55 protein-coding genes, 1 tRNA gene and 1 pseudogene (1 of these 57 running past the window's edge) are annotated in these 57062 nt (G+C 72.5%); 45 read left to right on the forward strand and 12 right to left on the reverse strand.

Going from position 1 to position 57062, the window contains the following annotated elements:
* From KV557_RS28095 to KV557_RS44955, 3 genes and pseudogenes are all read left to right on the forward strand, one after another.
* Positions 1-123, forward strand: a 123-nt coding sequence (locus tag KV557_RS28095; RefSeq protein WP_256178065.1) for an acyl-CoA dehydrogenase family protein, incomplete at its 5' end; no start/stop codon positions are given.
* Between the two features lie 103 nt (positions 124-226).
* Positions 227-907 (forward strand): TetR family transcriptional regulator, encoded by a 681-nt coding sequence (locus KV557_RS28100; protein ID WP_218204376.1) that lies wholly within the window; start codon positions 227-229, stop codon positions 905-907.
* A 132-nt stretch (positions 908-1039) separates the two neighbouring features.
* Positions 1040-1183 (forward strand): annotated as a pseudogene (locus KV557_RS44955) (DUF6879 family protein); the annotation flags it as partial.
* Between the two features lie 169 nt (positions 1184-1352).
* On the opposite strand, the gene KV557_RS28105 reads toward KV557_RS44955, so the two are convergent.
* Positions 1353-1440, reverse strand: a tRNA-Leu gene (locus tag KV557_RS28105).
* Between the two features lie 291 nt (positions 1441-1731).
* On the opposite strand from KV557_RS28105, the gene KV557_RS28110 reads away from it, so the two are divergent.
* The 3 genes from KV557_RS28110 to KV557_RS44185 all read left to right on the forward strand — a co-directional run bounded on the left by KV557_RS28110 (position 1732) and on the right by KV557_RS44185 (position 4799).
* A complete protein-coding gene (locus tag KV557_RS28110) occupies positions 1732-3063 on the forward strand; it encodes a M20/M25/M40 family metallo-hydrolase (protein WP_218204318.1) in 1332 nt (443 codons plus the stop codon).
* A 302-nt stretch (positions 3064-3365) separates the two neighbouring features.
* Positions 3366-3608, forward strand: coding sequence for a chaplin (locus tag KV557_RS28115; protein WP_374106681.1), 243 nt, complete (start codon positions 3366-3368; stop codon positions 3606-3608).
* Positions 3609-3947: 339 nt separating this feature from the next.
* Entirely contained in the window at positions 3948-4799 is an 852-nt protein-coding gene (locus tag KV557_RS44185; protein ID WP_308130108.1) for a chaplin, read from the forward strand.
* 114 nt (positions 4800-4913) lie between these two features.
* Here the strand turns inward: KV557_RS44185 and KV557_RS28125 are convergent, their stop codons facing one another.
* The gene (locus KV557_RS28125; RefSeq protein WP_218204389.1) at positions 4914-5123 is read right to left on the reverse strand and encodes a DUF5703 family protein; all 210 of its coding nucleotides are present in this window, start codon (positions 5121-5123) and stop codon (positions 4914-4916) included.
* Between the two features lie 352 nt (positions 5124-5475).
* Between KV557_RS28125 and KV557_RS28130 the strand changes: the two genes are divergently transcribed.
* Positions 5476-6081: a hypothetical protein gene (locus KV557_RS28130; RefSeq protein ID WP_218204321.1), complete on the forward strand. Its 606-nt coding sequence runs from the start codon at positions 5476-5478 to the stop codon at positions 6079-6081.
* 91 nt (positions 6082-6172) lie between these two features.
* Here the strand turns inward: KV557_RS28130 and KV557_RS28135 are convergent, their stop codons facing one another.
* Positions 6173-8233: a helix-hairpin-helix domain-containing protein gene (locus tag KV557_RS28135; protein WP_218204322.1), complete on the reverse strand. Its 2061-nt coding sequence runs from the start codon at positions 8231-8233 to the stop codon at positions 6173-6175.
* A gap of 58 nt (positions 8234-8291) precedes the next feature.
* Positions 8292-9272: an aldo/keto reductase gene (locus KV557_RS28140; protein ID WP_218204323.1), complete on the reverse strand. Its 981-nt coding sequence runs from the start codon at positions 9270-9272 to the stop codon at positions 8292-8294.
* Between the two features lie 252 nt (positions 9273-9524).
* Between KV557_RS28140 and KV557_RS28145 the strand changes: the two genes are divergently transcribed.
* The 5 genes from KV557_RS28145 (at position 9525) to mshC (ending at position 14601) form a co-directional block, all read left to right on the forward strand.
* On the forward strand, positions 9525-10571 hold the full coding sequence (locus KV557_RS28145) for an LLM class F420-dependent oxidoreductase (protein WP_218204324.1): 1047 nt from the start codon (positions 9525-9527) through the stop codon (positions 10569-10571).
* A gap of 82 nt (positions 10572-10653) precedes the next feature.
* A complete protein-coding gene (locus tag KV557_RS28150) occupies positions 10654-11346 on the forward strand; it encodes a histidine phosphatase family protein (protein ID WP_218204325.1) in 693 nt (230 codons plus the stop codon).
* 170 nt (positions 11347-11516) lie between these two features.
* Positions 11517-12086: a DUF3090 domain-containing protein gene (locus KV557_RS28155; protein WP_218204326.1), complete on the forward strand. Its 570-nt coding sequence runs from the start codon at positions 11517-11519 to the stop codon at positions 12084-12086.
* Entirely contained in the window at positions 12056-12928 is an 873-nt protein-coding gene (locus KV557_RS28160) for an SCO1664 family protein (RefSeq protein WP_218204327.1), read from the forward strand. The genes KV557_RS28155 and KV557_RS28160 overlap by 31 nt, the downstream gene beginning before the upstream one ends.
* A gap of 443 nt (positions 12929-13371) precedes the next feature.
* Complete coding sequence (mshC, locus tag KV557_RS28165; protein ID WP_218204328.1) at positions 13372-14601, forward strand: cysteine--1-D-myo-inosityl 2-amino-2-deoxy-alpha-D-glucopyranoside ligase; 1230 nt, start codon at positions 13372-13374, stop codon at positions 14599-14601.
* A 138-nt stretch (positions 14602-14739) separates the two neighbouring features.
* On the opposite strand, the gene KV557_RS28170 is transcribed toward mshC, so the two are convergent.
* Together KV557_RS28170 and KV557_RS28175 are read right to left on the reverse strand one after the other, a co-directional pair.
* Positions 14740-15696 carry a PAC2 family protein gene (locus tag KV557_RS28170; protein WP_308130110.1) on the reverse strand — a complete coding sequence of 319 codons (957 nt, stop codon included), beginning with the start codon at positions 15694-15696 and terminating at the stop codon, positions 14740-14742.
* A 169-nt stretch (positions 15697-15865) separates the two neighbouring features.
* Positions 15866-16663, reverse strand: a complete 798-nt coding sequence (locus KV557_RS28175; RefSeq protein WP_218204329.1) for an SGNH/GDSL hydrolase family protein — start codon at positions 16661-16663, stop codon at positions 15866-15868.
* Positions 16664-16821: 158 nt separating this feature from the next.
* Here KV557_RS28175 and KV557_RS28180 point away from each other — a divergent pair, with 158 nt between their 5' ends.
* Complete coding sequence (locus KV557_RS28180; RefSeq protein WP_218204330.1) at positions 16822-17334, forward strand: SRPBCC family protein; 513 nt, start codon at positions 16822-16824, stop codon at positions 17332-17334.
* Here KV557_RS28180 and KV557_RS28185 read toward each other — a convergent pair whose 3' ends face one another.
* The gene (locus KV557_RS28185; RefSeq protein WP_308130111.1) at positions 17335-18303 is read right to left on the reverse strand and encodes a glycosyl hydrolase family 18 protein; all 969 of its coding nucleotides are present in this window, start codon (positions 18301-18303) and stop codon (positions 17335-17337) included.
* Between the two features lie 273 nt (positions 18304-18576).
* On the opposite strand from KV557_RS28185, the gene metH reads away from it, so the two are divergent.
* The 3 genes from metH (at position 18577) to KV557_RS28200 (ending at position 24885) form a co-directional block, all read left to right on the forward strand.
* Positions 18577-22086 carry a methionine synthase gene (gene metH, locus KV557_RS28190; protein ID WP_218204331.1) on the forward strand — a complete coding sequence of 1170 codons (3510 nt, stop codon included), beginning with the start codon at positions 18577-18579 and terminating at the stop codon, positions 22084-22086.
* A 139-nt stretch (positions 22087-22225) separates the two neighbouring features.
* Positions 22226-22930, forward strand: coding sequence for an HAD family hydrolase (locus KV557_RS28195; RefSeq protein WP_218204332.1), 705 nt, complete (start codon positions 22226-22228; stop codon positions 22928-22930).
* Between the two features lie 350 nt (positions 22931-23280).
* Entirely contained in the window at positions 23281-24885 is a 1605-nt protein-coding gene (locus tag KV557_RS28200; protein WP_218204333.1) for an ABC transporter substrate-binding protein, read from the forward strand.
* Positions 24886-24989: 104 nt separating this feature from the next.
* Here KV557_RS28200 and KV557_RS28205 read toward each other — a convergent pair whose 3' ends face one another.
* Together KV557_RS28205 and KV557_RS28210 are read right to left on the reverse strand one after the other, a co-directional pair.
* On the reverse strand, positions 24990-25661 hold the full coding sequence (locus KV557_RS28205; RefSeq protein ID WP_218204334.1) for a response regulator: 672 nt from the start codon (positions 25659-25661) through the stop codon (positions 24990-24992).
* Positions 25658-26569 (reverse strand): RecB family exonuclease, encoded by a 912-nt coding sequence (locus tag KV557_RS28210; protein WP_256178060.1) that lies wholly within the window; start codon positions 26567-26569, stop codon positions 25658-25660. Before KV557_RS28210 ends, KV557_RS28205 begins: the two co-directional genes overlap by 4 nt.
* Before the next feature lie 171 nt (positions 26570-26740).
* On the opposite strand from KV557_RS28210, the gene KV557_RS28215 reads away from it, so the two are divergent.
* The 3 genes from KV557_RS28215 (at position 26741) to KV557_RS28225 (ending at position 29754) form a co-directional block, all read left to right on the forward strand.
* Positions 26741-27988, forward strand: coding sequence for a site-2 protease family protein (locus KV557_RS28215; protein WP_374106682.1), 1248 nt, complete (start codon positions 26741-26743; stop codon positions 27986-27988).
* Between the two features lie 60 nt (positions 27989-28048).
* Positions 28049-29008: a tRNA (adenine-N1)-methyltransferase gene (locus KV557_RS28220; RefSeq protein WP_218204336.1), complete on the forward strand. Its 960-nt coding sequence runs from the start codon at positions 28049-28051 to the stop codon at positions 29006-29008.
* Positions 29009-29151: 143 nt separating this feature from the next.
* Entirely contained in the window at positions 29152-29754 is a 603-nt protein-coding gene (locus tag KV557_RS28225) for a hypothetical protein (RefSeq protein ID WP_218204337.1), read from the forward strand.
* Positions 29755-29774: 20 nt separating this feature from the next.
* Here KV557_RS28225 and KV557_RS28230 read toward each other — a convergent pair whose 3' ends face one another.
* Positions 29775-30077: a ferredoxin gene (locus KV557_RS28230; protein WP_218204338.1), complete on the reverse strand. Its 303-nt coding sequence runs from the start codon at positions 30075-30077 to the stop codon at positions 29775-29777.
* A gap of 284 nt (positions 30078-30361) precedes the next feature.
* Here KV557_RS28230 and arc point away from each other — a divergent pair, with 284 nt between their 5' ends.
* From arc to KV557_RS28355, 25 genes are all read left to right on the forward strand, one after another.
* A complete protein-coding gene (gene arc, locus KV557_RS28235) occupies positions 30362-32128 on the forward strand; it encodes a proteasome ATPase (protein ID WP_218204339.1) in 1767 nt (588 codons plus the stop codon).
* Positions 32129-32374: 246 nt separating this feature from the next.
* A complete protein-coding gene (gene dop / locus KV557_RS28240) occupies positions 32375-33886 on the forward strand; it encodes a depupylase/deamidase Dop (RefSeq protein WP_218204340.1) in 1512 nt (503 codons plus the stop codon).
* 174 nt (positions 33887-34060) lie between these two features.
* Entirely contained in the window at positions 34061-34279 is a 219-nt protein-coding gene (locus KV557_RS28245) for a ubiquitin-like protein Pup (protein ID WP_030242821.1), read from the forward strand.
* 162 nt (positions 34280-34441) lie between these two features.
* Complete coding sequence (gene prcB / locus KV557_RS28250) at positions 34442-35284, forward strand: proteasome subunit beta (RefSeq protein ID WP_218204341.1); 843 nt, start codon at positions 34442-34444, stop codon at positions 35282-35284.
* A 31-nt stretch (positions 35285-35315) separates the two neighbouring features.
* Positions 35316-36077, forward strand: coding sequence for a proteasome subunit alpha (prcA, locus tag KV557_RS28255; RefSeq protein ID WP_218204342.1), 762 nt, complete (start codon positions 35316-35318; stop codon positions 36075-36077).
* Positions 36078-36207: 130 nt separating this feature from the next.
* Positions 36208-37569 carry a Pup--protein ligase gene (pafA, locus tag KV557_RS28260; RefSeq protein WP_218204343.1) on the forward strand — a complete coding sequence of 454 codons (1362 nt, stop codon included), beginning with the start codon at positions 36208-36210 and terminating at the stop codon, positions 37567-37569.
* Between the two features lie 156 nt (positions 37570-37725).
* A complete protein-coding gene (locus KV557_RS28265) occupies positions 37726-38712 on the forward strand; it encodes an FKBP-type peptidyl-prolyl cis-trans isomerase (RefSeq protein WP_218204344.1) in 987 nt (328 codons plus the stop codon).
* Between the two features lie 214 nt (positions 38713-38926).
* A complete protein-coding gene (locus KV557_RS28270) occupies positions 38927-40234 on the forward strand; it encodes an FKBP-type peptidyl-prolyl cis-trans isomerase (RefSeq protein ID WP_218204345.1) in 1308 nt (435 codons plus the stop codon).
* 161 nt (positions 40235-40395) lie between these two features.
* Positions 40396-40773: an FKBP-type peptidyl-prolyl cis-trans isomerase gene (locus tag KV557_RS28275; RefSeq protein WP_218204346.1), complete on the forward strand. Its 378-nt coding sequence runs from the start codon at positions 40396-40398 to the stop codon at positions 40771-40773.
* A gap of 188 nt (positions 40774-40961) precedes the next feature.
* Positions 40962-41948, forward strand: coding sequence for a helix-turn-helix transcriptional regulator (locus KV557_RS28280; RefSeq protein ID WP_218204347.1), 987 nt, complete (start codon positions 40962-40964; stop codon positions 41946-41948).
* A gap of 73 nt (positions 41949-42021) precedes the next feature.
* Positions 42022-42978 (forward strand): helix-turn-helix transcriptional regulator, encoded by a 957-nt coding sequence (locus KV557_RS28285; protein WP_218204348.1) that lies wholly within the window; start codon positions 42022-42024, stop codon positions 42976-42978.
* A 3-nt stretch (positions 42979-42981) separates the two neighbouring features.
* Positions 42982-43212 (forward strand): hypothetical protein, encoded by a 231-nt coding sequence (locus KV557_RS28290; protein ID WP_218204349.1) that lies wholly within the window; start codon positions 42982-42984, stop codon positions 43210-43212.
* An 88-nt stretch (positions 43213-43300) separates the two neighbouring features.
* Positions 43301-43477 (forward strand): hypothetical protein, encoded by a 177-nt coding sequence (locus tag KV557_RS28295; protein WP_218204350.1) that lies wholly within the window; start codon positions 43301-43303, stop codon positions 43475-43477.
* Positions 43478-43669: 192 nt separating this feature from the next.
* Positions 43670-43966: a Sec-independent protein translocase subunit TatA gene (gene tatA, locus KV557_RS28300; protein ID WP_218204351.1), complete on the forward strand. Its 297-nt coding sequence runs from the start codon at positions 43670-43672 to the stop codon at positions 43964-43966.
* Between the two features lie 127 nt (positions 43967-44093).
* Positions 44094-44984 (forward strand): twin-arginine translocase subunit TatC, encoded by an 891-nt coding sequence (tatC, locus tag KV557_RS28305; protein ID WP_218204379.1) that lies wholly within the window; start codon positions 44094-44096, stop codon positions 44982-44984.
* A gap of 168 nt (positions 44985-45152) precedes the next feature.
* Positions 45153-46307, forward strand: coding sequence for an NAD(P)/FAD-dependent oxidoreductase (locus tag KV557_RS28310; RefSeq protein ID WP_256178074.1), 1155 nt, complete (start codon positions 45153-45155; stop codon positions 46305-46307).
* A 38-nt stretch (positions 46308-46345) separates the two neighbouring features.
* Entirely contained in the window at positions 46346-46660 is a 315-nt protein-coding gene (locus KV557_RS28315) for a (2Fe-2S)-binding protein (protein WP_218204353.1), read from the forward strand.
* A complete protein-coding gene (locus KV557_RS28320) occupies positions 46641-48053 on the forward strand; it encodes an FAD/NAD(P)-dependent oxidoreductase (RefSeq protein WP_218204354.1) in 1413 nt (470 codons plus the stop codon). Before KV557_RS28315 ends, KV557_RS28320 begins: the two co-directional genes overlap by 20 nt.
* A gap of 169 nt (positions 48054-48222) precedes the next feature.
* The gene (locus tag KV557_RS28325; protein WP_218204380.1) at positions 48223-49086 is read left to right on the forward strand and encodes a dihydrodipicolinate synthase family protein; all 864 of its coding nucleotides are present in this window, start codon (positions 48223-48225) and stop codon (positions 49084-49086) included.
* A gap of 136 nt (positions 49087-49222) precedes the next feature.
* A complete protein-coding gene (locus tag KV557_RS28330; RefSeq protein ID WP_218204355.1) occupies positions 49223-50227 on the forward strand; it encodes a proline racemase family protein in 1005 nt (334 codons plus the stop codon).
* Positions 50228-50264: 37 nt separating this feature from the next.
* Positions 50265-51629 (forward strand): aldehyde dehydrogenase family protein, encoded by a 1365-nt coding sequence (locus KV557_RS28335; protein ID WP_308130114.1) that lies wholly within the window; start codon positions 50265-50267, stop codon positions 51627-51629.
* Positions 51629-52657, forward strand: coding sequence for a proline racemase family protein (locus tag KV557_RS28340; protein ID WP_218204356.1), 1029 nt, complete (start codon positions 51629-51631; stop codon positions 52655-52657). The genes KV557_RS28335 and KV557_RS28340 overlap by 1 nt, the downstream gene beginning before the upstream one ends.
* A 53-nt stretch (positions 52658-52710) precedes the next feature.
* On the forward strand, positions 52711-53634 hold the full coding sequence (locus tag KV557_RS28345; RefSeq protein ID WP_308130115.1) for an ornithine cyclodeaminase family protein: 924 nt from the start codon (positions 52711-52713) through the stop codon (positions 53632-53634).
* 162 nt (positions 53635-53796) lie between these two features.
* Entirely contained in the window at positions 53797-54507 is a 711-nt protein-coding gene (locus KV557_RS28350) for a GntR family transcriptional regulator (protein WP_218204357.1), read from the forward strand.
* 96 nt (positions 54508-54603) lie between these two features.
* On the forward strand, positions 54604-55131 hold the full coding sequence (locus tag KV557_RS28355; protein WP_218204358.1) for a Uma2 family endonuclease: 528 nt from the start codon (positions 54604-54606) through the stop codon (positions 55129-55131).
* A 1-nt stretch (position 55132) separates the two neighbouring features.
* Here the strand turns inward: KV557_RS28355 and KV557_RS28360 are convergent, their stop codons facing one another.
* Together KV557_RS28360 and KV557_RS28365 are read right to left on the reverse strand one after the other, a co-directional pair.
* On the reverse strand, positions 55133-55813 hold the full coding sequence (locus tag KV557_RS28360; RefSeq protein ID WP_218204359.1) for an ABC transporter ATP-binding protein: 681 nt from the start codon (positions 55811-55813) through the stop codon (positions 55133-55135).
* Complete coding sequence (locus KV557_RS28365; protein ID WP_218204360.1) at positions 55810-56886, reverse strand: ABC transporter permease; 1077 nt, start codon at positions 56884-56886, stop codon at positions 55810-55812. The genes KV557_RS28360 and KV557_RS28365 overlap by 4 nt, the downstream gene beginning before the upstream one ends.
* A 165-nt stretch (positions 56887-57051) precedes the next feature.
* On the opposite strand from KV557_RS28365, the gene KV557_RS28370 reads away from it, so the two are divergent.
* On the forward strand, positions 57052-57062 hold the 5' portion of the coding sequence (locus tag KV557_RS28370) for a sensor histidine kinase (RefSeq protein ID WP_218204361.1). The gene runs 1192 nt beyond the window's last position; the window shows 11 of its 1203 coding nt (coding positions 1-11); the start codon lies at positions 57052-57054; its stop codon lies off the right edge, out of view.

Below are 57062 nucleotides of genomic sequence, written 5' to 3' on the forward strand. Positions count from 1 at the left end.
GGTGGGTACGGGTACACGCGGGACTACCCGGTGGAGCGGATGATGCGGGACGCGAAGATCACGCAGATCTACGAGGGCACCAACCAGGTCCAGCGCATCGTCATGGCCCGCAACCTGCCGTAACGGCCGCAGGACCCAGGCCGTTCGAGGCCGATGCTATGTTCCGGGAATGAGCGAGAAGGAAGAGCAGGACCTGCCTATGAGCGACGGGCCCTCGAAGCCGGCGATGCGCGAGGCGCTGGTGGCCGCGGCCTTCGAGCTCTTCCTGGAGCGCGGCTTCGAACAGACCACCATCGATGACATCGTCGCCCTCGCCGGGGTCGGCCGGCGCTCCTTCTTCCGCTACTTCCCGGCCAAGGAGGACGTGGTCTTCCCCGATCACGAGCGCAGCCTCGCCGAGATGACGGAGTTCCTGGAGTCCGGCGCCGGCGACGAGGACCCGGTCAAGCACGCCTGCGACGCCGCCCGCCTGGTCCTGCGGATGTACGCCGAGCAGCCGTCCTTCTCCGTCCAGCGCTACCGGCTCACTCGCAAGGTGCCCGGCCTGCGCGCGTACGAGCTGTCGGTGGTCTGGCGGTACGAGCACACCCTCGCGCACTACCTGCGCGGCCGGTTCGCCGACCGCCCGGACGGTGCGCTGCGCGCCGACGTGATCGCCGCCGCCGTCGTCGCCGCGCACAACCACGCGCTGCGCACCTGGCTGCGTTCGGGCGGGGAGAGCGACTGGGTCGCCGAGGTGGACAGCGCGATGGCCTTCGTTGTCGGCACGTGGGGCGGCCACCCGGCCGAGGGCGCCGGTGAGGGCGAGTCCGACGAGGTGGTGGTGCTGGTGGCCAGCCGCCGGGCGCCGCTGTGGCGGATGGTCCAGGGCATCGAGAGCGCCCTGGGAGAGTCCCGCCAGGCGTAGGACGCCTACCACTACGTCCAGGCTTCCGTGGCGCGCTCCACCGCGTGCACCCGGCTATGAGCCGGACATGACGCGACTTTGCGGAATTTGGACCTCGAATGTGGATTCGTAACGGGGGCCACCGGCGAGCGCATGGAACTCGACGCCTACTGTGCGGAATTCGAAGTAATCTTCTGGAGAATCGCCGAGCACGGTTTCTCTGCGCGCCGGGTGCGCGTCGTGGAGGAGCCGATCAGTGCCTACCTCCAGTGGGAGCTCCACGCACTCCGCGTCCGCGATCAGAGCGGTGGGCTGGGCGAAGATTGTGCGGATGGCCGCAGTGATCATCTCGCAGCGGCTCTACGCAGCCCGGGTCTGTGTTGCCCGTACGATCACGCACAACGCAAAATGCGGGCCAGGATTGCTCCTGGCCCGCATTCCCTCGCCAACGCTGTTGGCGAATGGTTGGTGTCCGAGGGGGGACTTGAACCCCCACGCCCGATAAAGGGCACTAGCACCTCAAGCTAGCGCGTCTGCCATTCCGCCACCCGGACTGGGTGTTGCCTTTGCGGCTTCCGTTCTCTCGTCGGCCGCGCTGACAGATGTAACTGTAGCAAAGATCGGCTTGGGGTCCCAAAACGGCTCCGGGGCGGGCAGCGGGGGTGGTGGCGGGGGCAAGGGGCGGTGTGTGGCGGGGGCGTGACCAGGGGGTTTCGGGGGTGTGCGGGGGGTGGATCCGGGTGAGGGGCTGGGGGAGGATGGGCGGACGTGCTCGTACGGCCCGGGTGCAGGTCCTGGGGGTGGCGCGCTGGTGCGTCGGTGCGGGCCAGAGACGAGGAGTGACCGTGAGCGAGCGGAGCGAGTCGGCGGCGTCGAAGGTGACGGCTGAGTCGGAGGTCGCCGGGATCTGTCGTGATCTGATCCGGATCGACACCAGCAACTACGGGGACGGCTCCGGCCCGGGGGAGCGCAAGGCGGCCGAGTACGTGGCCGAGCAGCTCGCCGAGTTCGGGGTCGAACCGCAGATCTTCGAGTCGGCCAAGGGCCGCGCCTCGACCGTGGTCCGGATCGAGGGCGAGGACCGCTCCCGCCCCGGCCTGCTGATCCACGGCCACACCGACGTCGTGCCGGCCAACGCCGCGGACTGGACGCACGACCCGTTCGGGGGCGAGATCGCGGACGGCTGCGTATGGGGGCGCGGCGCAGTCGACATGAAGGACATGGACGCGATGGCCCTCGCCGTGGTCCGCGACCGGCTGCGCACCGGACGCAAGCCCCCGCGCGACCTGGTGCTGGCCTTCGTGGCGGACGAGGAGGCGGGCGGCACGTACGGGGCGCGGTTCCTGGTGGACAAGCACCCGGAGCTGTTCGAGGGCGTGACCGAGGGCATCGGCGAGGTCGGCGGCTTCTCCTTCACGGTCAACGACCAGGTGCGGCTCTACCTGGTGGAGACGGCGGAGAAGGGCATGCACTGGATGCGCCTGACCGTCGAGGGGCGCGCCGGGCACGGCTCGATGGAGAACGACGACAACGCGATCACCGAGCTGTGCGAGGCCGTCGCCCGGCTGGGCCGGCACCGGTTCCCGCTGCGGATCACCAAGACCGTCCGGGCCTTCCTGGACGAGCTGTCGGACGCGCTCGGGGTCGAGCTGGACCCGGAGAACATGGACGAGACGCTGCGGGTGCTCGGCGGCATCGCCAAGATGATCGGCACCACGCTGCGCAACACCGCCCAGCCGACCATGCTCGGCGCCGGCTACAAGGTGAACGTGATCCCCGGTCAGGCCACCGCGCACGTGGACGGGCGCTTCCTGCCCGGCTACGAGGAGGAGTTCCTGGCCGAGCTGGACAGCGTCCTCGGCCCGCGCGTGAAGCGCGAGAGCCTGCACTCGGACCGGGCGATCGAGACGAGCTTCGACGGTGCGCTGGTCGAGGCGATGCAGACGGCGCTGCGGGCGGAGGACCCGATCGCCCGCGCGGTGCCGTACTGCCTGTCGGGCGGGACGGACGCCAAGTCGTTCCAGGACCTCGGGATCCGGTGCTTCGGCTTCGCGCCGCTGCAGCTGCCGCCGGAGCTGGATTTCGCCGGGATGTTCCACGGGGTGGACGAGCGGGTGCCGGTGGACGGGCTGAAGTTCGGCGTGCGCGTGCTGGACCGGTTCCTCGACGCCAGCTGAGCACGCCTGCTGAGCACACCTGCCGAGCACGTTTGCTGAGCACGCCTGCCCGAGTACGTCGACGGTGCGGCCCGCTCCCGGGGTTCCGGGGACGGGCCGTTCGCATTGTCCGAGCTGATGATTTGGGACAGGGGAAAGGAGATCGACAGAAACGATTCTGCAAGGAAATGTGCGCCGAGCATCTGTGCGAGTCATCACCGTTGCGGGTGAATGGGAAATCTGTTCCGTACCCCGTTTGCCACACCCTCGTTCATCCCTGTGCAGCCCGCCGAACGGGTCGGGTTGTCCATACAGGAGGAATGATGAAGGTCAAGAAGATCGCCGCCGTTGCCGCTGCCACCGGTGGCCTGGTGCTCGCCGCCGCCGGTGTCGCGTCCGCTCACGGTGGCGCGGGTGCCGAGGGTGCGGCTGTCGGTTCCCCGGGTGTCGTCTCCGGCAACCAGGTCCAGATTCCGGTGCACATCCCCGTCAACGCCTGCGGCAACACCGTCAGCGTGATCGGCGTGCTGAACCCGGCGTTCGGCAACCACTGCGCCAACATCTGAGTCTGAGACCTCGGCCTGAGAACTCGGCCCCCGATGGCGGACAGCTCCGCCATCGGGGGCGCTTGTCTGTCCGGGCCGGTTGCGGACGGTTCCGGCCTCGCCGGGTGCGGGGGGTTCTGGCCGGGCCGGATACCGGCATCGGCCACCGTCACTCGATCGGGTGAAGCTGGTGCGTTCGGCTCAACTTCCCCCCGGCTCCCTCGTTGACCCGTGTGCACTCGAAGACCTTGCCGGATATCCGGATATACGGAAAGTCAGACTTTCTGAAGGTCGTTACGTCGTCTCGATATGTCAGGGGAATACATGAGGAATGTAGCCAAGAAGGGGATCCTCACGGCCGTGGCCACCGGCAGTGTCCTGGCCTCGACCGCCGGCTACGCCTACGCGGGCGCCGAAGCGCAGGGGGGCACCGCCGGTTCGCCGGGCGTGGCCTCGGGCAACTCGGTGCAGGTGCCGGTCGAGGTGCCGATCAACGCCTGCGGCAACACCGTCGACGTGATCGGCGTGCTCAACCCGTCCTACGGCAACCACTGCGCCAACGTCAGCGGCCACCGGGGCGCCGACAGCAGCGGTACGAGCAACAGTGGCAACGGCAGCAGCGACAACGGCAGCAGCAGCGACAACGGCGGCACCACCCGCGGCTCCTCCGCCTCCGGAACGTCCGCCAGCGGCGGCGCCGCCAACTCGCCCGGCGCGGTCTCCGGCAACAGCGTCCAGGCCCCGGTGCACGTCCCGGTCAACGCCTGCGGCAACTCCGTGGACGTCGTCGGCGTCGGCAACCCGGCGTTCGGCAACGCCTGCGGCAACGTCGCGCAGCCCGCCCCGAGCCCCAAGCCGACCGACGACTGCCCCGAGGGCCACGGCCCGACCACGCCGCCCCCCGCCCCGCCGCAGACCGGCGGCGAGACCACGCCGGGCGGCGGCCGCACCAGCGGCCCGTCCACCGGCACCACCCAGAACGGCGGCACGCCCGCCGCCTCCACCCCGGCCGCGGCGCCGGTCTCCAACGGTGGCGCTCCGAGCAACCAGGCCGTCCCGGCCGACGCCCGTACCAGTAGCCCGGCCACCGCGCCGGGCACCCAGCTGGCCTCCACGGGCGCGGGCGACGTCGAGATGCTCGGCGCCGCCGGTCTCGCGCTGCTGCTCGGTGGCGGCGTGCTCTACCGCCGCGCCCGCGCCGGCGCCCGCTGAGGCGTCGGGCCCGAAACCCGAGCGGAACCCAAGCGCCCGCGGCCTCCGGACGAACGGACGGCCGCGGGCGCCTGAAAGCTCAGCTCAGATCCACCACCGGCACGCGCCCGCCCGTCACCAGCTCCGGACCTGCCGGATGATCCGCCGCCGCAGCCGGACCGTCCGGCTTCCGTCCGGGAACAGTCGCAGCCGGTCGAGCTCCCAGTGCCCGTACTCGGCGTGCTCGGTGAGCAGTTGGCGTGCCGCGTTGCGCGAGGTGCCGCGCGGCATACGAAGGGACTGGTACTCGTACTCCGGCTGCCGGACCGGCTTCGGTGGGGTCAAAACGCTCCTCCTGAGGATCACCTGCACGCAAGCCTACGGCCTGCCTCGGACAGTGGGCCCGGGTATTTCCGGCCGTCCTCCCCGCCGCCGGAGCCGCCGGAGCACCCCCGCGGACGACCACATCACTGACAGTGCATCAGTTCTGTTGCTCCCGTGGACGGGATACCCCGAACCGGGCGCACGAAGCGGTTCCCGAACGGCCGAACCGTGCCCTCCGTACGCCTCGCACGCCGGGTTTGCGCGGGGACAGAACCACGCGGATCGGACATCAGGGGGGAAGTTGCGGTGAAATCGCGGGTGTAGGTGACAACCGCTGTGCGTACCGACACTGCGGGGAGATAGCGTCTGCACCATGTCTGATGCCGCGCAGCCCACCATTGCCGAGGTACGCGCCGCCGCCGAGGCGGTCAAGGCCGCCATCGACCGTCATCTGGAAGCGGTGTCAAGCCCCAGCGCAGCGGATGATCCCGCTGTGTCCGCCGCCTACGAGCAGCTCGCCACGGCGGCCATCGCCTACGACCAACTCCTGTACGAGGCCTACGACGAGGTCACCCCCTTCGAGGTCCCCGGGGACGAGGGCCCCGGGGGCTACCTGGGCCCCGACCAGCCCGAGGCGATCAGCGTGCTGATCCGCCGCGACTACCACATCGTCGACCCCAAGCGGCTGCGCGCCCAGGCCGAGCGGCTGGACGAGTCGCTGACCCCGGGCGGGGCCGGCGCGGGCGGGGTGAACGCCGCGATCGGGGTGCTGTTCGGCGAGTACGAGCCGGACGAGATCGCCGCCCGCAGCGAGGAGTTCGGCCTGGAGGAGGGCGACTCGACGCTCTGGGTCGCGGCGGCCGAGCCGACCGAGCCGGGGGAGTGGCTGCCGGAGCCCTTCGAGCACGCCGACCCGCAGCTGCTGATCTGCCGGTTCGACGTGAGCGAGGTCTACGACGACGAGGACCTCGACGACTGAGCCGTCCGTAGCCCCGGCACACGGCGGGCGGCCCCCACCCGGAGTGGGGGCCGCCCGCCGAGCCGTGTCCGGAGCCCTTGGACAGGAGCCCTCAGTACGCCGCGGCCGCGTTCTCCGCGAGGATCGCCCGCAGGCGGGTGGTGCGCGGCTGCGCCGGGCGCTCGGCGACGGCCTGGGCGAGCGCCGGGCCCGCCGCGTGCACCACGGACAGGTGCCGCTCGCCGCGGCCGAACGCGGTGTAGACCCACTGCCGGCTGAGCGCCGGGCCGGCGTCCTCCGGCAGCACGACCACCGCGCCGGGCCAGCGCCGGCCGAGTGCCTGGTGGACGGTCAGCGCCCAGCCGTGCCGCAGCCGGGCCGCCTCGGCGGGCGGGACGGTCCGGCGCGAGCCGTCCGCGTACTCCAGGTGCAGGCCGGTGGCGTCGCCGTCGAGCACCCGGGCCGGGCGGGAGATGCCGGGGGCGGGGGAGTCGACCACCCGGTCGCCCGGGTCGAAGCCGCCGAACCGGCCGGGGCCCGGGTTGAGCCGGGCCTTGGCAGCGGCGTTGAGCGAGCGGGTACCGGCCGGGCCGCCGTGGCCGGGGGTGAGCAGCACGACCTGCTCGGCGGGGATGCCGAGGGCGCGCGGGATGGAGTCGGTGAGCAACTGGATGGCGCGGTGGACGGCCTCGGCGCTGTCCTTGGCGGTCAGGATGACCACCTCCTTGTCCGGTGCCTCGACCGGCTGGAGCTCGCCGATGCCGACACCGGAGACCAGCTCGCCGATCGGGCCGAAGTCCGGGGTGCGGGAGGCGACCGCCGGGCAGACCTTCGTGGCCAGCAGGTCGGCGAAGAACCGGCCGGGGCCGGCCGACCAGAGCTGGCCCGGGTCGCCGCTGAGCACCAGCCGGGTGCCGTCGGCGAGCGACTCCAGGACGGTGGCGGCCAGTTCGACGTCCAGCAGCGGTGCGTCGAGGACGACCAGGAGGTCCAGCGCGAGCGTGCCGTCGGACGAGCGGCCGGGGCCGGCGGTGCCTGCAAGCAGCTCGGCGAGCGTGACCACGGGGGCCTCGGACCAGGTGAGGGCGGTGAGCGAGGCCCGGCCCTGGTCGGTCCAGGTGGCGGCCCAGACGCGCAGCCCGAGGGCAGAGGCGGCGGCGAGCAGGGCGGCCGGCTCGGCGCGGGCGGCCTCGCCGCCGGTGTGCAGGACCAGGGCGCTGTCGGCGACGGCCCGGATCAGCGCGGTGGCGGAGGACGACGGCGCGGCCTCGGCGGCGGACGCCCAGGCGGCCGGGCCGGGGGCGGCGGGGGTCTCCGGAGCAGCGTCCCCCGTACCCTCCTCAGCCGCCTCGGCCTCGGGCGCTTCGGCCTCGGAAGCCTCGTCCTCGGCGGCCTCGTCCGGCTCCGAATCCTCCCCGGGTTCCGCATCCTCCCCCGGCACGAAGGTGGACATCAGCCGGACCAGCCCGTCCGCGAGGCTCTCCTCCGCGAGCGCCAGCCGCTCCAGCGCGAGCAGCGTCCGGGTCGGCGGCTCGTCGTTCTCGTCGCCGCCCGCCGTGTGCGCCTCGGCGCCGGTCAGCTCCTCCTGGAAGGGCATCGCCCGCCCGTCCAGCACGGCCGCCTGGATCGCCGCGGCGGAGTCGGGCAGCCCGAGCCGGTCGAGGCCGGCCGCGACCTCGCCGATCTCGACGGCGGAGTGCCCGCGCAGCGCCGACTGCTCCAGCAGCCACGGCACCAGCGCCTGGGCGCGGCGCGGGTCGCCGGGGCCGGCGGCGGGGCCGAGCAGGCCGCGGGCGAAGCCGTCCGCGTGCTCGGGCCGGACGCCGGGCAGCGCCAGCACCGCCCACGGGTCGGCGCGCAGCTGCTCGGCTGCGCCGTCGCCGAACTCGGCCACGGCGGCGGCCGCGAGCTCGGCCGGGGCGCCGCCGGCGGTCAGTACCTCGGCTGTGTCGCGCAGGGCCTGCGCCCGCTGCTCGTCGGTCTCGGCGCGCGTCGGCGACGGGGCCGCGGCGGCAGCAGCCGGGCCGGAGTCCGCGGCGGGTGTCGAGGCCTGCGGCCCGACGCTGCGGATCTTCTGCGCCAGCTCGGCGATGGCCGCGGCCTTGTCCGCCGCGGTCTCGTCCGGAGCGCCGTTCGTGGTCTCCTCCGGAGCGCCGTTCTCCGTGTCACTCATCGTCCGCTCCAAAGCCAACTCCACTGCGCGTTCTGCTCGACTGACGGGACAAGCGGGCCTACAGCTCGCTCCACCCCTGGTCCGGGTAGCGGTGCACCGGGGACGAGATGTCGTCCAGCGCACTGCGGATCTCACCCGGAAGCGTAAGGGCCTCCACCGACAGCGCCGCCTGCAGCTGCGCCACCGTCCGCGCCCCGACCAGCGCGCTCGCCACCCCGGGCCGGTCCCGCACCCACGCGAGGGCGACCGCGAGCGGGCTGCTGGCGAGCCCGTCCGCGGCGGTGGCGACGGCGTCGACGATCCGCCGCGAGCGCTCCCCGAGGTACGGCTGGACGAAGCCGGACAGGTACGGCGAGGCGCCGCGGGAGTCCTGCGGGACGCCGTGCCGGTACTTGCCGGTGAGCACGCCGCGCCCGAGTGGGGAGGAGGCGAGCAGCCCGACCCCGGCGTCCAGGGCCGCGGGCAGCGCCTCGCGCTCGATGCCGCGCTGGAGCAGCGAGTACTCAAGCTGCGCCCCGGCGAGCGGCACCCGGCCGTGGTGGGCGTGCTGCCAGGTGGCGGCCTTGGCGAGCTGCCAGCCGCTGAAGTCGCAGACGCCGACGTACCGGGCGCGCCCGGAGGTGACGGCGATGTCGAGGGCGCTGAGCGTCTCCTCGACGGGTGTGGCCGGGTCGAAGGAGTGCACCTGCCACAGGTCGACGTAGTCGGTGCCGAGCCGGCGCAGCGAGGCGTCGAGGGCGGCGAGCAGGTGGCCGCGCGAGCCGTCGAAGCGGCGGGTGGACTCCGGGACGCTGCCGGCCTTGGTGGCGATGACCAGGTCGGAGCGCGGGATCAGGCTGTCGGTGAGGCGGGAGAGCAGGTACTCGGCGCCGCCGTCGGCGTACACGTCGGCGGTGTCGACCAGGTTGCCGCCGGCGTCGACGAACTCCTTGAGCTGCTCGGCGGCCTCGTGCTCGTCGGTGTCGCGGCCCCAGGTCATGGTGCCGAGGCCGAGCCGGGAGACCTGCAGGCCGGTGCGGCCGAGGTGACGCTGTTCCATCGGACGGACCCTCCACTGGCCGGTGGCCCCGGGTGCCCCGGCAGCCCTGTAAACGCGCAGGTGGGGAGAGGAATCCCCACGTCGGCTGAGCGTAGCGGCCGGTGCACGGGCAGGTGTGCAGACCCGCAGAACGATCACCGGGGCGGGAGCCGTGCCCGGTGTGACCCAGCCCACGACTACCGGTCAGTAGCATCACGGCCGGACGCCCGGCTACCCTCACCACCAGGCCCACCCGACTGGAAGGTTCGGCACATGCGACTCGGCATCAACCTCGGCTACTGGGGACTCGGCATGGATGCCGACAACATCGCCGTGGCCCAGGAGGCGGACCGGCTGGGCTACTCGGTCTGCTGGGCCGCCGAGGCCTACGGCTCGGACGCGGCGACCGTGCTCAGCTTCGTCGCCGCGAAGACCGAGCGGATCGACGTCGGCTCGGCCATCTTCCAGATCCCGGCCCGCACCCCGGCCATGACCGCGATGACCGCCGCGACCCTGGACACCCTCTCCGGCGGCCGGTTCCGGCTCGGCCTCGGCGTCTCAGGACCGCAGGTCTCCGAGGGCTGGTACGGCGTGAAGTTCGACAAGCCGCTCGCCCGCACCCGCGAGTACGTGGAGATCATCCGCAAGGCGATGTCTCGCGAGCGCCTGGTCCACGAGGGCGCGCACTGGACGCTGCCGCTGCCCGGCGGCCCCGGCAAGCCGATCAAGCTCACCGTGCACCCGGTGCGCGAGCACATCCCGCTGTACATCGCCGCGATCGGGCCGAAGAACCTGGAGCAGACCGGTGAGACTGCCGACGGCTGGCTCGGCATCTTCTTCTCGCCCGAGCACGCCGCGCTCTCCCTCGACCCGCTGAAGGCCGGACGCGCCAAGAACGGGCAGACGCTGGACGGCTTCGACCTCTGCCCGACCGTGCACATCGCGGTCGGCGAGGACATCAAGGCAGGCGTCGACTCGCTGCGCTCCTACGCCGCGCTGTACATCGGTGGCATGGGCAGCAAGGAGAAGAACTTCTACAACCAGCTCGCCCGGCGGATGGGCTACGAGCAGGCCGCCGACGAGATCCAGGAGAAGTACCTGGCCAAGGACTACGCGGGCGCCGCCGCGGCCGTCCCGCACGACCTGATCGACGCCACCGCGCTGATCGGCGACACCGCCCGGATCGCCGACCGGATGCAGGCCTACGCCGACGCGGGCGTCACCACGCTCACCCTGGCCTCGGGCGGCTTCACCCTGGACGAGCGGATCCAGGCGCTGCGCACCGGCGTCGAGGCGCTGGAGCGCGCCGGGCTGGCGTAGCGGAAGCCACCGGCACGACAGCCAGTCGTGCGCCCCACACTCGCGCCCCACGCCCCCGTCCGGAGGCCGTAGGCTAAGCCCCATGCCGACCCTGCTGCTCGTCCGCCACGGCCGCTCGACCGCGAACACCGCCGGAATCCTGGCCGGTTGGACGCCCGGGGTGGACCTCGACGACACCGGGCGCGCGCAGGCCGCCGCGCTGGCCGGCCGGCTCGCGGGCATCCCGCTGGCCCAGGCCGTCAGCAGCCCGCTGGAGCGCTGTCGGCAGACCCTGGAGCCGCTGCTCGCCGCCCGGCCCGAACTCGCCCCGCCCGCCGAGGACGAGCGGCTCGGCGAGTGCCACTACGGCGAGTGGACCGGTCGTCCGCTGGCCGAGCTGGCCAAGGAGCCGCTGTGGCGCACCGTCCAGGACCACGCCGCCGCCGCGGCGTTCCCCGGCGGCGAGTCGCTGCGCGAGCTGAGCCACCGCACGGTGAGCGCGGTGCGCGAGTGGAACGAGAAGATCGCCGCCGAGCACGGCGAGGACGCGGTCTGGCTCGCCTGCTCGCACGGGGACGTGATCAAGGCGGTCGTCGCCGACGCGCTCGGCCTGCACCTGGACCACTTCCAGCGGATCAGCGTCGAGCCGTGCTCGGTCACCGCGATCCGCTACACCCCGCAGCGGCCCTTCGTGCTGCGCATGGGCGACACCGGCGACCTCCGCTCGCTGGCGCCGAAATCCGGCGCCGCGCCGGCCGGCCCGGCCGGTGACGCGGTGGTCGGCGGCACCGCCTGAGTCGTCGGGTGGCAGCCCGCCCGGCCTCCGGCTCGGCTCCCCGGCCGGGGCCCGGAGGTCGTAGGGTGACTAACGAGCCCCGCCGCGGGCCAGCCCCAACGTCCCTTGTGACCCCCAGAGCGATCCCCGACAGCGGATCCTCAACGAGCGACACGATCCGGAGCGAGAGCGTGCCCCGTCAGGTCTTCTTCTACGACCAGCCCGAACGGTTCGTGGCCGGTACCGTCGGCCAGCCCGGCGCCCGGGCGTTCTACCTGCAGGCCAGCGCCCGGGGCCGGATCACCAGCGTGCTGCTGGAGAAGACCCAGGTCGCCGCACTCGCCGAGCGGATCGAGGAGGTCCTGGACGAGGCGCTGCGGCGCAGCGGAGGCGACCCCTCCATCCCGGCCACCGCCCCGCAGGATCTGCTCGACACCGCCCCGCTCGACCTGCCGCTGGAACAGGAGTTCCGGGTCGGCACCATGGCCCTTGCCTGGGACAGCGTGGACGCCTGCCTGGTGGTCGAGGCGCAGGCGCTGATCGAGGACGAGGACGAGGAGGAGGCCGCCGAGGCGGTCTTCGAGGACGACGACAACGGCCCGGACATGCTCCGGGTGCGGCTGTCCGGCGCGATGGCCCGGGTGTTCGCCAAGCGGGCGCTGGACCTGGTCGCGGCCGGCCGCAAGCCCTGCCCGTTCTGCAACCTGCCGCTCGACCCGGAGGGCCACCTGTGCCCGCGCGCGAACGGCTACCGGCGCTGAACACCGAGACCCCGCCCCAGGCGGACCCGGCCGCCGCCGCGGCCCTCGCCGCCGACGTGCCCACCGCCCTGGCGCTGCTGCGCGAGGGCGAACTGACGGTGCACGGCCGCCTCACCGAGGCCTCCAACGCCGCGCTCTACTGCACCGTCGCGCTCGGCTCGCTGAGCGCGCAGGCCGTCTACAAGCCGGTGGCCGGCGAACGCCCGCTCTGGGACTTCCCGGACGGCACGCTCGCCGGCCGTGAGGTCGCCGCGTACGAGCTGTCCGCCGCCACCGGCTGGGCGCTGGTCCCGCCGACCGTGCTGCGCGACGGACCGCACGGGCCCGGCATGGTGCAGCTGTGGGTCGAGCCCGACCCGGAGGCCGAGCCGCTGCTCGCCCTCCAGGACCCGCGCGGCCCCGAGGCCGGCTGGCTGCCGATCATCCAGGCCGAGGTCGGCGGCGGGCGCACCGCGCTGCTGGTGCACCACGACGACACCCGGCTGCGCCGGCTGGCCGTGCTGGACGCGGTTCTCAACAACGCCGACCGCAAGGGCGGCCACCTGATTCCGGCCACCGACGGCCGGGTCTACGGCATCGACCACGGCGTCACCTTCAACACCGAGGGCAAGCTGCGCACCCTGCTCTGGGGCTGGGCCGGGGATCCGCTGTCGGCCGAGGCGCTGGAGATGCTGGCCCGCCTGGCGGAGGAACTGGACGGCACGCTCGGCGAGCGGCTGGCCCCGCACCTGACGGCCGCCGAACTCGACGCGACCCGCGCCCGGGTGGCCGAGCTGCGAGGCACCGGCCGGCACCCGCTGCCGTCCGAGGACTGGCCCTCGATCCCCTGGCCGCCCGTCTAGCGTCGAGCGGATGGTCTGGACGGACGAACTCACGGGCCGGGTCGTCCTGTTCAACGAGGACTTCCTGCTCGGCCACCCGCCGGACCTGGCCGCCCTGCGTGCCCTGTCCGCCCGCCCCGGGCTGGATCTCGGCCAACAGGCCTCTGCCATCGGCGCGTTGCTCGCCGACACGGAGCACTGCATCGGACCTGCCGTCCGGCTACCAGGGCGTGCTGCGCGCCTGCCTGCACGCCCTGATCGTCCGCGCGCTGCGAGCCTGCACCCCCGGCGACCGCGGTTCGGCACCCGGCCGCTCCGCCGCGCGCTCGGGCGAAAACCGTCAAGACCCGCACCACAACGGTCCGGAAGCGCTCAAGCCACGACAGGAAGCGAATCCAGTCGATCTTGTGCATTCTCGTGCATTGGTTAGGCTTTCAAATGTTCTCAAGGTTAAAGTCGTTCCCATGCATGCCTGGCCCGCCTCCGAGGTTCCCGCCCTGCCTGGTCAGGGGCTCCCCCTCCGTATCTTCGACACTGCAGCGCGCAGGGTCCGCGAGGTCGTGCCGCAGGACGGCACCGCCCGGATCTACGTCTGCGGCATCACCCCCTACGACGCGACCCACATGGGCCACGCCGCCACCTACAACGCCTTCGACCTGGTGCAGCGGGTGTGGAAGGACGCCGGCCACGACGTCCTGTACATCCAGAACGTCACCGACGTGGACGACCCGCTGCTGGAGCGCGCCGTCGCCACCGGCCAGGACTGGACGGCCCTCGCCGAGCGCGAGACGGCCCTGTTCCGCGAGGACATGACCGCCCTGCGGCTGCTCCCGCCGGCCCACTACATCGGCGCCGTCGAGTCGATCCCGTGGATCGTCCCGATCGTCCAGAAGCTGCTGGCCAGCGGCGCCGCCTACGAGGTGGACGGCGACATCTACTTCTCCGTCGATGCCGACCCGCACTTCGGCGAGGTCTCCGGCCTGACCCGCGAGGCCATGCGCCCGGTCTTCGCCGAGCGCGGCGGCGACCCGGACCGCCCCGGCAAGCGCAACCCGCTGGACGCCCTGCTCTGGCTCTCCGCCCGCCCGGGCGAGCCCGCCTGGGACACCGAACTCGGCCACGGCCGCCCCGGCTGGCACATCGAGTGCGTCGCCATCGCGCTGCAGTACCTCGGCATGTCCTTCGACATCCAGGGCGGCGGCAGCGACCTCTCCTTCCCGCACCACGAGATGGGCGCCTCGCACGCCCAGGTCGCCACCGGCGCCCACCCGTACGCCAAGGCGTACGTGCACGCCGGCATGGTCGCTCTGGACGGCCAGAAGATGTCCAAGTCCCGCGGCAACCTGGTCTTCGTCTCGGCGCTGCGGCGCGAGGGCGTCGATCCGGCGGCGATCCGCCTGGCGCTGCTCTCGCACCACTACCGCGAGAACTGGGAGTGGACCAAGGCCACCCTGGACGAGGCCGTCGAGCGCCTCGCCCGCTGGCGGGCCGCGGTCTCCCGGCCGGACGGCCCGGCCGCCGAGGCGGTGCTCGCCGAGGTCCGCGCGGCGCTCGCGAACGACCTGGACGCGCCCGCCGCGCTGGCCGCCGTCGACCGCTGGGCGGCCCAGCAGGAGACCGAGGGCGGCACGGACATCGGCGCCCCCGGCCTGGTCAGCCGCACGGTGGACGCCCTGCTCGGCGTCGCGCTCTGAAAGTCACACTCTGACGGTCGCGCGCTGAGACCGCGCCCGGAAAGCCGCGCCTTGAGAACCGCGCCCTGAGAACCGCGCTCTGAAACGCCGAAGGGGCGTCAGGACAATGGTCCTGACGCCCCTTCGGCGTTCCCAGTGCTACTCCTCCTCGCCGGAGCCCTCCTGGCTCTCCCGGGCGCCGCCCGGCGCCTCCGGCTCGGCGGGCCGCTCCGCCGTGGCGTGCCCGGCCACCGGCTTCTCACCGGTCGGCCCGACGTTCTCCCGGCGGCGCAGATAGCGCTCGAACTCGCGGGCGATCGCGTCGCCGGAGGCTTCCGGCAGCTCCGCGGTGTCCTGCGCCTCCTCCAGCTGCTGGACGTACTCGGCCACCTCGCTGTCCTCGGCGGCCAGCTGATCCACGCCCAGCTGCCAGGCCCGGGCGTCCTCGCCGAGCTCGCCCGGCGGGATCCGCAGGTCCAGCAGGTCCTCCAGCTTGTTGATCAGCGCCAGCGTCGCCTTGGGGTTCGGCGGTTGCGCGACGTAGTGCGGCACCGCCGCCCAGAGCGTCACGGCCGGCACCCCGGCGTGCGTGCAGGCCTCCTGGAGCACCCCGACGATCCCGGTCGGGCCCTCGTACCGGCTCTCCTCCAGGTCCAGCCGGCGGGCCAGCTCGGGGTCGGAGGTGACCCCGCTGACCGGTACCGGGCGGCTGTGCGGGGTGTCGCCGAGCAGCGCGCCCAGGATCACCACCAGCTCGACGCCCAGCTCGTGCGCGAAGCCGAGCAGCTCGTTGCAGAACGAGCGCCAGCGCATGCTCGGCTCGATTCCGCGGACCAGGACGACGTCCCGGGTCGTGGGCTCGGTCACCCGGATCACCGAGAGTCTGGTGGTCGGCCAGGTGATCCGGCGGATCCCGCCGTCCAGCCAGACGGTGGGACGGTTGACCTGGAAGTCGTAGTAGTCCTCCGCGTCCAGGGCGGCGAACACCTTGCCGCCCCAGGTCTCGTCCAGATGCGCCAGAGCCGCGGAGGCGGCGTCGCCCGCGTCGTTCCAGCCTTCGAAGGCGCAGACCATCACCGGGTCGATCAACTCGGGGACATCTTCCAGCTCGATCACCCGGCGTCTCCCTCCGAACCTCTCGTCGCCCATGGAACCGCTCGCCCCATGGTCCCTACCTGCCCAGCCTACGGGCTTTGAAGCGCGCCACGGCCGGGGCACCGGGACAGTCTGGGGGAGCGGGCCGCCATGATCCAGCGGTTATCGGGAGAGCGGGGCTGCGGCGGGGCTACATCAGTGAGGCGACGGCCGGGAGGTAGCCGCGGGCCTGGCCGTCGGCGGTGGGGTGGAAGGACTCCCAGAGGCGGGCGAGCACGATGCCGTTGATCCACTCCTCGCCGCCGCCGGCGCACGCGCCGTGTCCGTCGAAGGCCGTCCGGACGTCGGCGAACGCGAAGCCGTGGGCCGTGGACTGGCGTCGGATCAGCTCGTCCAGCCGGTCGGCGAGCGCGTTGAACCGCTGCCGGCGCGCGTCGGTGGCGAGCAGGCAGACGGTGCCGGTCTGGAGCAGCCGGGGGTAGCCGGTGACGACCACCCTGGCGGCCGGGGCGGCGGTGCGGACGGCGTCGTAGAGGGCGGAGAGCCGGCCGGGCATCTCCTCGTCGATGCGGTGCTCGGTGGCGTCGAGGGTGCGGTTGCAGCGGGCGTCCGTGGTGAGCGGCTGGAGGCAGTCGGTGGCCGCCGCGGTGAAGCCCAGGTCGTTGCCGCCGACGGTGACGGTGACCACGGTGGTGTCCGCGCCGACCTTCGGCAGCTGCTCGCGCCGGACGTCCTCGGTGGTGGCGCCGAGGCACGCGACGTCGGTGAGCGCGGCGCCGTGCGCGGCGGCCCACAGCGCGGGGTAGCCGCGGCTGCTGCGGCGGCAGTCGCCGCTCGCCGGGTCGTAGGAGCCGGCCGCGACCCCGGCGGCGTAGGAGTCGCCGAGCGCAGCGTAGCGGGGTGTGGGGGCGGCCGAGGCGGGGGCGGCCAGGGCGGCGCAGAGCAGGGGGACGGCGGCCAGGGCGGCGAGCAGGCGGGGGCGCGGCACGGTGGTTCTCCGGGGTCCGGCGGCCGGGCGCGGTCCGCCTCGGCCCATCGGGCACGGATCGTAGCCGATCGGACACGGACGGTCGTGGCGCGCTCGGCGGGCGAGGCGGCGCGATGATGGACAACGGGGCCGGACGGCGGGCGTGAGGAGCCGGACCGATGAACCGATGGCTGTGGATCGGCGCGGGCGCTGCGGCGGTGGCCGCGGCCGCGATGGCGGCGGCGGACCGGGCGGGCCGCCGGCTGCCGGTGGAGCACGTGAGCGAGGGCGGCCTGGAGCTCGACCAGCCGCCGGGCGCGGTCTGGGAGGTGCTGACCGACATCGACCTCTACCCGGCCTGGCGCCCGGGCCTCACGCACGTCGAACGGCTGCCCGCCGCGGCCGGCGGCCGGCCGCGCTGGCGCGAGTACGACCGGCACGGGCACACCACGTACGAGGTGGTCGCGAGCGAGGCGCCGAACCGCCTGGTGACCGGCATCGCCGACCCGGACCTGCCGTACGGCGGCACCTGGACGTACGTCCTGACGCCGGCGGGGGAGGGCTGCACGCTGACCGTCACCGAGCGCGGCGAGGTCCGCAAGCCGCTCTACCGGGCCGTCTCGCACTACGTGACCGGCGAGGGCACGGCCATCCACCGCTACCTCGGCGCCCTCGCCCACCGGATGGCGTGATCAGCCGACCCACCCTCGGCGGTACGCCGCCCAGTGCTCGGGCGTGGCCGCGAAGTCGACGTACAGGGCGACGCCGAAGTTCGGCCGCCGCAGGTCCCGGCGGCCGAGGCCGAGCCGGACGCCACGGACGGCGGCGGTCACCGTCTCGGCGCTGCCCCGGTGGGCCCAGGTGTCGTCCCAGTAGAACGGCAGGCCCATCAGCAGGTCGACGTCCTTCGGCGTGGCCTCCAGCGCCAGCTCGGTCTGCTGGGCGACGTAGCCGCCGTACAGCGGCTCGGTCTGCATGCTGGTGTCGTAGGACATCACCGCGATCTGGTCGACCCGGCGGGCCGTCTCGGCGAAGTACGCCTGGTCCCACCACTTGCCGTGCCCGGTGAGCGCGATCCCGGCGCTGTGCAGACCGGGCAGCGGGTCGATCTGGGGGGCGGCCACCGAGAGCTTCGCGCCGTGCTCGGCGGTGACCGCGCGGACCTGGTCGAGCAGGGCGAGCCAGCCGTGCGAGCCGGGGCGGATCGGCTCCATGTCGAAGTGCACGCCGTCGAAGCCGAGGTCCAGCACCTGTCGGGCGGAGGCGGCGACCCGGTCCCGGGTGGGCGCGTCCTCCAGGTCCAGGCCGTCCTTCGCGGGCTTGACCTCGTTGCCGAGCCAGCTCTGCAGCCGGATCTGCGGCAGCTCCCGGTGCAGCGTGTCGGTGAACCAGCGCGCGCGGGGGTGGACGGACGGCTGCAGCGAGCCGTCGTGCTCCAGCGGGCCGGTGTGCACGTAGAGGTCGCGGATGCCGGTGCCGGCCAGCTGCTGGGCCAGCGCGGCGACGTCGGCGTCGGTCTTGCGCCCGTCCACCCAGGCGTGGCCGAGCCAGATGGCGTCCCGGCCGCGGGTGCGGGCCTCGGCGGAGACATCCCCGGTGTACTCCAGACGGAGCGCGACGAAGGCGGCTCCGATCGCCGCCACCGGGACGGCGGCCGCCAACGCCAGGGCGACCAGGGCCCGGACCCACCGCGGCCAGCCCCGCCAGCGGGCCCGGAAGGCCCCCCAGAAAGTTCGCAGCGGGGCCGCCAGGGCCCTGCCGACACGTCCCGCGGACGTCCGTATCCATGCCACGCGCTTGTTCCCCCCTGCGATCGGGCGCTCAGGATACGAAACGGTCACCCGGGCCGGGCCGCGGGGCGGATACCCTGGCCACGTGCGTCCCGAGCAAGCGGGATCGCAAAGCCGACAGCCGTCGCACCAGGGAGAAGCCCCATGGCCACTGCAGCCGATCCGTCCATCACTCAGCAGAGCCGCGCGAACGCGTTGCGTGAAGCACTCGCCACCAGGGTGGTGGTCGCCGACGGTGCGATGGGCACCATGCTCCAGGCACAGGACCCGACGCTGGAGGACTTCCAGCACCTGGAGGGTTGCAACGAGGTCCTGAACCTCACCCGCCCCGACATCGTCCGCTCCGTCCACGAGGCCTACTTCTCGGTGGGCGTGGACTGCGTGGAGACCAACACCTTCGGCGCCAACTTCGCGGCGCTCGGCGAGTACGAGATCGCCGACCGGATCTTCGAGCTGTCCGAGGCCGGCGCCCGGATCGCCCGCGAGGTCGCCGACGCGCACGCCGCCGACGGCCGCACCCGCTGGGTGCTCGGCTCGATCGGCCCCGGCACCAAGCTGCCCACCCTCGGCCACGCCCCGTACGAGGCGCTGCGCGACGGCTTCCAGCTGAACGCGGCCGGCCTGATCGCCGGCGGCGCCGACGCGCTGCTCGTCGAGACCAGCCAGGACCTGCTGCAGACCAAGGCCGCGATCCTCGGTTCCAAGCGCGCCCTCGCCGAGGCCGGTCTCGACCTGCCGGTGCTGGTCCAGGTGACGGTGGAGACCACCGGCACCATGCTGCTCGGCTCCGAGATCGGTGCCGCGCTGACGGCCCTGGAGCCGCTCGGCGTCGACTACATCGGCCTCAACTGCGCCACCGGCCCGGCCGAGATGAGCGAGCACCTGCGCTACCTGGCCAAGAACGCCCGGATCGGCCTGTCCTGCATGCCGAACGCGGGCCTGCCGGTGCTCGGCAAGAACGGCGCCCACTACCCGCTCTCCCCGGCCGAACTGGCCGACGCGCACGACGTGTTCACCCGCGAGTACGGGCTGTCGCTGGTCGGCGGCTGCTGCGGCACCACCCCGGAGCACCTGCGCGCCGTGGTCGAGCGCGTCCAGGGCCGCGAGATCGTCCCGCGCACCCCGCAGCCCGAGCCCTCGGCGGCCTCGCTGTACCAGGCGGTGCCGTTCCGCCAGGACACCTCGTACCTGGCGATCGGCGAGCGCACCAACGCCAACGGCTCGAAGAAGTTCCGCGAGTCGATGCTGGCCGGCGACTGGCAGGCCTGCGTGGAGATCGCCCGCGACCAGATCCGGGACGGCTCCCACCTGCTGGACCTCTGCGTGGACTACGTCGGCCGCGACGGCGTCGCCGACATGAAGGAGATCGCCGGCCGCCTGGCCACCGCCTCCACCCTGCCGATCGTCCTCGACTCCACCGAGCCGGACGTCCTGCGGGCCGGCCTGGAGGCGCTCGGCGGCCGCGCGGTGCTCAACTCCGTCAACTACGAGGACGGCAACGCCCCGGACTCGCGTTTCGGCCGGATCGCCTCGCTGGCCCGCGAGCACGGCGCCGGCCTGATCGCGCTGACCATCGACGAGGACGGCCAGGCCCGCACCGCCGACAAGAAGGTCGCGATCGCCGAGCGGCTGATCGACGAGCTGACCGCGGACTACGGCATCGACGAGGGCTCGATCCTGGTCGACTGCCTCACCTTCACCCTGGCCACCGGCCAGGAGGAGTCCCGCCGGGACGGCATCGAGACCATCGAGGCGATCCGCGAGCTCAAGCGCCGCCGCCCGGCCGTGCAGACCACGCTCGGCCTGTCCAACATCTCCTTCGGCCTCAACCCGGCCGCCCGCGTGGTGCTCAACTCGGTCTTCCTCCACGAGTGCGTGGAGGCCGGCCTGGACTCGGCGATCGTGCACGCGTCCAAGATCCTGCCGATCTCCCGGATCCCCGAGGACCAGCGCGAGGCCGCGCTCGACCTGGTCTACGACCGCCGCCGGGACGGCTATGACCCGCTGCAGCACCTGCTGGAGCTGTTCGAGGGCGTCTCCTCGGCCTCGGTGAAGGCGTCCAAGGCGGAGGAGCTGGCCGCGCTCCCGCTGGACGAGCGGCTGCAGCGCCGGATCATCGACGGCGAGCGCAACGGCCTGCAGGCCGACCTGGACGAGGCGCTGGCCGGGCGCCCGGCGCTGGAGATCATCAACGAGACGCTGCTGGCCGGCATGAAGGTGGTCGGCGAGCTCTTCGGGTCCGGCCAGATGCAGCTGCCGTTCGTGCTCCAGTCCGCCGAGGTCATGAAGACCGCGGTGGCCCACCTGGAGCCGCACATGGAGAAGTCCGACTCGGAGGGCAAGGGCACGATCGTGCTGGCCACCGTCAAGGGCGACGTCCACGACATCGGCAAGAACCTGGTCGACATCATCCTGTCCAACAACGGCTACAACGTCGTCAACCTCGGTATCAAGCAGCCGGTTTCGGCGATCCTGGACGCAGCGCAGGCGTGCAACGCGGACGTCATCGGGATGTCCGGACTGCTGGTCAAGTCCACGGTGATCATGAAGGAGAACCTGGAGGAGCTCAACCAGCGCAAGCTGGCCGCGAGTTACCCGGTGATCCTGGGTGGCGCCGCGCTCACCCGCGCCTACGTCGAGCAGGACCTGCACGAGATCTACGAAGGTGAAGTCCGGTACGCCCGCGACGCGTTCGAGGGCCTGCGGCTGATGGACGCGCTGATCGCGGTCAAGCGCGGCGTGCCCGGCGCGACCCTGCCGGAGCTCAAGCAGCGCCGGCACGCCCGGGTCGAGGTCGAGGAGGCGGAGCCGGAGGTCAACCTCGGCCAGATCCGCTCCGACGTCACCGTCGACAACACCGTGCCCACCCCGCCGTTCTGGGGCGACCGGATCGTCAAGGGCATTCCGTTCGCCGACTACGCCTCCTGGCTGGACGAGGACGCGCTGTTCAAGGGCCAGTGGGGCCTGAAGGCGGCGCGCTCCGGCGAGGGCCCGTCGTACGAGGAGCTGGTGGAGACCGAGGGACGGCCGCGGCTGCGGATGTGGCTGGACCGGCTGCAGACCGAGGGCTGGCTGGAGGCGGCCGTGGTCTACGGCTACTACCCGGCCAACTCCAAGGGCGACGACCTGATCGTTTTCCACGAGGACGGCACCGAGCGCACCCGGTTCACTTTCCCCCGCCAGCGGCGCGGGCGGCGGCTCTGCCTGGCCGACTTCTTCCGCCCGGAGGAGTCCGGCGTGCGGGACGTGGTGGGCCTCCAGGTGGTCACCATGGGCAACCGGATCTCGGAGGCGGCCAACGAGCTGTTCGCCGGCAACTCCTACCGCGACTACCTGGAGCTGCACGGCCTCTCCGTGCAGCTGGCCGAGGCGCTCGCCGAGTTCTGGCACGCCCGGGTCCGCTACGAGCTGGGCTTCTCCGGCGAGGACCCGCAGGACGTCAAGGACATGTTCGCGCTCAAGTACCGGGGCGCCCGGTTCTCCCTCGGCTACGGCGCCTGCCCGGAGCTGGAGGACCGCGCCAAGATCGCCGAGCTGCTGAAGCCCGAGCGGATCGGCGTGGTGCTCTCCGAGGAGTTCCAGCTGCACCCGGAGCAGTCCACCGACGCGATCGTGATCCACCACCCGGAGGCGAAGTACTTCAACGCCCGGTAACCCGTACGTCCCTTTGCGTTCGCTCTTTTCCGGCGAACCGGGCGTATCCTTGATGATCCTGAACGGGCCGGTCCGCTCACCAGCGGGCCGGCCTGTGCCATCCCCGGGCCCACCTCCGGGCAACGGAAGGACTCCCGCCATGACCACCACCTCCACCGCCACCCGCGTCCTCGACCACGGGGACGACCGCGGCCTGCAGGCGGTGCTGCTGGACATGGACGGGACCCTGGTGGACACCGAGGACTTCTGGTGGCAGGCCGAGGCGTCGCTCTTCGCCGAGCTCGGCTACGCGCTGAACGAGGAGGACCGCGCCCAGGTGGTCGGCGGACCGATGACCCGGGTGATCGACTACCTGATCGGCACGACCGGGGTGGACCTCTCGCCGGCCGACCTGACCGTGCTCATCAACCAGCGCTTCGTCGACCTGCTGGGCGGCGGCGTGCCGCTCATGCCGGGCGCCGAACGGCTGCTCAACACCCTTGCCGCGCACGGAATCCCGGCCGCCCTGGTGTCCGCCTCGCACCGGCACGTGATCGACATCGTGCTGCGCTCGCTGGGCGCCGAGCACTTCGCCTTCACGATCGCCGGGGACGAGGTGCCGCGCACCAAGCCGTACCCGGACCCGTACCTGGAGGCGGCCCGCCGGCTGGGCGCCGACCCGGCCCGCTGCGTGGTGGTCGAGGACGCGCCGACCGGGGTGCGGGCGGCGGAGGCGGCGGGCTGCCCGGTGATCGCGGTGCCGTCGGTCGCGGCGATCGAGCCGGCGCCCGGGCGGCTGGTGCTGCCCTCGCTGGAGCAGGTGGATCTTGAACTGCTCCGCTCGCTGGTCGCCTCGCGCGTGTGATTGTCGTCTCATTGCCCGGACGCTCTACCCGCCGGTAAGGGGCCCCGAAGGGCCATTCGCGGCACTCGTCCGGGGAGAAATCGGGCATTGACTGACAACTCGTCGAGCAGGCCTGCGATTCCCGGGATCCCCGTGTCCCAAACGTCATCTGCACAGGTATCGGTCGTGCGTGTTCGATATGGCAGGCTACTCCAGTTCGTTCCCACCTCGCAGCCCTGCCACCGCTGCTGACGGGCAACCCCGTCCGGCCCGCGATGGCGCGGCGCCAGGCCCGCGCACGCCTTCCGCACCCCGGGAGTGCCCCGACGCGGGCCGCCGGCCCCGGCACCGCACCCAGAAGGACGCGCCCCGTGAAGACTTCAGCTGAACGCCTGGCAGCACTCGGCTGCGCCGGCCTGGTCGCCGCGACGGTGGCCGGCTGCGGATCGGTCACCAACGCCGTCAAGGGCGACCCCAGCAAGTCGATCACCATGGGGACCACCGCGGTCACCAGCGGGCTGGACCCGGCCGCGGCCTACGACACCGGCGCCTGGCTGCTGCTGCGCAACACCTTCCAGTCGCTGCTCACCTTCCCCGCCGCCTCCAGCGCGCCCGCCCCGGACGCCGCGCAGTCCTGCGAGTTCACCGGCGGCGAGGCCACCCAGTACCACTGCACGATGCGTCCCGGCCTGAAGTTCTCCAACGGCCACCCGCTGACCGCGGCCGACGTCGTGTTCTCGATCCAGCGCACCAAGAAGATCAACGACCCGAGCGGCCCGGCCGGCCTGCTGTCCTCGATCAAGACGGTCGAGGCCAAGGGCGACAACGAGGTGATCTTCCACCTCGGCGCGGCCGACGCCACGCTGCCGGCCAAGCTGGCCGGCCCGGCCGGCGCCATCGTCGACCACCAGGTGTTCCCGGCCGACAAGCTGCTGCCCAACGACCAGCTGGTCGGCTCCGGACCGTACCGCGTCGACTCGATCGAGACGATGGCCGGCGGCAAGTCCCTGGGCAAGGTCGTGATGTCGCCCAACGACAAGTACTCCGGCGACGCCAAGCTGCAGAACACCAAGTTCACGGTGAAGTACTACGACAAGCCCGCCGACCTGAAGGCCGCGCTCGACAAGGGCGACGTCGACCTCACCGACAACAGCCTGGACCCGAACACCGCCTCGCAGATGCGCTCCGACCAGCAGAGCGGCAAGAGCGACGTCCAGGTCGTCGAGGGCGAGAGCAACAGCACCCGCCTGCTGGTGTTCAACACCAAGGACGCGACCGTCGGCAACACCGCCGTCCGCCGGGCCGCGGCCCAGCTGATGGACCGCAAGGCGCTCGCCCGTGACGTCTTCGCCCGCACCGTCCAGCCGCTGTACTCGCTGGTCCCGGCCGGCATCGTCGGCCACGGCAGCGCCTACTTCGACCAGTTCGGCGACCAGGACGTCACCAAGGCCAAGAAGATCCTCTCCGACGCCAAGGTCCAGATGCCGGTCCCGCTCACCCTCACCTGGAGCCGCTCGCGCGCCGGGAGCGCCGAGGTCGACACGCTGAAGAAGCAGCTGGAGACCGGCGGCCTGTTCCAGGTGACGGTCCAGCAGGAGCCCGACAGCGACGCCTACCGGAAGGGCCGGAACGAGGGCAAGTACCAGGCCTTCATCATCGGTTGGTCCGGCGACTACCCCGACGCCGACAACTACATCACCCCGCTCGTCGTCGACGGCGGCCTCTACCACCACGGCTGGGACGACCCCCGGATCAGCCAGAAGCTGGTGCCGGACGGTCTCAAGCAGGCCGACCGCGGCGCCGCGGCGACCGGGTACACCCAGATCCAGCAGATCGTCGCCGAGAACGTGCCGCTCATCCCGCTGTTCGAGAACAAGGCCTTCTACGCGGCGCGTTCGTACGTCACCGGCGTCGAGTCCACCGTCGACTCCACCGGCGACTTCCGGTTCTGGGAGATCGGCCGGACCAACAAGTAGGACCGGGCGACCGGACACCCTCAGCACGGTGGCCCGCCCGCTTCCCCCCTGGGTGCAAAGGGGGAGCGGGCGGGCCACCGTCATATCGGGGGACTGCCTGGGGGCTACAGCGTGCCGGGGCGCACCAGGCCGCTCTCGTACGCGTACACCGCAGCCTGCACGCGGTCGCGCAGCTGAAGCTTCGTCAGGACGTGGCCCACGTGCGTCTTCACGGTGGTCTCGCTGACGAACAGCTCGGCCGCGATCTCCGCGTTCGACAGCCCCCGCGCCACCAGCTTCAGCACCTCCAGCTCGCGCTCGGTCAGCGCGTTCAGCGCCTGCGGCGGCGCATCCTCGCCCGAGGGCAGCTTGGTGGCGTACATGTCCAGCAGCCGCCGGGTGATGCTCGGCGCGAGCATCGCCGCGCCGTCCGCGACCACCCGGATCGCCTGCACCAGCTCCTCGGCCGGCACGTCCTTCAGCAGGAAGCCGCTGGCGCCCGCGCGCAGCGCCTCCACCACGTACTCGTCCAGGTCGAAGGTGGTCAGCACCAGCACCTTGGCCGGGCCGTCCCGCCCCGGGCCGGCGATCCGGCGGGTCGCCTCGACGCCGTCCATCCTGGGCATCCGGATGTCCATCAGCACCACGTCGGGCTGCAGCGCCCGGACCTGGTCCAGCGCCTGCTGACCGTCGCCGGCCTCACCGACCACCACCAGGTCGGACTCGGCCTCCAGGATCATCCGAAAACCGGTGCGCAGCAGCGGCTGGTCGTCGACCAGCAGCACTCGGATCGTCACCAGGACTCCTTGCTCATCGGATCCCCCGTGGGATCGTCTTCGTCAGACGTACGGGCCAGCGGCAGCGGGTAGGGCGGGGGCGTGCCGCCGAACTCCGGGCAGCTGGCCTGGTGGTCGCACCAGTCGCAGAGCCGGTTGCGGGTGGCCGGGAAGTCCCCGGTGGCCACCGCGTGGGTGATCCGCTCCCAGAGCGCCTGCAGCTTGCGCTCCACCGCGAGCAGGTCCGCCTCGTCCGGGTCGTAGCTGACCACGTCCCCGCCCCCGCCGAGGTAGACCAGCTGGAGGCGCTTGGGGATCACGCCCTTCCAGCGCCACACCACCAGGGCGTAGAACTTCATCTGGAACATCGCCTTGCCCTCGAAGTCCCGCGAGGGCGCCCGGCCGGTCTTGTAGTCCACCAGGCGGACCTCACCGGTCGGGGCGACGTCCACCCGGTCGATGTAGCCGCGCAGCAGCAGCCCCGACTCCAGGGCCGTCTCCACGTACAGCTCGCGCTCCACGGGGTGCAGCCGGGTCGGGTCCTCCAGCCGGAACCACTGGCCGACCAGCTTCTCCGCGTCCGCCAGCCAGCGGGTGAGCGCCGCGCCGTCCGGATCGTCCGGGAACAGCGTGACCAGCTCCGGGCGCTCGCCCAGCAACCGCTCCCACTGCGGGCGCAGCAGCCCCAGCGCCCGCTCCGGCGTCCGCTCGGCCGCCGGGCTGTCGAACAGCCGCTCCAGCACCGCGTGTACCAGCGTGCCCCTGGTCGCCGCCGCGCTCGGCGGCTCGGGCAGCCGGTCGATCACCCGCAGCCGGTACAGCAGCGGGCAGGTGAGGAAGTCCCCCGCACGGGACGGGGACAGGCCGGTCGGGGGCGCCGCCGGGCGCGCCGGGGCCCCGGCGGCACTGGTGGTGTCGGTCTGCTGCATGCCCCCGACCCTATTGCCCTTCGCTGTCATCCCGCTGCCACCGTGCTGCCAGGCCGCGAGCGCGGCCTCCGCCAGTGGGTATGAAGACGGACAGAGGGGCGCGGGGCGCGGTGCGGCCGAGATCACGTAGCGTGGGCGCACCGGCGCACGTTGGGGGAGACGACCGAAGGGATCACGGTGAGCGACAGCAGGGGGCAGCAGACCTCCGACCAGCCACCGCACGGCGACGGCCCCGGCGACGGCCCCGGCGGTCGCCCGCCCGGCCGGCCGTCCGAGCCGCCGGAGCGCGGCGGCGGCCTCCTGATGGGCCGCCCCTTCGGCGTGCCCATCTACGTGACCCCGTCCTGGTTCATCATCGCCGCCCTGATCACCTGGGTGTTCGGCGGGCAGTTGAACACCGTCCTGCCCGAGCTCGGCGGCTCGCGCTACCTGGTCGCGTTCTCCTTCGCCGTCGCCTTCTACGGCTCGGTCCTGGTGCACGAACTCGCCCACACCCTGGTCGCGCTGCGCTACCGGCTCGGGGTGCGGCGGATCCAGCTGCAGTTCTTCGGAGGCGTCTCCGAGATCGAGAACGAGGCCGAGACGCCGTGGCGGGAGTTCTGGCTGGCCTTCGTCGGCCCGCTGCTCTCGCTGGCGCTGGGCGGGGTGTTCTACCTCGCCAGGCAGGCCGTCGAGCTCGCCTCGGTACCCGGGGTGCTGCTCACCGGCCTGATGGTCTCCAATCTCGTCGTCGCCGCCTTCAACCTGCTGCCCGGGCTGCCGCTGGACGGTGGCCGGATGCTGCGCGCGGTCGTCTGGGCGCTCAGCGGCAAGCCGATGACCGGTACCGTCGCCGCCGCCTGGGTGGGCCGGGCGCTCGCCATCGCCGTCCTGATCGGGCTGCCGCTGGTCAGCGCCGCCCGCGGGGGGGTCCAGCGCACCGGCACCGACACCCTGGTGGACGCGGTCATCGCCGCCGTCCTCGCCGCGATCATCTGGAACGGCGCCGGCGGCAGTCTGCGCAACGCCCGGCTCAAGGAGGTGCTGCCGGAGCTGCGGCTGCGCGACCTCGCCCGCCGGGCCGTCGAGGTCACCGCCGACACCCCGCTCGGCGAAGCGATGCGGCGGGCCCGCGAGGCCGAGGCCGGGGCCGTCGTCGTCGTGGACGGCCGGGGCGACCCCATCGCCATCGTCCGCGAGTCCGCCGTCCGGGCCGTGCCCGAGCACCGCCGCCCGTGGGTCGCCGTCGGCCCGCTCGCCCGCGACCTCGAGCCCGGCCTGCGGCTGAGCGCCGACCTCACCGGCGAGGACCTGCTGCGCGCCGTCCGGGCCACCCCGGCCGGGGAGTACCTGGTCGTGGAGGCGGACGGCCGGGTGTACGGCGTCGCCGCGCTCACCGACATCGAGCAGCGCCTCACCGCCGCCGTCGCCGGCCGGTGACCCCGACCGCGCCCAGGGCGTGGTCGGGCGGGGACGTTCACTTCCCTTAGGATTGTCGTCATGTCCGAACCGACCGGTGCCGCCCGCCGACGCGGGCCCTTCCAGGTCGGGGACCAGGTCCAGCTGACCGACCCCAAGGGTCGCCACTACACGTTCACGCTCCAGGCCGGGAACCAGTTCCACACCCACAAGGGTGCGTTCCCGCACGACGAGCTGATCGGCGCTCCTGAAGGCACGGTCGTGCGCACCACGGGGAACGTCCCGTACCTCGCGCTGCGCCCCCTGCTCCCCGACTACGTCCTGTCCATGCCGCGCGGCGCCGCCGTGATCTACCCCAAGGACGCGGGGCAGATCCTGGCGATGGCCGACATCTTCGCGGGCGCCCGCGTCGTCGAGGCCGGCGTCGGCTCCGGCGCGCTCAGCATGTACCTGCTGCGCGCCGTCGGCGAGCACGGCATGCTGGCCTCCTACGAGCGCCGCCAGGACTTCGCCGACATCGCCCAGGGCAACGTCGAGCGCTACTTCGGCGGGCCGCACCCGGCGTGGAAGCTCACCGTCGGCGACCTCCAGGACAACCTGGTCGAGAGCGACGTCGACCGCGTCATCCTCGACATGCTGGCCCCCTGGGAGTGCCTGGACGTCGCCTCCAAGGCACTCGTCCCCGGCGGCCTCATCTGCTGCTACGTGGCCACCACCACGCAGATGTCCAAGACCGTCGAGGCGTTGCGCGAGCACGGCACCTTCACCGAGCCGCAGGCCTGGGAGACCATGGTCCGCACCTGGCACCTGGAGGGCCTGGCGGTCCGCCCGGACCACCGCATGATCGGCCACACCGGCTTCCTGCTCACCGCCCGCCGCCTCGCCGACGGCGTCGAGCCGCCGCTGCGCCGCCGCCGCCCGGCCAAGGGCGCGTACGGCGAGGACTACGACAACGGGTCGCCCGAGCAGACCCTGCAGGAGCGCGCCGCGGCCCGGGCCGCCGCCCGCGCCGCCGAGGCCGAGCAGACCGACCTCGGCTGACGCACGACCCGTGGTGAGGGGTGGTACGCGCGGGCTTCCGGCCCGCCCGTGCCACCCCTTCGCCGTTCCCGCACCCCGTCGCCGGACGGCCACCCCGGTGTGGGACGATGCTCGCTCACACAGACCACTGGAGGGGACGCCTGGTGGAGACCGCGGTCGGGACGACGGCTGAACAGCAGACACCGGCGGGCCGCACCCGGCCCGGCCACGCGCGCACCACCCCCTGGCACTGGGCCCTCGCGCTCGCCGGCTGCGGCGCCGTGGTGGCCACCGCCCTCGCCGCCTCCCCGGCCACCGGCACCCCGGTACCCCTGCACGGCACCCCCAAGCCCGTCGCGGCGGCCTCCGCGCCCGACCCGGCCAAGGCCCAACTCCCGCTGGACTGCGGCCCGTTCCCGGTCAAGGCCGTGGTCAGCCTGACCGCCGACCTCGGCGACGGCCGGCCGAGCACCGTCGTCGCCGCGCACTGCGCCGCCGAGAACGGCACCCCGCCCGACGCCGTCTACCTGCTGGGCGGCACCGCCGACCGCCCGGTGGTCGTCGCCACCCTGCTCTCCGAGCGCGAGAACCTCACCGTCAGCCGGCTCAACCTGCGCTCCGACGGCACCGTCACCGCCCACGCGCAGGGGTATTCGAGCGACGACGTGCCTCGCTTCCGTCCCGACATCTCACTCGATCTCACCTGGACGCGCAAGGGCGGCGGCTGGGCCCGCACCCAGACCGCCGCCCCGATCTCCGTCGTCTGACGGGCCGTTCCCGCCCCGCGCTACTCGGCGTCCGGACCGTACACCTCGACCAGGTCGGACGCCCGGCGCACGTGGATGCAGTCGCCGGGGCACTCCTTCGCCGAGTCCACCACGTCCTGAAGCAGCGTCAGCGGCACCGGAGCCGTCTCCCCGGGCTGCTGGCGCAGCTCGTCGTCCGGCCCCTTCACATAGGCGAGACCGTCGATGTCGAGCTCGAAGACCTCGGGCGCGTACTGCGCGCAGATGCCGTCGCCGGTGCACAGATCCTGGTCGATCCACACCTCCAGCGGCTCGGCCGCCGCCGTCTGCTCGGTCACCGACATGCTTTTCCGCCGTTTCTGTCCCGGGACGCCCCTTTGTGAGGGCATTCCCGCCATTCGTACAACGATCGGACCCCGGTTCCCGGTCGCGATCGGATATCGACTCGCTCGACGATACATCTGGTCCGCTTTGGGCCGTGCGCGGTGGGTATCCCCCTAGCAGAGGGGAAGCACGCGAGGGCGAAGATCGGACACGCCCGTTCCATCTTTCTTGATCTAGGGGTTTACGGACCCCTGGTCCCAGGTAGGGTCTGGAAGCGTCCAGCTCCCCGGAGGAGGTGAGGACCGTGGCAGCCCACGATGACGACTACAACCGCAGCACCGGCAGGCCCGCTCGTGGTTCCGACGAGGCCGCTCAGGTCTCGTACCTCGAGCAGGAAATCGCCGTGTTGCGCCGCAAGCTCGCCGACTCGCCGCGCAATTCGAGAATCCTCGAAGAGCGGATCGTCGAGCTCCAGACCAACCTGGCCGGCGTGACCGCCCAGAACGAACGGCTCGCCTCCACCCTGCGCGAGGCCCGCGACCAGATCGTGGCCCTCAAGGAGGAAGTGGACCGGCTGGCCCAGCCCCCGGCCGGGTTCGGCACGTTCCTTGAGGCGAACGAGGACGGCACCGCCGACATCTTCACCAGCGGGCGCAAGCTCCGCGTCAACGTCAGCCCCAACGTCGACCTCGACGAGCTGCGGCGCGGCCAGGAAGTGATGCTCAACGAGGCCCTCAACATCGTGGACGCGATGGCCTTCGAGCGCATCGGCGAGATCGTCACCCTCAAGGAGATCCTCGAGGACGGCGAGCGCGCCCTGGTCATCGGCCACACCGACGAGGAGCGCGTGGTGCGCCTCGCCGAACCGCTGCGCGAGACCACCATCCGGGCGGGGGACGCCCTGCTGCTGGAGCCCCGCTCCGGCTACGTGTACGAGGTCGTGCCGAAGTCCGAGGTCGAGGAGCTGGTCCTCGAAGAGGTCCCGGACATCGACTACCGCCAGATCGGCGGCCTGAGCAACCAGATCGAGCTGATCCGCGACGCGGTCGAGCTGCCCTACCTGCACGCCGACCTCTTCAAGGAGTACGAGCTGCGCCCGCCCAAGGGCGTCCTGCTCTACGGCCCGCCCGGCTGTGGCAAGACGCTGATCGCCAAGGCGGTCGCCAACTCGCTGGCCAAGAAGGTCGCCGAGGTCACCGGCCGCCCCCAGGGCAAGAGCTACTTCCTCAACATCAAGGGCCCCGAGCTGCTCAACAAGTACGTGGGCGAGACCGAGCGGCAGATCCGCCTGGTCTTCCAGCGGGCCCGGGAGAAGGCGGGCGAGGGCACGCCCGTCATCGTCTTCTTCGACGAGATGGAGTCGCTGTTCCGCACCCGCGGCTCGGGTGTCAGCTCGGACGTGGAGAACACCATCGTCCCGCAGCTGCTCGCCGAGATCGACGGGGTGGAGGGCCTGGAGAACGTCATCGTCATCGGCGCCTCGAACCGCGAGGACATGATCGACCCGGCGATCCTGCGGCCCGGCCGCCTGGACGTCAAGATCAAGATCGAGCGCCCGGACGCCGAGGCCGCGAAGGACATCTTCTCCAAGTACCTGAAGGACTCGCTGCCCTTCCACCCGGACGACCTCAAGGAGCACGACGGCTCCGTCGAGGCCACCGTGGCCGCGATGATCCAGTCGGTCGTGGAGCGGATGTACTCGGAGACCGAGGACAACCGCTTCCTGGAGGTCACCTACGCCAACGGGGACAAGGAGGTCCTGTACTTCAAGGACTTCAACTCCGGCGCGATGATCCAGAACATCGTCGACCGCGCGAAGAAGATGGCCATCAAGGACTTCCTCGACCACGGTCAGCGCGGTCTGCGCGTCTCCCACCTGCTCGCCGCCTGCGTGGACGAGTTCAAGGAGAACGAGGACCTGCCGAACACCACCAACCCGGACGACTGGGCCCGCATCTCCGGCAAGAAGGGCGAGCGGATCGTCTTCATCCGCACGCTGGTCACCGGCAAGCAGGGCGCCGAGTCCGGCCGCTCCATCGACACTGTCGCCAACACGGGGCAGTACCTGTAACCGCACAGTTTCCGATCCGCAGGATGTTGCCCCGGCAACTCGGTTCCCTCGGAACAGCACGCACCCCGTCCGGCTGTGGCGCCTCGCGGCCCCGCAGCCGGACGGCGCGTCTCGGGACCCGGCCGTCGGTGCCGCGTTCTAGGCTCGATCCACCGTCCGCGGGCAGATCGCCGGCGCCGGTGTTGTTCAGCGGTACGTCAGCGTGTTCCGCCCGTGGGGGGCGGCGCACCGGGCAAGGAGGGCCGCATGACCGTACGGCGCGTGATGGGCATCGAGACCGAGTACGGGATCTCCGTGCCCGGGCACCCCAACGCCAACGCCATGCTCACCTCGTCCCAGATCGTCAACGCGTACGCGGCGGCGATGCACCGGGCTCGGCGGGCCCGCTGGGACTTCGAGGAGGAGAACCCGCTGCGCGACGCACGGGGTTTCGACCTCGCGCGCGAGGTGGCGGACGCCAGCCAGCTGACCGACGAGGACATCGGCCTCGCCAACGTCATCCTCACCAACGGGGCCCGGTTCTACGTGGACCACGCGCACCCCGAGTACAGCTCGCCCGAGGTCACCAACCCGCGCGACGCCGTGCTGTGGGACAAGGCCGGCGAACGGATCATGGCGGCCGCCGCACAGCGCGCGCTGGAACTGCCCAACGGGCAGAACATCCACCTCTACAAGAACAACACCGACAACAAGGGCGCCTCCTACGGCACCCACGAGAACTACCTGATGAAGCGGGCGACGCCGTTCGCCGACATCGTCCGCCACCTCACCCCGTTCTTCGTCTCCCGCCAGGTGGTCACCGGCGCCGGCCGGGTCGGCATCGGCCAGGACGGCTCCGCGTACGGCTTCCAGATCAGCCAGCGGGCGGACTACTTCGAGGTCGAGGTCGGCCTGGAGACCACCCTCAAGCGACCGATCATCAACACCCGGGACGAACCGCACGCCGACGCCGAGAAGTACCGCCGGCTGCACGTGATCATCGGGGACGCCAACCTCTCCGAGATCTCCACCTACCTCAAGCTGGGCACCACCTCGCTGGTCCTGGCGATGATCGAGGACTCCTTCATCGCCTCCGACCTCGCCGTCGACCAGCCGGTGCGCACCCTGCACCGGGTCTCCCACGACCCGTCCCTCAAGCACCTGATCACCCTGCGCAACGGGCGCAAGCTCACCGCGGTCCAGCTCCAGCTGGAGTACTTCGAGCTGGCCCGCAAGTACGTCGAGGACCGCTTCGGCAACGACGCGGACGAGCAGACCGTGGACATCCTCACGCGCTGGGAGGACGTCCTCGGCCGGCTGGAGCGCGACCCGATGTCGCTCTCCCGCCAGCTGGACTGGATCGCCAAGCGGGAGATCCTGGAGGGCTACCGCAGCCGGGACGCCCTGGAGTGGGACAACCCGCGGCTGCACCTGGTGGACCTCCAGTACAGCGACGTACGGGCCGAGAAGGGCCTCTACAACCGCCTGGTGGCCCGCGGCAGGTTCGAGCGGCTGGTCACCGAGGAGGAGGTCGACCGGGCCGTCGGCAAGCCCCCGGACGACACCAGGGCGTACTTCCGCGGACGCTGCCTGGAACAGTACGCCGAGCACGTCGCGGCGGCCTCCTGGGACTCGGTGATCTTCGACCTGCCGGGCCGGGACTCGCTGCAGCGGGTGCCCACCCTGGAGCCGCTGCGCGGCACCCGCAACCACGTCAAGGAACTGCTGGACCGCTGCCGGACGGCCGAGGACCTGCTCCGGGTCCTCTCCGGCGGGTAACTTTTCGATCACCACGGGTGAACGCCCGCCGAATGGGAATCATCCGGGGTGGCAGCGGGTGTTGGACAGGAAGCGCCACCGGCAAACCGGGAGCGGTAGTCGCACCTTGTGTATAGGGTCGGAGCAGCAAGCAACGACCGAACCGTGCCAGACGAATCGAGCGGGGTGAGGGAAATGGCGAGCAAGGACACCGGCGGCGGCCAGCAGCGGGCGAACCGCTCTTCCGAGGAGGTCGAGGAGCAGGCCGCGGAAACCCAGAATTCCGACGACCTCAAGGAGCGCCAGGAAAAGCTCGACGACGACGTCGACGCGGTCCTGGACGAAATCGACGAGGTCCTTGAGTCGAACGCCGAGGATTTCGTGCGTGGATTTGTCCAGAAGGGCGGGCAATAGCCCACCTCGGGAATTCCGGAATTCACGGTCGTGACCGTCGGGGGCGGCCGGTCGGCTCCGGCCGTCCGCCCGCCCGGCTCCGGCCCCTCCACGCGTGGACGATGATCGTCGGGCGGGTAGGGTGCGGGCAGCGCGCGCTTCAAGCTACCTGGAAGGAATCGTGTGGAAGCCAACACTCGTGGCACCGGGCGTCTACCGGCTGCCTTCCTGACCCCGGGGTCCTCCTCGTTCCTCGACTTCCTCGCCGAGCACAAGCCGGAGTTGGTCCCCGGCCGCCGCGGGCTGCCCGAGGGCGCGGTCGTCGAGGCCCCGCACGGGACGACGATCGTCGCCGCGGTGTTCGACGGCGGTGTGGTCATCGCCGGTGACCGGCGGGCGACCATGGGCAACGTGATCGCCCAGCGCGACATCGAGAAGGTCTTCCCGGCCGACGAGTACAGCGCGGTCGGCATCGCCGGCACCGCCGGCCTCGCGGTCGAGATGGTCCGGCTGTTCCAGCTGGAGCTGGAGCACTACGAGAAGATCGAGGGTGCCACGCTCTCCCTGGAGGGCAAGGCCAACCGGCTCACCAGCATGATCCGGGGCAACCTCGGCATGGCGATGCAGGGCCTCGCGGTGGTGCCGATGTTCGCCGGCTACGACCTGGACCTCGGCCGCGGCCGGATCTTCAGCTACGACGTCACCGGCGGGCGCTCGGAGGAGCGCGGCTTCGCGGCCACCGGCTCCGGCTCGGTGTTCGCCCGCGGCTCGATGAAGAAGCTCTACCGGGACGACCTGACGGCCGAGCAGGCCAGCACCCTGGTCGTCCAGGCGCTCTACGACGCGGCCGACGACGACTCCGCCACCGGTGGTCCCGACCTCGCCCGCAAGATCTTCCCGATCGTCTCGCTGATCACCGAGGACGGCTTCCGCCGGCTCACCGAGCCGGAGGTCTCGCGGATCGCCATCTCCATCACCGACCAGCGCCTCGCCCACCCCAACGGCCCGCAGGCCCCGCTGCTCTAGCCGTCACCTCACAGGAAAGGGACGACCGCCGGTGTCGACACCGTTCTACGTCTCGCCCCAGCAGGCCATGGCGGACCGCGCGGAGTACGCCCGCAAGGGCATCGCGCGAGGCCGCAGTGTGGTCGTGCTCACCTACGTCGACGGCATCGTCTTCGTCGCGGAGAACACCTCCAGGGCGCTCCACAAGGTCTCCGAGATCTACGACAAGATCGCCTTCGCGGCGGTCGGCCGCTACAACGAGTTCGAGAACCTGCGCATCGGCGGCGTCCGCTACGCCGACCTGCGCGGCTACTCCTACGACCGGGCCGACGTCACCGCCCGGGGTCTGGCCAACGTCTATGCCCAGACCCTCGGCACGATCTTCTCCTCGGTCGGCGAGAAGCCGTACGAGGTCGAGCTGATCGTGGCCGAGGTCGGCCGGACGACCGAAGAGGACCAGATCTACCGCCTCACCCCGGACGGTTCGATCGTCGACGAGAAGAACTACGTGGTGGTCGGCGGCAACGCCGACTCCATCGGCAACTACCTGGGCCAGCGCCACCGCGGCGGGATGACCCTGAGCGAGGCGATCCGGGTCGCCGTCGACTCGCTCGCCCGCGACCCCAACGGCGGCAGCCCGCGCAGCCTGACCCCGGAGCACCTGGAGGTCGCCGTGCTCGACCGACGGCGGTTCCAGCAGCGCAAGTTCAAGCGCATCCTGGGCGGCCAGCTCGGCCGGCTGCTCGACGGCGACCAGTCCGCGGCGGCGGACGACGAGGAGAAGCCGGCGGCCACCCCGCCGTCGGACGAGTAGTGCCTGCGGAGTCCCGTGCGGCGGCGCGACCGCCGCACGGGGCTCCGGTGCCCCTGCGGCTTCCCCGGCGGGTCGGCCGGGAACGGCTGTGGAGGCGGTTTCGGACAGCTCCGACCAGAATGGAGTGCTCATGGACCGCCGGATTTTCGGGCTGGAGAACGAGTACGGGGTCACCTGCACGTTCCGCGGGCAGCGGCGGCTGTCGCCGGACGAGGTGGCGCGGTACCTGTTCCGCCGGGTCGTCTCCTGGGGCCGCAGCAGCAACGTGTTCCTGCGCAACGGCGCCCGCCTCTACCTCGACGTCGGCTCCCACCCCGAGTACGCCACTCCCGAGTGCGACGACGTTGTCGAGCTGGTGACGCACGACAAGGCCGGTGAGCGCATCCTCGAAGGGCTCCTGGTGGACGCCGAGCGGCGGCTGCACGAGGAGGGCATCGCGGGGGACGTCTACCTCTTCAAGAACAACACCGACTCGGCCGGCAACTCCTACGGCTGCCACGAGAACTACCTGGTGGCCCGGCACGGCGAGTTCTCCCGGCTGGCCGACGTGCTGATCCCGTTCCTGGTGACCCGCCAGCTGATCTGCGGGGCCGGCAAGGTGCTGCAGACCCCGCGCGGGGCGGTGTACTGCGTCAGCCAGCGGGCCGAGCACATCTGGGAGGGCGTCAGCTCCGCCACCACCCGCTCCCGTCCGATCATCAACACCCGCGACGAGCCGCACGCGGACGCCGAGCGCTACCGCCGGCTGCACGTGATCGTCGGCGACTCCAACATGTCCGAGACCACGACCCTGCTCAAGGTCGGCGCCACCGACCTGGTGCTGCGGCTGATCGAGGCCGGGGTGGTGATGCGCGACCTGACCCTGGAGAACCCGATCCGGGCGATCCGCGAGGTCAGCCACGACCTCACCGGCACGCACCAGGTGCGGCTCGCCAACGGGCGGGAGGCCAGCGCGCTGGACATCCAGGAGGAGTACTTCACCAAGGCGCTGGAGTTCGCCGACCGCAAGGGCATCAACACCGGCACCATCGCGCAGGTGCTCGACCTGTGGGGCCGCACCCTGGAGGCCGTCCGGACCGAGAACCTGGACGGGGTGGCCACCGAGATCGACTGGATCATGAAGTACAAGCTCATCGAGCGCTACCGCGAGAAGCACCAGATGGGCATGTCCAACCCGCGGGTGGCCCAGATCGACCTCGCGTACCACGACATCCACCGGCGGCGCGGCCTGTTCTACCTGCTCCAGGGCAAGGGGCAGGCGCAGCGGGTGACGACCGACCTGAAGACCTTCGAGGCCAAGTCGATCCCGCCGCAGACCACCCGGGCCCGGCTGCGCGGGGACTTCATCCGCCGGGCGCAGGAGCAGCGCCGGGACTTCACGGTGGACTGGGTGCACCTGAAGCTGAACGACCAGGCGCAGCGCACGGTGCTGTGCAAGGACCCGTTCCGTTCGGTGGACGAGCGGGTGGAGAAGCTGATCGCCGGGATGTGATCGGTGGTGTGACCAGCAATGTGATCCGCGATGTGGTCCGCGATGTGATCAAGGACCGGTCCGGCCCCGGTGGTGTCTAACCGGGGCCGGACACGCGTGAGGCATACGCTGTCGTCGAGTCAGGAGAGCCGACTTCGACCGACAGTTAGGACCACTGTGCGCCGCACCGCCGGTTTGCTTCTCACCCTGCCCCTGCTGCTGGCGGTCGCCTGCAGCAGCTCCACCAAGGCGGCCGGCCCGGCGACCCCGTCGGCGCCCAGTGCCGCTCCGACCGTGCCCACTCCGGTCAACGAGGCCTCGCCGATGCCCACACTTTCGGGTGGCGGATTCGGCAGCAAGGCGACCATCACCATTCCCGAGGGCCCGCCCAGCGGTCAGTTCGTCGTGAACACCGTCAGCGAGGGCGACCGGGCGGCGGTGAACAAGGGTGACTGGGTGACGGTCAACTACACGGCGAAGGACTGGACCACCGGCAAGGACCTGCCCAGCTCGTACGACGCGGGCGGGAAGCCGCAGCTGTACCAGGCGGGCAGTGGGCAGCTGGTGCCGGCCTTCGACCAGACCGTGATCGGCAAGAAGGCCGGCAGCCGGCTGCTGGTGGTGGCGCCGCCGGCGGCGGCGTTCGCCGACAAGGGGAACAGCCAGCTCGGTGTGGGCGGGGGCGACACCGTGGTGTTCGTGCTCGACGTCATGGAGAGCATGCCGCAGGACGCCACGCTGACCGGCGCGATGACGCAGCCGGCGGCGAACCTGCCGCAGGTCAAGGACAACGGCAAGGCCCCGGCGACGATCACGGTCCCGGCCGGGCAGGCCGCCCCCACCGACCTCCAGCAGGCGGTGCTGATCAAGGGTGAGGGCAAGCAGGTCAAGACCGGGCAGACGCTGGTGGTGCAGTACACCGGGGTGCTCTGGAGCAACGGGCAGCAGTTCGACGCGTCCTGGACGCACGGCGGTGCGCAGGCGGTGCAGATCGGCACCGGGAGCGTGATCGAGGGCTGGGACAAGGGGCTGGTCGGCCAGACCGTCGGCAGCCGGGTCGAGCTCGTGGTGCCGCCCGCGCTCGGTTACAAGGACCAGCCGGCGGGCTCGGTGCCGCCGAACTCGACGCTGGTGTTCGTGATCGACATTCTGGAAGCGGTCTAGGAAGCGGTCTAGGAAGACCCCCGGAGGATTCCGTACGCTTGGGCGGGCGCTCGCACATGGAAGCGCCCGCCCTCATCCTGAGCTGTCATACTGCCCTCGCACTGTGGCAGGCGCCGCCGGCGCCCGGGTCCAGGGCGGACGGTGCGACGGCAAACCGGCGCTCACCACGCCGGCGGCAGAACTGAATGACCTTGGGCGAGATGGATGGGGAGTCATGACTGAGAAAGCGCCGAACCCCGGCGGGCCCGGTACCGCGGCGAACGACGGCCCTGCGGGTGACCCGGCCGCCTCGCGTCCCGGCGGGCCGCTGCCGGGCGACGGTGAGTCGATCGTCGTGCCGCCGTCGATCCTGAAGCAGCAGGCCGGCTGGGCGAAGCCCGGCGAGGGCTCGCGCCCCGCGGGCGGCACGAAGACCGACGAGGCGCCGCAGATCTTCGCCTCCAGCGTGCGCAAGGGCGACACGTCGGAGGCCGGGTACGACGAGAACCCGCCCGGGGTGGGCAGGCTGGGTGTCATCCTCGGCAGCGTGCTGGCGTTCCTGCTGGTCGGCAGCGCCATCACGCTCTACATGGTGAACAAGGACGGCTCGTCGGACGCCAAGCCGGACGCCGCCAAGACCGCGGCGCCCACGCCGACCGCCGACCCGGTGCCGCCGATCAAGGACAGCGCCAAGGTGCTGCCGACGGTCACCGGCGACTTCGGCAAGAAGGCCGACATCCAGGTGCCGTCCGATGCGCCCGACGGCTCCTTCGTGGTCAAGGTGCTGTCCGAGGGCAGCGGCCCCAAGGTCGACAAGAAGTCCTGGACCTCGGTGGACTACACCGCCAAGAACTGGAACACCGGCAAGGACATCCCGAGCTCCTTCGACAAGGACCAGAAGCAGCAGATCTTCCAGGCCGGCTCGGACGCGCTGATCCCGGCGCTGGACCAGGCGGTGCTCGGAAAGAAGGCCGGCAGCCGGGTCCTCGTGGTGGCGCCGCCGGCCGCCGCCTTCGGCTCCCAGGGCAAGCCGGACATGTCGATCGGGCCCAAGGACAACCTGATCTTCGTGATCGACATCCGCAACACCAACGCGCCCGACGCTGTGGTGAGCGGCACCGTCACCCCGCCGCCCGCGGACTTCCCGCAGGTCAAGGACAACGGCAAGAAGCCGGCAGAGATCACCCCGGTGGCCGGTGCGGCCGACCCGACCGAGCTGAAGACGCACGTCCTGATCAAGGGCACCGGGCCGGCCGTGGAGAAGGGCGAGAAGGTCGTCGTCCAGTACACCGGCGCGCTGTTCAAGGACGGCAAGGTGTTCGACTCCTCGCTGGGCAAGGGCCAGGCGTTCAGCTTCCCGGTCGGCGGCGGCCAGGTCATCCAGGGCTGGGACCAGGGACTGGCGGGGCAGACCGTCGGCAGCCGGGTCGAGCTGGTGATCCCGGCGGCGCTGGCCTACGCAGACAAGCCGCCGTCCGCGGACATCCCGCCGAACTCCGCGCTGGTGTTCGTGATCGACATCCTGGACGCCGGTCAGGGCTGATCCACTTTCGGGTGACAATGGTGTGCGTGTGACCTTCGGGCCCGGCCGCGTGGCCGGGCCCGTACGGGCGGCGGGCGCCCGTACCGTGGTCCGGGAACGGACCGGGGCGCGGGCGCCCGCCGCTTGGTCATGAATACCAGCAAACCGTGAGAAGAGGGACTGTGAACCTCAACGAGAAGCCTGAGATCGACTTCCCGGCCGGCGATGCTCCGGCGGAGCTCCAGATCCGCGACATCGTCGTTGGTGACGGCGCCGAGGCCAAGCCGGGCCACATGGTCAAGGTGCGCTATGTCGGCGTGACCTTCGAGACCGGCGAGGAGTTCGACGCGAGCTGGAACCGGAGCCCCAACGAGTTCCAGTTCCCGCTGGGCGCCGGCCGGGTCATCAAGGGCTGGGACCAGGGCGTTGCGGGCATGAAGGTCGGTGGCCGCCGCGAGCTGACCATCCCGTCGCACCTGGCGTACGGCGCCCAGTCGCCGTCCCCGCTCATCCCGCCGCACTCGACCCTGATCTTCGTGGTCGACCTGCTCGGCGTCTGAGCCCCGCTCGGGCCGCATTTCCGAGGGCCGCACCTCTGCGCGAGGTGCGGCCCTCCGCCTGTCCCGGACCAGGGGCGTGGGACGCGGCTTTTGCAGTGCGTACCGCTACCGGTACGGTCGGTCCCGCCGGGTGACGATCGCCCGGCGGGCGCACCCGCGCGCGGCGCGGCACACCGGAAGGGTCAGCGATGGCGATCGCCAAGGCAGAGCGGCTGATGAATCTCGCCCTGTGCCTGATGAACACCAGACGTCCGCTCTCCAAGAAGGAGCTGCGGGAATCCGTCGAGGCGTACCGCGAGGCCTGGCAGAACAGCAGCGAGGACGCCTTCAACCGGATGTTCGAGCGGGACAAGGACGACCTGCGCGAACTCGGCCTGGTGATCGACGTCGACGAGAACACCCTGGACGGCGAGCTCGGCTACCTGGCCCGCGCCGACCGCAACCGGCTGCCCGAGATCGCGCTGGACGCCGAGGAGGCGGCCGCCCTGACGCTGGCCGCCCGGGTCTGGCAGCAGGCCAAGATGTCCGGCGCCGCCAGCGGCGCGCTGCAGAAGCTGCGGGCCGCCGGGGTGCCGTTCGCCGAGGCCGAGAGCCGTACCGCGCTGGAGCCACGGATCCCCGCCCGGGAGGCCGCGTTCGAGCCGCTGCTCACCGCGGCCCGGGACCGCCGCCCGGTCACCTTCGATTACCGCAAGGCCGGCGCCGCCGCCGTCGAGCAGCGCAGCGTCGAGCCGTGGGCGCTGGAGTGCTGGCGCGGGCACTGGTACCTGGCCGGGTGGGACCGTGACCGGGGTGACGCGCGGGTGTTCCGGCTCAGCCGGATCACCGGCAAGGTGCGGGCCAAGTCCGGGGCGTTCCTGGGCACCGTGCCCGAGCACGTGGACGTGCGGGCCACCGTCGCCAAGTTCGCCGGCGAGGGGGCCACCGCCACCGCGACCGTCCGGGTCCGCCGGGGGGCCGGATTCCCGCTGCGCACCAAGGCGCTGAGCAGTGCGCAGGTGGACGAGGCCTGGGACGAGCTGGAGATCCCGTACGGCAACGGGCTGGGCGCCGACCTCGCCGAGTTCGGGCCGGACGTGGTGGTGCTCGGGCCCGAGGAGCTGCGGGCCGACGTGATCGACCGGCTGCGGGCGGTCGCTGGGCTGGGTGTTGTGACCGAGGGAGTGCGGGCGTGAGCGAGCGGAGCGAGCGAACCATCGAGAGGTGCGTATGTTGCGAAGCGCCCGCCGAGCGCAGCGAGGTGGACGCATGAGCAACGCTATTGACCAGACTCGGCGGATGCTGTCGCTGGTCACCTACCTGCGCGAGCGGCCCGGGGCCGAGGTCGCCGAGGTGGCCCGGGCCTTCGGGATCACCGAGCGCGAGCTGATCGGGGACCTCAACGTGCTGCCGATGTGCGGCACCAGCTTCCGCGGCGGCGACCTGCTCGACATCGACACCGACGGCGAGCGGATCTGGTGGCACAACGTCGACGACGTGGCCCAGCCGCTGCGGCTGGCCGCCGACGAGGCCACCGCGCTGCTGGTCGCCGCCCGCGCGGTGGCCGGGCTGCCCGGTCTGCGGGCCGGGGACCGGGAGGCGCTCACCCGGGCCGTCGCCAAGATCGAGAACGCGGCGGGGGAGAGCGCCGAGGGCAGCGCCCGGGTCGGCGTGACCTTCGAGGCCGAGAGTCACGTGTTCGCCGACATCGACCGCGCGCTCAGCGAGGGCCGCCGGCTCTGGCTGCGCTACTACTCGCACGGGCGCGGCGGGATGACCGAGCGCGAGGTCGACCCGATCCGGCTGCTCACCGAGGGCCACACCTACCTTGAGGCCTGGTGCCGCACCTCCGAGGACCACCGGATGTTCCGGCTGGACCGGGTCGCCGAGATCCGGGTGCTGGACGTTCCGGCCGACCCGCCCCGGCGCGAGCCGCGCGACCTGTCCGGTGGGCTGGTCAACCCCTCCGCGGACGACCCCGAGGTGGTCGTCGAGGTGTCCTCCGGCGGGCGCTGGGTGGCCGAGTACTACACGCACGACCGGGCCGAGGAGCTGCCGGACGGCGGGCTGCGGATCACCCTGCGCAGCGCCGACCCCTCGCAGCTGCGCCCGCTGGCGCTGCGGCTGGGCCGGGACGGCCGGATCGTGTCGCCGCCGGAGCTGGCCGAGCAGGCGCGCGCGGCGGCCCGGGAGGCGCTGGCGGCGTACGGGGAGGGGCGGGACTGAGCCGTGGAGCCCGGTACCAGATTCAAGGTGTACTGCTCGGAGTGCCGGGAGAAGGTGGAGCTCCCGGCCGAGGAGTTCCGCCTGACCCTCGGACGCACGCCGGCGCAGGCGCACTACAGCTTCGGCTGCCCGCTGTGCGGGGCGGCGGTGCGCAAGCCGGCCGGGGAGAAGATCGTCGCGGCGCTCACCGGGGCCGGGGTGCGCACCATGCGGCTCGTCCCGGCGGAGGGATAGGCCTGCCGGTCCTGCGGTCCTGCAGTCGTGGGCCGAGCCACGGGACCGGCCCCGAGTGAGTAACCTGCGCCCGTATAGGCTGGGGCGCATGTCCTGGATGCTCGTCGCCGCCGTCCTCCTCGCCACCGCGGGCCTGCTGGTCCTCGGGGTCCTCGCGATCCGGCTCTGGCTGGACGTGCGGGCGCTGGCCAAGGGCGTGGACGCGGCCGCGCGGGCGCTGGCCGACGCCGCCGGGGACCTGGCCGCGGCGGTGCCCGGCCGCTGACGGGTCGGCCGTCCGCCGTACGGGGGCTGCCCCGCCGGTGTAGGGGCGCGTTACGCTCTCAGATGGCTCCTGTCACTGCGAACCGGGGGCCGCTGTCCTGTTCGGGCGGTTGTCGTCAGGGTGTCATCCGCAGCGGTTACCATCCGCGGCGGGCGGCCCGTCGGGTGCCGCCATGACTGAAGGTGGTCGAGCATGCGCATCTCGGGGACCGCGATCATGGTGGTCGTGGTAGTCGCCATCGTGCTTTTCGGGGCCAAGCGGCTGCCCGAACTGGCACGCTCGCTCGGCCAGTCGATGCGGATCCTGAAGAGCGAGGCGAAGGCCATGCGCTCGGACGGTACCGAGGACGAGGGCGGGGCCGCGCCCGCGCCCGCGCCGGCCGTCGGATCCGACCACGGCGCGGCCAAGACCATCCAGGCCGCCCCAGGGGCGGCCGCCACGGCCCGGCCGGTGGCCGAGCCCGCCGCCGACGGCGACCGGCCGCACTGAGCGCGGCGCACGTGACACACGCGACCATTGAGGCCCGCCGACCGGCGGGCCTCGACGCACGAGTTGAGGACCGGGGTTGAGCAAGCTCTCCAAGGCGTCGAAGGCGCCCAAGGATCCTGAGGGGCGGATGGCCCTCGCCGACCACCTGCGGGAACTGCGCAACCGCGTGGTCAAGTCGGTCCTGGCGATCGTGGTGTTCACGATCATCGCGGGGGTCTACCACAAGCAGCTGGAGCACTTCCTGCTGGAGCCGCTGCCGCAGTGCGACAAGGCGAACGCGGGTCAGTACCACGGGCGATGCGCGCAGGTGTCCAACATCGGCCTCACCGCGGGCTTCAACTGGATGCTGAAGGTCGCGCTGACCGCGGGCGTGGTCGCGGCCGTCCCGATCTGGCTGTACCAGGTGTGGGCCTTCGTGGCGCCCGGTCTGCACAAGCACGAGCGCAAGTACACGGTCGTCTTCATGATCTGCGGTGCCCCGCTGTTCCTGGCGGGTGTGGGCTGCGCCTTCCTGGTGATGCCGACCACGGTCGAGGTGCTGATCTCGTTCACCCCGAACACCACGACGCCGATCCTGCCGCCCGAGGACTACTTCGACATCGCCACCCGGATGGTGCTGGTCTTCGGCCTGGCCTTCGAATTCCCGCTGCTGCTGGTGATGCTCAACATGGTCGGCATGGTGACCGGCAAGCGGCTGCTCGGCTGGTGGCGCGGGATGGTCATGGGCATCACCGTGTTCGCCGCCTTCGCCACGCCGAGCGCCGACCCGGTCAGCATGCTGGTGCTGGCCGCGCCGATCTGGGCGCTGTACTTCACCGCCGTGGCCGTCGCGCTGCTCAACGACCGGCGCAAGGCCCGTCGCAACCCGGACGCGGAGCTGGACGACGAGGAGGCCTCGCACCTGGACCTCTCGGTGCAGCCGGTGGCCGGGGCGGAGGCCGTCGAGGCCTCGTCCGCGCCGGTGGCGAGTGCTCCGGTGGCGGCCGCGCGCCGGGAGCACATGGACGACATCACCTGAGCCGGTAGCGCTTCGCGAGCCCCGGTCCGCCGTACTGCACGGTGGGCCGGGGCTTTTGCGTGGCTCGGTCCGGTGTTCGCGTGGCTTGGCCCGGTCGGCTCGGTCCGGGTCGGGTTTCGGTGCGGCGGTCTTGGCAGGGTTGATGGCATGTGACATATTACTGGCGTGCTGAAGACCGAGCCTCCCCTGGATGTCGTCGTGGTCGGCGCCGGAGTCGTCGGCGCCGCCTGCGCCTACTACGCCGCCCGCGCCGGGCTCGCCGTCACCGTCGTCGACCGCGGGCCGGTGGCCGGCGGCACCACCGGCGCCGGCGAGGGCAATCTGCTGGTCTCCGACAAGGAACCGGGGCCCGAACTCGACCTCGCCCTGCTCAGCCTCCGGCTCTGGCGCGAGCTCGCCGACGACCTCGGCGCCGCCATGGAGTACGAGCCCAAGGGCGGCGTGGTCGTCTCCTCCACCCCGGCCGGGCAGGAGGCGCTGCGGGCCTTCGCCGCCCAGCAGGCCGCCGTCGGGGTCGTGGCCGAGGAGATCCCGGCCGAGCGGCTGCAGGAGCTGGAGCCGCACCTCTCGCCCCGGATGGCCGGCGGCTTCCACTACCCGCAGGACGCCCAGGTGCAGCCCGCCCTCGCCGCCGCCCACCTGCTGCGCGAGGCCCGGCGGCTGGGCGCGAAGCTGATCACCGGCGAGACCGTCCGGGCCGTCCGCAGGCGGCCGGACGGCGCCGTGCTCGGCGTCGAGACCGACCGGCGGCGGCTCGACGCGCCCGCCGTCGTCAACGCGGCCGGCACCTGGGGCGGGGAGCTCGCCGGGCTGGCCGGGGTGCACCTGCCGGTGCTGCCCCGGCGCGGGTTCGTGCTGGTCACCGAGCCGCTGCCGCGGATCATCCGGCACAAGGTCTACGCGGCCGACTACGTCGCCGACGTGGCCAGCGGCTCGGCCGGGCTGCAGACCTCCGCCGTGATCGAGGGGACGCCCGGAGGCCCGGTGCTGATCGGCGCCAGCCGGGAGCGCGTCGGCTTCGACCGGACGCTCTCGCAGGAGGCGCTGCACCGGCTGGCCGCCCAGGCCGCCGAGCTGTTCCCGGTGCTCGCGGACGTCACCGTCATGCGCGTCTACCGGGGCTTCCGCCCGTACCTTCCGGACCACCTGCCGGCCATCGGCGCCGACCCCCGGGTGCCCGGGCTGTACCACGCCTGCGGGCACGAGGGCGCCGGCATCGGGCTGGCCCCGGCCACCGGGCTGCTGATCGCCGAGCAGCTGACCGGCAAGCAGCCGGAGCTGGACCTCGTGCCGTTCCGTGCGGACCGGTTTCCGGCTGCCTGATTCCCGTTCGTCCCTTTCTGAAGTTGGAGAAGCCACCGATGCGCCGCACCCCCGCCGAGCTGGTCGGGGCCGAGCCCGGTCCCGCCCACCACATCGACTTCGACGGCCGGCCCGTTCCGGCGCTGCCCGGGCAGTCGATCGCCGCCGCGCTCTGGGCCGACGGCGTGCTCGCCTGGCGCACCACCCGGGTCGGCGGCCGGCCGCGCGGGGTGTTCTGCGGGATCGGCGCCTGCTTCGACTGCCTCGCCACCGTCAACGGGCGGCCCAACCAGCGCACCTGCCTGCTCCCCGCCGAGCCCGGCACCACCGTCACCACCCAGGAGGGCCACGGCCGTGCCGACCTCGCCATCTGACGTCCCCCGGTATGACCTCGCGGTGATCGGCGCCGGCCCGGCCGGGCTCGCCGCCGCCGTCACCGCCGCCGACCTCGGGCTGCGCTGCGCCCTGCTGGACGCCGGCCGGCAGACCGGCGGGCAGTACTACCGCCACCCGGCGCCCGGCCTCGGGGCGGCCCGGCCGGACCGGCTGCACCACGGCTGGTCCGCCTACACTGGCCTCGCCGACCGGCTCGCCGCGCACGAGCGGGCCGGGCGGGTCGGCTTCCTCGGCGGCCACCAGGTGTGGGCGCTGGAGCGCACCGGCGACGGCTACGCGGTGCACGTCACCCTCGGGCCGGAGGCCGCCGACCGGGCCACCGTGCCGGCCGCGGCCGTGCTGCTCGCCACTGGCGCGTACGAGCGGCAGCTGCCGTTCCCCGGCTGGACCCTGCCCGGGGTGGTCACCGCGGGCGGCGCCCAGGCCATGCTCAAGGCCGGGCTGGTGCTGCCCGGTCGGCGGATCGTGGTGGCCGGCAGCGGGCCGCTGCTGCTCGCGGCTGCGTCCTCGCTGGTCACCGCCGGGGCCGAGGTGCCCGCCGTGGTCGAGGCCACCGCCTACCTGGGCTACGCGCGGCGCCCGGGCGTGCTGGCGGCCGTCCCCGCCAAGCTCGTCGAGGGCGCCGGGCACGGCAGCGCGCTGCTGCGGCACCGCGTCCGGCTGCGCCTGCGCAGCGCCGTCGTCGAGGCGCACGGCACCGACCGGGTCACCGCCGTCACGGTGGCCCGGCTGGACGCCGACTGGCGGCCGGTGCCCGGCACCGAGCGGCGGATCGACTGCGACGCGCTCGCCGTGGGCCACGGCCTGCTGCCGCAGATCGAGCTGGCGACCGAGCTTGGCGCGGCCACCAGGACCGGCCCGGACGGCGCGGTCGCGCTCCAGGTGGACGCCCGAATGCTGACCACCGTCCCCGGCCTCTGGTCGGCCGGCGAGACCAACGGCGTCGGCGGCGCGGACCTCGCGATCGCCGAGGGCGAGCTGGCCGCGCACGCCGTGGCCGACCGGGCCCCGCGGCCCGCGCTGGTGCGCCGCCGGGCGCGGCTGCGGGCCTTCGCGGAGCTGATGGCCGCGGCCCACCGGCCCGGCCCCGGCTGGACGGGCTGGCTGCGTCCGGACACCGACGTCTGCCGGTGCGAGGAGGTGCCGGTGGCGCGGATCCGGGAGGCGGTGGAGGAGCTGGGCGCGGGCGATCCGCGGACCGTCAAGCTGCTCACCCGGGCCGGGATGGGCTGGTGCCAGGGCCGGATGTGCGGTCCGGCCGTGGCCTGGCTGGCCGGCTCGGGTGAGCCGGGGCCGGACCGGCGCCCGTTCGCCTGTCCGGTGCCGCTGTCCCAGCTGGCGGCGGAGCAGCGGGCGGCCGCGGAAGGGTAGGCGGCCGCGGAAGGGTAGGCGGCCGCGAAAGGCTGGGCGGTCGGTCGGCGAACACGCGGGCCGGGGACTCTTGTCTCCGGCCCGTGCTCTCTAATAAAATGTCACACCTCACCAAGGAGTCATCGTGTCCCACACCCCGCACGACACCACCCGGCCCTGGCGCGGCATCATGGTCGCCACCACGATCCCGCTGCGCCCGGACCTCTCCGTCGACTACGACGCCTACGCCGAGCACGTCCGCTGGCTGATCGAGTCCGGCTGCGACGGCGTCGTCCCCAACGGATCCCTGGGCGAGTACCAGACGCTGACCGCCGAGGAGCGCGCCCGGATCGTGGAGGTCGCCGTCGAGGCGGCCGGGGACGGCTCCCGGGTCATGCCCGGCGTCGCCGCGTACGGCAGCGCCGAGTCCCGCCGCTGGGCCGAGCAGGCCGCCGAGGCGGGCGCCGGCTCCGTCCTGCTGCTGCCGCCGAACGCGTACCGGGCCGACCACGCCTCCGTGCGCGCGCACTACGCCGAGGTGGCCGGGGCGGGCCTGCCGATCGTCGCGTACAACAACCCGATCGACACCAAGGTCGACCTCGTTCCCGCGCTGCTCGCCGAACTGCACGCCGAGGGCTCGATCGTCGCCGTCAAGGAGTTCAGCGGCGACGTCCGCCGGGCGTACGAGATCGCCGAGCTGGCTCCCGGGCTGGACCTGCTGATCGGCGCCGACGACGTGCTGCTGGAGCTGGCGCTGGCGGGCGCGGTCGGCTGGATCGCCGGCTACCCGAACGCCCTGCCGGAGGCCTCGGTGGCGCTCTACCGGGCCGCCGTCGCGCACGACCTGGAGAACGCGCTGCCGCTGTACAAGGCGCTGCACTCGCTGCTGCGCTGGGACTCGAAGACCGAGTTCGTCCAGGCCATCAAGCTCTCCATGGACATCGCCGGGCGCCCCGGCGGTCCGGTCCGGGCGCCGCGGCAGCCGCTGGGCCCGGAGATCGAGGCGGCCGTCCGCGCGGCCACCGAGAAGGCGCTGGCCGAGGGCCTGGCGTAGCGGTTCGTCGCGGTTCGTTGCCTGGCCCTCGGTCAGGAGCAGTACTCGACAGGCCGGCTGCGGGGGCAGCCGGCCCGGCCCACCCCCATCCGTCCCACCTTCATCCGTCCCACCCTTCGACGGGAGCCGAAAAGCCATGCGTAGCCGTCACGTGTTCCACGCCGTCGACTCGCACACCGAGGGCATGCCGACCCGGGTCATCACCGGTGGCTTCGGCGTCATCCCCGGCGCCACCATGGCCGAGCGCCGGGTGCACTTCCAGCAAAACCTGGACCACTTCCGCACCCTGCTGATGTACGAGCCGCGCGGGCACGCCGCGATGAGCGGCGCCATCCTGCAGCCGCCGACCAGGCCGGACGCCGACTTCGGGGTGCTCTACATCGAGGTCTCCGGGCTGCTGCCGATGTGCGGGCACGGCACCATCGGCGTCGCCACCGTGCTCGTCGAGACCGGGATGGTGCCGGTCGTCGAGCCGGTCACCACCGTGCGGCTGGACACGCCCGCCGGGCTGGTGATCGCCGAGGTGCGGGTCGAGGACGGCGCCGCCAAGGCGGTCACGATCCGCAACGTGCCCTCGTACTCCGTCGCGCTGGACCGCAAGATCGAGGTGCCCGGGTACGGCACCGTCGGCTACGACCTCGCGTACGGCGGCAACTTCTACGCGATCCTGCCGCTCGCCGAGTTCGGGCTGCCGTTCGAGCGCGGGCGCAAGCAGGAGATCCTGGACGCCGGGCTGGCCCTGATGGACGCGATCAACGCGGGCCCCGACCGGCCGGTGCACCCGGAGAACCCGTCCATCCACAGCTGCCACCACGTCCAGCTGCTCGCCCCCGGCTCGACCGCCGAGCACTCGCGGCACGCGATGGCCATCCACCCCGGCTGGTTCGACCGCTCACCCTGCGGCACCGGCACTTCGGCGCGGATGGCGCAGCTGCACGCGCGCGGCGAACTGCCGCTCGGGCGGGACTTCCGCAACGACTCCTTCATCGGGACGACCTTCGTCGGGCGCCTGGTCGAGGAGACCGAGGTGGCCGGGCGGCCCGCCGTGGTGCCCACCGTCACCGGGCGGGCCTGGGTGACCGGGACCGCCCAGTACTTCCTCGACCCGACCGACCCGTTCCCGGCGGGGTTCCTGCTCTGAGCCTCCGTGTCGAACCACCTTTGAAGGGCTGCTAGTTGTGACCATCACCTCGTACAACCCCGCCGACCCCGCGGACCTCGTCGTCGCCGTCGAGGAGCCCGGTGCCGAGGCCGTCCGAGCCGCCGTCGGGCGGGCCAGGGCCGCGCAGTCCGGGTGGCTCGCCGCCGGTGCGGGCGCCCGGTCGGCGGCGCTCGGCCGGCTCGCCGAGGCGGTCGAGGCGCACGCGGAGGAGCTGGCGGCGCTGATCGTGCGCGAGGTCGGCAAGCCGCTCGCCGAGGCGCGGGGCGAGGTCGCCCGGACCGCGGCGATCTGGCGGTACTACGCGCAGGCGCCGTACGCGCCGTCCGGTGCGGTGCACGAGACCGCCGCCGGGCCCGGACTGCTGCTCACCCGGCGCCGCCCGTACGGGGTGGCCGGGCTGATCGCGCCGTGGAACTTCCCGCTGGCGATCCCGAGTTGGAAGGCGGCGCCGGCGCTGGCGGTCGGCAACACCGTGGTGCTCAAGCCGGCGCCCGAGGCGACGGCGTGTGCGTTGCGGCTGGCCCAGCTGGCGGGCCTCGCCGGGCTGTCCGAGGACGTGTTCACCGTGCTGCCGGGCGGGGCGGAGGAGGGCGCGGCGCTGGTCGACGCGGCGGACGTGGTGTCGTTCACCGGCTCGACCGGCGTCGGCCGGGCCGTCGTCCGGGCCGCGACCGGGCGCGGGGTGCCCGTGCAGGCCGAACTCGGCGGGCTGAACGCCGCGTTGGTGCTGCCGGACGCCGACATCGCGCAGGCCGCCGGGCACCTCGCCGCCGCGATCGCCGGGTACGCCGGGCAGAAGTGCACCGCCACCAGCCGGGTGATCGCGGTCGGCGCCGCGTACGAGCCGCTGCGTGACGCGCTGGTCAAGGCGCTGGCGTCGGTCGACGATGCGGTCTGCGGGCCGGTCGTCAACGCCGCCGCCCGGAACCGGCTGACGGATGCCGTCGTCTCGGCGGTCGCCGCCGGGGCTACCGTGCTCACCGGCGGGCGGGTGCCCCACCGGGACGGCTGGTACGTCGAGCCGACCCTGCTCACCGACGTACCGGCCGAACACCCGCTGGCGCGCGAGGAGTTCTTCGGCCCGATCGCGGTGCTGCACGCCGCGGCCGACCTGGACGAGGCGATCGCGCTCGCCAACGACACCCCGCACAGCCTGTCCACCTCGGTGCACAGCCGCAGCCTCGACGTCGCGCTCGCCGCCGCCGACCGGCTGGACGCGGGCATGATCCGGATCAACGCGCCGTCCAGCGGCGTCGACTTCCACCTGCCGTTCGGCGGCGCCAAGGGCGCGAGCCACGGGGAGCGCGAACAGGGCCAGGCGGCGCTGGACTTCTACACCGTCAGCCGGACGGTCAGCGTGCTTCCGGCCGGGGGCGCCTGATGTTCGTCCGCACGGTGGACTACCACACGGCCGGGGAGCCGTTCCGGATCGTCCTGGACGGCGTGCCGGCCATCCCCGGGGACAGCGTCGCCGAGCGGCGGGCCATCGCGATCGGCGCGGGCGGCAGCGCGACCGCGCCCCGGCCGAGCGCGCTGGACAAGGTCCGGCAGTTGCTCGTCCGGGAGCCGCGCGGGCACGCCGGGATGTACGGCGGGTTCCTGGTGCCGCCGGACGACGACGAGGCGCACCTGGGCGTCCTGTTCTGGCACAAGGACGGGTACTCGACGGCCTGCGGGCACGGCGCCATCGCGCTCGGGGCGTGGGCCGTGGACTCCGGGCTGGTCGCCGCCCCCGCGGACGGCGTGGCGCGGGTGCGGATCGACGTGCCGTCCGGGCGGGTCACTGCGCTGGTGCACCGCGCGGGCGGGCGGACCACCGGGGTGACCTTTCGCAACGTGCCCACCCGGGTCGGCGCGTTGAAGCTGCCCGTGGTGACCTCGCGGGGGACCGTGGAGGTCGCCGTGGCGCACTCCGGTGCCTGCTACGCCTCGGTGCCGGCTGCTGCGCTCGGGCTGTCCGTGGAACCCGCGCTGCTGCCCGAACTGACCGCCGTGGGGCGGGAGATCAGGGAGCTGCTGGCCGGCTCGGAGGCGGTGGCGCACCCGTCGGACGCGCGGCTGTCGGGTGTCTACGGGGTCGTCCTGTACGACGAACTTCCGTCGGAGGAGGGGGTGTTGAGCCAGCGGAACGTCACCGTCTTCGCCGACGGGCAGATCGACCGCTCGCCGTGCGGCTCCGGCACCTCCGCCCGGCTGGCGGTGCTCGCCGCCGAGGGGCGGCTCGCGCCGGGGGAGGAGCTGCGGCACGAGTCCGTCATCGGGACGGTGTTCCGCGGGCGCGTGCTGCCCGGCGGGGACCCGCTGGGCAGGGGCGTCGTCACGGAGGTCACGGGGACTGCGCACCGGACGGGGGAACACGGGTTCGTGCTGGAGCCGGGGGACGAGCTGGGGGCGGGGTTTCTGCTGTGAGCTCTTCTGTTGCTCGCTCTTCTGCTGGGGGTTCCTTTGCTGGGGGCCCCATTGTGCAGCCCGGTGCGGCGGATGAGCCGCTCCAGTACGCCGTGCCGGGCGTTGGCCGGGTCACGCCGGGGCAGGCCGCCGACGCGATCGAGCGGGTGCTGCTCGACGGGCTCGACCCGGAGACGGCGCCGGCCCGCTCGGCCGTGCCCGTCCCGGCCGGCGAGCTGCTGATGATGCCGGCCGCCGCCGGACCGTACGCGGGCGTCAAGATCGCCGGCGTCGCGCCCGCCAACCCCGCCCGCGGACTGCCCCGGATCACCGGCAGCTACCTGCTGCTCGACGGGCCGACCCTGCAGCCCGTCGCCCTGCTCGACGGTGCCGCGCTCACCGCGCTGCGCACGCCCGCCGTCACCGCCGTCGCGCTGCGCCGGCTCGCCGTGCCGGACGCCGCGCACCTGGTGGTCTTCGGGGCCGGGCCGCAGGCGTACGGGCACCTCGACGCGCTGCGCGCGATCCGGCCGCTGACCCGGCTCACCGTCGTGGCGCGCAGCGCCGGGCCGGCGGCGGAGCTGGCCGCGTACGCGCGCGGACTCGGGCTGAAGGCTTCGGTGGGCGGGCCGGAGGCCGTGGCCGAGGCGGACGTGGTGGTCTGCTGCACCACCGCGCGCACGCCGCTGTTCGACGGCGCGCTGGTGCCCGCGCACGCCGCCGTCGCGGCCGTCGGCTCGCACGAGCCGGACGCGCGGGAGGTGGACGAGGTGCTGGTCGGGCGGGCCGAACTGTACGTCGAGGCACGGGCGGTGGCAGCGCGCGAGGCCGGGGACCTGATCATGGCGGGCGTGGGCGGCCGGCAGATGTGGAACCTGGCCGAGCTGGTGCGCGGCGACGCGCTGGTGCCGAGGGACCGGCCGCGCTTCTTCAAGAGCGTCGGCATGGCCTGGGAGGACCTGGCGGTCGCGGCGGAGGTGCATCGGAACGGCCGCTGATGGCAGGGCGGTTCGGGGCGGCGTAGCAGATCGTGTGCCGTCGGCCGTTGTCACGGCCGGCGGCCGCTGCCACGATGAGCTGCGGTCGAATCGTGGACTGTTGCGCACGCACCGTAACGTGACATTGTACACTGGTGTTCTGCACCGACTCGGAGGAACACCATGGCCGACCTCAAACCCCGCACCCTGATCTCCGTGCAGGAGCGGCTTCGCGACCAGGTCGCCCACGCGCTCCGCGCCGCCCTGATCTCCGGCGAACTGCGCCCCGGCGTCGTCTACTCCGCGCCCGCGCTCGCCGCCGACTTCGGCGTCTCCGCCACCCCCGTCCGCGAGGCCATGCTCGACCTCGCGCGGGAAGGCCTGGTCGAGGCCGTCCGCAACAAGGGCTTCCGGGTCACCGAACTCACCGAGCGCGACCTCGACGACTACACCGAGATCCGCGCCCTCATCGAGGTCCCGACCGTCGGCCGGGTCACCCGCAGCGCCACCAAGGACCAGCTGGAGCGGCTGCGTCCGCAGGCGGAGGCGATTGTCGCGGCCGCGCGCAAGCACGACCTCATCGGGTACCTGGAGGCGGACCGGCAGTTCCACCTGGATCTGCTGGGGCTGGCCGGCAACGCGCGGCTGGTCGACGTCGTCGGCGACCTGCGCAAGCGCTCGCGGCTGTACGGGCTCAACCGGCTCGACGAGCGCGGCGAGCTGGTGTCGTCGGCGGAGGAGCACCTGGAGTTGCTGGACCTGATGCTCGCGGGTGACGCGGAGGCGGCGGAGGCGTGCATGACGCGGCACCTCAGCCACGTGCGGTCGCTGTGGGCCAACGGTCAGGAGGCGGCGGCGGAGGAGAGGCCGGCGCTGCGGCTGCGGGCGCGGTAGGGGCTAAACCACTCGTTCGGGTGGCGGCCTCGGAAAGTGCGGCGGGCGTCGGGTCGAGGGCGGGAAGATCCGCTTGTGCCGTACTCAGTACTCGACATGGCCGAGGCACTCTTCGAGCGGTTTCCCAAGCACCGGGTGGAGGTGCTCGGCGGTGAGGTTACCGTCGAGCCTCTGCCGGATATCGGGCATGCCGGAATTCTCACTGACGTCATGGCCGCCTGCTTCAAAGCCGGGATGGTCGGGGCCGGTCCGAAGCCCATCCAGAGGATTGCGATCTGGCTGCCCACAGGACCGGACGACTATGCGATGCCGGATCTCTCGATCGTGGATCCGGAGATTCACAACCACGTGGTCACGTACAACTGCTATGACCCGAAGTGCTTTCGCCTTGTGCTGGAGGTGACTTCGGCGGTGTTGTGCAGCGACCTCACCAGGAAGCCTGCGGCCTATGCGATGGCCGGAGTGCCGGTCTATGTGATCGTGGACCGCATCGATCGGCGGGTCATGGTGCTAACTGATCCCACGGACGGTGACTACCGGGAACAGGTCGTGCACCGCCCCGGGCAGTCGTTCACACTGCCCGAGACCTCGGTGATGCTCTCGGTGGACGACCTGTTGTCCTAGCTCAGGCCGCCGCAGGCACCCTCAGGCGGCCGTCGTGGACTTCGGCGATCTGGTCCACGGCCGTCAGGTGGGTGCGGTCGTGGGTGACCAGGACCGTGGCCGTCGCGCGGCGGTGGGTGAGGTCGGTGATGAGGTCGAGGACGGCGGCGCCGCGCTGGTGATCGAGGGCGCTGGTGGGTTCGTCGACCAGCAGGACCGTGGGGTCGTTCATCAGGGCGCGGGCGATGTTGACGCGCTGGCGCTGACCACCGGAGAGCTGGTGGGGGCGGCGGGCGGCCTGGTCGCGGAGGCCGACGGCGTCGAGGAGTTCGAGGGCGCGGGGGAGCGCGGCGCGCGGGGAGCGGCCGTCGAGGTGGGCCATCACCTGGAGCTGTTCCACGGCGGTCAGCGAGGGCAGCAGGTTGGCCTGCTGGAAGACGATGCCGATGCGGGTGCGGCGCAGCGCGGTGAGGTCGGCGCGGCCGAGGCCGGTGGTGTCGGTGCCGTCCACCACGACCCGGCCGGAGTCGGGGGTGATCAGGGTTGCGGCGACCGCGAGCAGGCTGGACTTGCCGGAGCCGGACGGGCCGACCACGGTCGTGATGGTGCCCTTGGGGACGGTCAGCGAGATGTCGTCGAGTGCGGTGAGCCGGCCGTCGCCGTCCGGGTAGGTGAGGGTGATGCGGTCGAGGGTCAAGGTCATCGGGCGCTCCCCAGGGCGGTCAGCGGGTCGACGGAGGTGATCCGGTGGATGGACAGGGCCGCGCCGACCGCGCCGAGGGCGATCATCACGGCGGCGGGCAGGAGCAGGGTCGGGGCGTCGAGGACGAAGGGGACGGCGGAGCCGATCAGCGCGCCGGCACCCAATGCGAGTGCGGTGCCCGTGGCGGTGCCGAGCATCAGCAGCAGGACGGCCTGGCCGAGCGCGTCGCGCAGGAGGTAGCGGGTGGAGGCGCCGAGGGCCTTGAGCACCGCGATGTCGCCGCTGCGCTGGATCGTCCAGACGGTGAAGAACGCGCCGATCACCAGGGCGGAGATGGCGAAGAGGAAGCTGCGCATCAGCTGGAGCGAGCCGTTCTCGGAGGTGTAGGAGCCGATCGCGGCGAGGGAGTCGTCGCGGGTGCGGGTCTCGGTGCCGAGGCGGGCGTCGGCCCCGGCGAGGTCGGCGTTGTTCGTGGTGCGGAGCGCGATGACGGTGGCGTGGCCGGTACCGCCGGGGGCGACCTGCTGCCAGTCGGTGAGGCCGGTCCAGACCACCGGGGTGTGGCTGTAGGCGGCGTCGCCGTCGACGGCGGCGACGGTGAGCCGGTGACCGGCCAGGGTGAACTCGGCGCCGGGGGCGAGGCCGCCCAGGTTCTCGGCGGCGGTCTTCGACAGCACGGCCCGGCCGGGGCCGATCCGCGCGCCCTGCGGGGCCAGGTCGGAGCCGTCCGGGACGCCGAACGCGGAGAGCGCGGCGGTGCGCTGACCGGCGGCGGCCTTGGTGGTGGTGATGCCGAGCGGCTGGGCGGAGGTGACGCCCGGCTCGTGCGACCAGGCCTGCCACTGGTCGGGGGTGACCTGGGAGTCGGTGAAGGACAGCTTCTGGCCGTCGGCGGGCTTGGCGAAGACCAGGTGGTCGGCAGGCAGGCCGGTGATCGCCGAGATGTTCTGCCTACCGAGCCCGGCGGTCAGCCCGGAGAGCAGGCCGACCAGCACGGTGATCAGCACGATGACGGTTCCCATCAGGGCGAACCGCCCCTTGGCGAACCCCAGATCCCTCCAGGCGACGAACACGACGGGCCTCTCTGCGTGCAGGTGTTTTCCGACGCTTCCACCGTCGTGGAGAAGGGGGCCCTCGGGCATCGCACGGGGGATTGCATCCTCCGCATCGAAGGGCAGAAGCGGAGTTCAACCTTTTGATTGATGCCGGGCTCGGGCGACGGAACTTAGGCTGGACGGATGGCGACCGA

This window comes from Kitasatospora aureofaciens (assembly GCF_019192735.1).
Lineage (GTDB): Bacteria > Actinomycetota > Actinomycetes > Streptomycetales > Streptomycetaceae > Kitasatospora > Kitasatospora aureofaciens_A.

Bases quoted from the DNA above. Each gene is read 5' to 3' on its own strand.
- KV557_RS28315 (WP_218204353.1), top strand. From the start codon at position 46,346: ATGCGCCGCACCCCCGCCGAGCTGGTCGGGGCCGAGCCCGGTCCCGCC.
- KV557_RS28270 (WP_218204345.1), top strand. From the start codon at position 38,927: ATGACTGAGAAAGCGCCGAACCCCGGCGGGCCCGGTACCGCGGCGAAC.
- KV557_RS28145 (WP_218204324.1), top strand. From the start codon at position 9,525: ATGCGACTCGGCATCAACCTCGGCTACTGGGGACTCGGCATGGATGCC.
- tatA (WP_218204351.1), top strand. From the start codon at position 43,670: ATGCGCATCTCGGGGACCGCGATCATGGTGGTCGTGGTAGTCGCCATC.
- KV557_RS28280 (WP_218204347.1), top strand. From the start codon at position 40,962: ATGGCGATCGCCAAGGCAGAGCGGCTGATGAATCTCGCCCTGTGCCTG.
- KV557_RS28325 (WP_218204380.1), top strand. From the start codon at position 48,223: ATGGTCGCCACCACGATCCCGCTGCGCCCGGACCTCTCCGTCGACTAC.
- KV557_RS28340 (WP_218204356.1), top strand. From the start codon at position 51,629: ATGTTCGTCCGCACGGTGGACTACCACACGGCCGGGGAGCCGTTCCGG.
- KV557_RS28100 (WP_218204376.1), top strand. From the start codon at position 227: ATGCGCGAGGCGCTGGTGGCCGCGGCCTTCGAGCTCTTCCTGGAGCGC.
- KV557_RS28210 (WP_256178060.1), bottom strand. From the start codon at position 26,569: ATGCAGCAGACCGACACCACCAGTGCCGCCGGGGCCCCGGCGCGCCCG.
- KV557_RS28295 (WP_218204350.1), top strand. From the start codon at position 43,301: ATGTCCTGGATGCTCGTCGCCGCCGTCCTCCTCGCCACCGCGGGCCTG.
- mshC (WP_218204328.1), top strand. From the start codon at position 13,372: ATGCATGCCTGGCCCGCCTCCGAGGTTCCCGCCCTGCCTGGTCAGGGG.
- KV557_RS28195 (WP_218204332.1), top strand. From the start codon at position 22,226: ATGACCACCACCTCCACCGCCACCCGCGTCCTCGACCACGGGGACGAC.
- KV557_RS28220 (WP_218204336.1), top strand. From the start codon at position 28,049: ATGTCCGAACCGACCGGTGCCGCCCGCCGACGCGGGCCCTTCCAGGTC.
- KV557_RS28115 (WP_374106681.1), top strand. From the start codon at position 3,366: ATGAAGGTCAAGAAGATCGCCGCCGTTGCCGCTGCCACCGGTGGCCTG.
- dop (WP_218204340.1), top strand. From the start codon at position 32,375: ATGACCGTACGGCGCGTGATGGGCATCGAGACCGAGTACGGGATCTCC.
- KV557_RS28180 (WP_218204330.1), top strand. From the start codon at position 16,822: ATGAACCGATGGCTGTGGATCGGCGCGGGCGCTGCGGCGGTGGCCGCG.
- KV557_RS28245 (WP_030242821.1), top strand. From the start codon at position 34,061: ATGGCGAGCAAGGACACCGGCGGCGGCCAGCAGCGGGCGAACCGCTCT.
- KV557_RS28135 (WP_218204322.1), bottom strand. From the start codon at position 8,233: ATGAGTGACACGGAGAACGGCGCTCCGGAGGAGACCACGAACGGCGCT.
- tatC (WP_218204379.1), top strand. From the start codon at position 44,094: ATGGCCCTCGCCGACCACCTGCGGGAACTGCGCAACCGCGTGGTCAAG.
- KV557_RS28285 (WP_218204348.1), top strand. From the start codon at position 42,022: ATGAGCAACGCTATTGACCAGACTCGGCGGATGCTGTCGCTGGTCACC.
- pafA (WP_218204343.1), top strand. From the start codon at position 36,208: ATGGACCGCCGGATTTTCGGGCTGGAGAACGAGTACGGGGTCACCTGC.
- KV557_RS28230 (WP_218204338.1), bottom strand. From the start codon at position 30,077: ATGTCGGTGACCGAGCAGACGGCGGCGGCCGAGCCGCTGGAGGTGTGG.
- KV557_RS28130 (WP_218204321.1), top strand. From the start codon at position 5,476: ATGTCTGATGCCGCGCAGCCCACCATTGCCGAGGTACGCGCCGCCGCC.
- KV557_RS28330 (WP_218204355.1), top strand. From the start codon at position 49,223: ATGCGTAGCCGTCACGTGTTCCACGCCGTCGACTCGCACACCGAGGGC.
- KV557_RS28140 (WP_218204323.1), bottom strand. From the start codon at position 9,272: ATGGAACAGCGTCACCTCGGCCGCACCGGCCTGCAGGTCTCCCGGCTC.
- metH (WP_218204331.1), top strand. From the start codon at position 18,577: ATGGCCACTGCAGCCGATCCGTCCATCACTCAGCAGAGCCGCGCGAAC.
- KV557_RS28360 (WP_218204359.1), bottom strand. From the start codon at position 55,813: ATGACCTTGACCCTCGACCGCATCACCCTCACCTACCCGGACGGCGAC.
- KV557_RS28150 (WP_218204325.1), top strand. From the start codon at position 10,654: ATGCCGACCCTGCTGCTCGTCCGCCACGGCCGCTCGACCGCGAACACC.
- KV557_RS28355 (WP_218204358.1), top strand. From the start codon at position 54,604: ATGGCCGAGGCACTCTTCGAGCGGTTTCCCAAGCACCGGGTGGAGGTG.
- KV557_RS28350 (WP_218204357.1), top strand. From the start codon at position 53,797: ATGGCCGACCTCAAACCCCGCACCCTGATCTCCGTGCAGGAGCGGCTT.